Raw genomic sequence first — 57,671 nt, forward strand, 5'->3', positions numbered from 1 at the left:
CCGCAGGGCCCTGTCCTTCAGGGGCGCGGGGAACTGCGCGATCAACCCCCACCGGGCCGCGGCCGCCGACGAGCCGTAGGTCAGTCCACCCAGTCGCGCCCCCGGCGCAGCAGCGGCGGCGGGGCGCCCGGGGCGTCCGGCACGGGGCGGGTGTCGAGGTAGAACCACTCCGCGTCGGGGCCGGGGCCGGGGGGCAGCGGTCCGGTGCCGCCCACCGCCGCCGTCCCGACCGTCGCGTAGTCCCACACCGGCGTCCGCGTCGGCGTCGACACCGGGTCCGGCGCCGGCGTGGCCTCCGGCTCCTCCTTCGCCCCCGGCGGCCTCGTGAGGTCGGGCATCAGCAGCTCCACCCGCACCCCCGCCCCCCGCTGCTGCGCCACGAACTCCTCGACCTGGCTGCGGCACGCATGGTCGAGGTGGGTGACCCCGAGCAGGTCGAGCCGGATGCGGGGCTTGCCGGAGGCCGCCGCGCCCTCCAGCGCGTCGATCAGCTTGGGCAGCCGCAGGAACGTCGCGTTGCCCGCCATCACCACCTTCGCCGTGTCGTCCTCGATGTGCTGGCGGACGACGGTCTGCGACATGCGCAGCGCGGCCAGCACCACACCCGCCGCCAGTCCGAACAGCACCCCTTCGAGCAGCGCGGTCACCGTGATGACCAGCGTCGTCAGCGTCATCACCGCGAACTCGCCCCGGTCCTGGCGCCACATCTTCGGGAACTCGTCCGGCGCGAACAGCTTCCACCCGCTGTGCACGAGGACACCCGCGAGCACCGAGATCGGGATCAGTGCCAGCACCTGCGGCAGCAGCAGGGCGAAGGCGAGCAGCCACAGGCCGTGCAGGGTCCGGGAGAGGCGGGTCCTGGCGCCGGCCTGGACGTTCGCCGAGCTGCGCGCGACGACCGCCGTGATGGGCAGCGCGCCGAGCAGACCGGAGATCGTGTTGCCCGCGCCCTGCGCGATCAGCTCGGTGTTGTAACGGGTGCGCGGGCCGTTGTGCATCCGGTCCACGGCGGCGGCGGTGAACAGGCTCTCCGCCGACGCGATCACGGTGAACGTGAGGATCGCCGTGATGATCCCGGCATCGGCCAGCCCGGACAGCTGCTCCGCCCCGGGCACGTCCACGGACGCCGGCAGATTGCCGACCTGGAGCGTCTTGACCTCGATGCCCGGCAGGGAGGCGACCGCGATCCCGATCCCTACGGCCACAAGTGCGGCCGGCACCTTCCGGAGGGGCCCGGGGACCTGCTTCCACAGGAAGCTCAGCACGATCGTGACGACTCCGAGCCCGAAGGCGATCAGCGCCTGCGGGTCGGTGACGGTGTCCGCGATCAGCCCGGGGACGCCCGCCATGTTCTCCAGGGGGGTGCCCGGCGCCTTGGAGTCCGACATCGGGTACAGCTGGCTGAAGATCAGCGGCAGACCGATGCCGGCGAGCATGCCCTGGACGACGGCGAGGGAGATCGCCTGGAACATCCGGCCCAGTTTCACCAGGCCCAGCACGATCTGGAGGAGGCCGGAGAAGAGGACGATCACGCCGAGCATCGCGACGCCGAACTCCATGACCGTCTCCGCGACGAGTGCCGCGAGCCCGGCCGCCGGCCCGCTGACCTGGAGCGTGCTGCCCCGCGCCGCGCCGACCACCAGACCGCCGATCACCCCGGAGATGATGCCCAGCTCGGCCGGCACACCGGAGGCCACGGCCACGCCGATACAGAGCGGCAGCGCCACGAGGAAGACGACGAGGGACGCGGTGATCTCCGTAGCGAAGTCGACCCGGCCGCCGGGGGCCATGGCGCGCAGGGCCGCGGCGGGGCGGGCGGCCGTGGCGCGGGGGCGCCGGGAGCCGTTCGGTTCCTGCGAGGCGTCCGCGGACTCCGGGGCACCGGCCGCGGTCCGGGTGCCCGCCCCATGGCGTCGGCCGTGCGCGCCACTCATGAGTCGTGCACCTGGAAGTCGCCGTCGGCGTCCAGTTCGTGGATCTTTCCGGTGTCGATCTCGTAGTACCAGCCGTGCAACCGGAGCCGCCCGGCGTCGAGTTGCCGCCGCGCGCCCGGATAGTCGCGCAGCACGGCGAGCTGGTTGCGGATGTTGAGCTGGACGACCTCGCGCAGGGCGGGGTCCTCGGACGACGAGGTGGTGCCCGGGGTGCTGTCGCCGCCGGGTTCGGCGCCCTGTCCGCCGCCGCGTTCACCGCCGCCCTGTTCGCCGCTGTGCTCACCGAGTACGGGTTCGAGCGCGGGACGGGCGTAGTCGAGCCAGGCGTCCACCCTGGGCAGGCCGGACAGGTCGGCGCCGTACGTCAGCGCGCCCATCGCGCCGCAGTGGGAATGGCCACACACCACGATGTCCTGAACACCGAGCACCTCCAGCGCGTACTCGATGGTGGCGGCCTCACCGGAGGCGGTCCCGTACGCGTCGTGCGGCGGCACGATGTTGCCCGCATTTCGCAGTTCGAATATCTCACCGGGCCGCGCCCCGGTGATCAGGGCGGGAATCACCCGCGAGTCCGAGCAGGTAATGAACAGCGCCTCGGGAAATTGCCCGACGGCGAGTTTCCGGTATTCGTCGCTCTCGAAGTCGACCCGTCGCTTGAACGACCGGGCACGATCCAGCAGCGCCTTCATCCTGCCTCCCTGAAGCGGTTCCTACCAGCTCTTACGACCGTAGGGCGGCGATGACCAGAGGAAGGTTAAGCGAACACTAAAGCGGTGCCAGGTTTTCCACAGATTTCAGCCACACACCCCTTCGCCGCAGGTCGGGCCGCCGAATACAAGCGGTTTCTGAGGGTCATTTCACAATGCTTCGGATTCCCCACGCGTTCTTGTCCGCTCTCTTGTAGCGTGGCGCCCCACAGCACGGGTCCCGTGTTGTCCCGACTTTCTGGAGAGACAGGCGGCCATGGGCGTACGAGTGCTGCTCATCGAGGACGACGAGACGATCGCCGAGCCGCTCGCCGACGGGCTGCGGCACTTCGGCCTGACGGTCCACCACGTGGCCACCGGCGCGGACGGGTTGAGAGGTCCGCACGGCGATGTCGTCCTGCTGGATCTCGGTCTGCCCGACATGGACGGCATCGACGTCTGCCGCGGCATCCGCCGGGTCTCCGACGTCCCCCTCATCATCCTCAGCGCGCGGGGCGAGGAGGCCGACCGCGTCCTGGGCCTGGAGCTGGGCGCCGACGACTACCTGGCGAAACCATTCAGCATCCGCGAACTGGTCGCCCGTATACGGGCGGTGTCACGCCGCCACCAGCGGCCGACGAACGGGTCCGCAGCCGACGTGGTCGCCGGGGTCGTGGTGGCCGAGGCGGGGCCGGGGAGTGTCGGTCTCGGGGGTGAGAACGACTTCACGGCCACGAGCGCCTTCGAGGTGGGGGACGGCCTCGGGGGCGAAGGCGAGGGCGGGGGCGCGGGCGCGGGCGCGGGCAGCTTCGGATCCGATGAGTCGGGTGGTCTCGCCGTCGGGGACGTGGGCGGCGGGGGCACGGGCCGCCGTAGGGCCGGTTTCGGTGTGGGGGCGCGGGGGCCGGAGTACGACTGGTCCGCCGCGCACGAGGCACCGGCATACGAGGCACCGGCATACGAGGCATCGGCATACGAGACGCCGGCGCACGAGGCACCGGCGTACGAGACACCCGCGCACGAAGCGCCGCCCACCGCCGTCGACCCGGTCTTCGGTGACCCGGTCTTCGGTGACCCGGCGTTCGACATCACCCCCGCGCAGGGCACACCCCCGCAACGGTCGCCGAGGTACGGAAGCCCGGCGTACGGCAACCCCGCCTACGAACCCTCCTCCTACGAACCCCCTGCCTACGCCCCCTCCGTCCCCCCGCCCCCCGCCTACGAGCCCCCCATGTACGAACAGGCCCCGCCCGGGCCGCGTCCCCCCGCCCCCGGGCCGACCGCCGGTGACGACGGCTCGGCTCCGCCGCCGCCCGGTCCGTTGGTCGTGGACCGGCGGACCCGGCAGGTGTGGGTGGGCGAGGTGCCCGTCGCGCTGACGCCGAAGGAGTTCGAACTGCTGGCGCTGCTCACCGAGGACCCCGGCGCCGTGTACTCCCGGCAGCAGATCCTCAACCGCGTCTGGGACGACCACTACCAGGGCCCGACCAAGACGCTGGACGTCCATGTCGCCACCCTGCGCCGCAAGTTGGGCGACCCGGCATGGATCCAGACCCTGCGCGGCGTCGGCTTCCGACTGGCCGTGCGCTCCCCCGGGCAGGCGCCGGGGCAGGGCCTGCCCCAGAGTCCCGGGCCGGGGCACGGCCGTGGCCGGGGCGCGGGCTCCGGGAGGCATCGCACCCCCGGCGCCAGGGCGTCGGCGTCATGACCCGACGCCTGCTGCTGAGCTATCTCAGCCTCGCCGCCCTGGTCCTGCTCGGCCTGGAGATCCCGCTGGGCTTCGTCTACTCGCGGGCCGAACGCGAGCGGATCGTCAACTCGGCCAACGACGAGGCCGAGTCGGTGGCCGCGTACGCGGCGCTCTCCCTAGCCGCCGGCCGGCAGGACGAACTCGTCGAGCGGGCCAGGCACTGCGCCGAGCGCATCGGCGGGAAGGTCGTCATCGTCGACGCGGGCGGGAGGCTGCTGGCGTCCTCCCACTCCCTGTCCGACGACGAGGAGGACACCCTCCCCTCCCAGCCCGAGATCTCCGCCGCGCTCCGCGGCCGGGCCACGACGGACGTCCGTACGACGACGACCGGCGGCGTCCACTACCTGTCGGTGGCGGCTCCGGTCGGCCACACGACGCCGAGCGCGCCCCCGAACGCGACCACGGCCACGGCCGCCGCCACGACCACCACCACGGCCATGACCGCCGCGCCGGCCCAGGGCGCCGTACGCGTCACCCTCCCGACGACCATGGTGCACGCCCGGGTGTTCGCGGTCTGGCTGCTCCTGGTGCTGGCCGGGCTCGCGGTGCTCACCGGGGTCGCCGCGGTGGCGTTCGCGTTCGCGCGCTGGACCGGGCGCCCCATCCGGCAGTTGGAGGAGGCCACGCACCGGCTGGCCGAGGGCGGTGCGGCCACGAGTGTGGTGGTCACCTCGGGCCCGCCGGAGGTGCGCAGCCTCGCGGCGGCCTTCAACACGACCGCGGCCCGCCTCGAACACCTGCTGGCCTCCCAGCGGGCCTTCGCCGGCGAGGCGTCGCACCAGCTGAAGACCCCGCTGGCGGCGCTGCGGCTGCGGCTGGAGAACCTGGAACCGGACATCGCCCGGCGCGCCCGGCCCAGCCTCGACGCCGCCGTCACGGAGACGGACCGGCTGGCCCGGATGGTCGAGGGTCTGCTGGCGATGGCCCGGCTGGAGGAGGCGGCGGCCGTCCCGGCCCGGGTCGACCTGGGCGCGGTCTGCGCGGAACGGCACCGCACGTGGGGGCCGTTGTTCGAACGCGGCGGGGTCTCACTGGTCCTGTTCGCCGGGGTGGTCGGCCCGGTGACGGCCGTCCCCGGAGCCGTGGAGCAGATCCTCGACAACCTCCTCTCCAACGCCCTGCGCGCCTCCCCCGCCCGCAGCACGGTCACCATGGAACTGCGGCTCCACGTCCCCGCCCGCCGGGCCCTGCGCGATGCCCGGCCGCACTGGGTCGACCTCCATGTCACCGATGAGGGCCCCGGTATGACGCCCGAGCAGCGCGCCCGCGCGTTCGACCGCTTCTGGCGCGCCCCCGGCGCCCCCAAGGGCGGCACCGGTCTCGGTCTCTCCCTCGTCCAGCGCCTCGCGCACGCCAGTGGCGGGGAGGTGACGCTGCGGGAAGCGGCCACGGGCGGGCTGGACGCGGTCGTCCGCCTTCCCGCGGCGGAGCCGCCGGCCCATCCCCACGGACACGGTCAGGGGCATGGGCAGGGGCAGGGGCAGGGCCAGGGACAAGGAAACGGTCAGGGGCATGGGTTCGGAGGACGGCCGGGGAAACGACGCCGTGAGGCCCCGCCGCTGCCGGCGTGAGCGGGCGCCGGCCCGCCTCTCCCCCTCCGCCACCCACGTCCCATCCACGTCCCACCCATGTGCCACCCATGTGCCATCCGTGAACGCCGCCGTAGAGTCATGGGTTGTCCATGCTCTGTCAATCAGAGTGTCCTAAGGTCCATCAGCGCGCGACCCCGCCGCCGACCGGCAGGCGGGCCGTTCGAAGTACCCCTTGGAGCGACAGTGGAACGTCGTACTCTCCTGCGCGCGGCCGTGCTGGGCGGCACATCGACCGCCTTCGGCGGAACCCTCTGGCGCGGCGCCGCGTACGCCGCGCCCGCACAGCCCGGCGCGGGCCCGTACGGGGCGCTCGGCTCGGCCGACGCCAACGGCATCAGGCTTCCGAGCGGCTTCACCAGCCGGGTGATCGCCCGCTCGGGCCAGACGGTCCCCGGCACGTCGTACACCTGGCACAACGCCCCCGACGGCGGCGCCTGTTACGCGGACGGCACCGGCTGGATCTACGTCTCCAACTCCGAGATCAACCCGTCCGGCGGCGCGAGCGCGGTGCGGTTCTCCTCGACGGGCACGGTCACCTCGGCGTACCGCGTCCTGTCCGGCACCCGGCAGAACTGCGCCGGCGGCAGGACCCCGTGGAACACCTGGCTGTCCTGCGAGGAGGTCGACCGCGGCTACGTCTACGAGACCGACCCGTGGGGCGTGAACACCGCGGTCCGCCGGGACGCGATGGGCCGCTTCAAGCACGAGGCGGCGGCGGCCGATCCGGTCCGCCGGGTGGTCTATCTGACGGAGGACGAGACGAACGGCCGTTTCTACCGCTTCGTCCCCACGACCTGGGGCGACCTGTCCGCCGGCACCCTCCAGGTCATGATCGCGGGCACCGCCGCCTCCGGCTCCTACACCTGGGCGAACGTCCCCGACCCGGACGGCTCCCCCACGAGCACGCGCACCCAGGTCTCGGGTTCGAAGTCCTTCAACGGGGGCGAGGGCTGCCACTACGCCGACGACACGGTCTGGTTCACCACCAAGGGGGACAACCGTGTCTGGCAGCTCAACCTCGCGGCCGGCACCTACGAGTTGGCGTACGACGACTCCCTGGTCACCTCCGGCACGGCCCCCCTCACCGGAGTCGACAACATCACCGGGACCTCCTCCGGCGACCTCTACGTCGCCGAGGACGGCGGCACCATGGAGATCTGCCTCATCACCCCGGACGACACCGTCGCCCCCTTCCTCCGCGTCGACGGTCAGTCCGCCTCCGAGATCACCGGCCCCGCCTTCTCCCCCGACGGCCGCCGCCTCTACTTCTCCAGCCAGCGCGGCACGAGCGGCAGCTCGTCCGGCGGCATCACGTACGAGGTGACGGGCCCGTTCCGCACCTGATAATGAATCCCTACAACCGCACGTACCACTGAATGAACCACTCATTCGAACCACTGAATCAAAAACCTATTAATGACCATCCCAGAAGTATTCGAACTCATCATCAGGAAAGACTCGTTCGAATTCTCTTCTGCTAGGTTCAGCGCGTGGTCATGCCCAAAGAATCGGGGCCGGAGAGCCTCGGAGTCGGCGCTCGCCCGTGCAAGGTTCTCCTGGCGGCATGCGGTACTCGCGGGGACGTACAACCCTTTCTCGCATTGGCCGTGGCGCTGCGTCGCCACGGCCATCACCCGTTATTGGCCGCCCCCTCCTCATACGCGTCCGACGCCGCCGCGTACGGAGTCGATTTCGCCACGATCGACGACGGCCCGACCAGAATCCTCGACGAGACGCCCACCCGCAGGGTCATCGACGACGGTCTGACGGGGGTACGCGGCAAAGTCGCGGCCGCCCGGACCGTCGCCCGCCTCAAACGCCTGCTCATCACGCCGCTGCGGGACGTGGCGGCCATCGCCCACGACCACGGCGACCTGGCGGCGGTGGTGCATTCGGCGGCGTTCCCCGCCCAGCACGTGGCCGACATACTGGACGTACCCGCCGTGGTCGTGGCGCTGCAGCCCGGCTGGATCCCCACCGACACCTTCCCCTGCCCGTTGCTGCCGCTCCCCCGCGTACCGCGCCTGCTCAACCGGAGCACGTACGCCGTGGTCGTGGCGGCCCAGCGGTCCCGCGAGGTGGAACGCTGGCGGACCACCGAACTGGGCCTGCCCCCACGCCGCCACGGTGCCCGGCGGTGGCTGCGGGACCCCGAGGGCAGGCGGCGCCCGGTCCTGCAGTCGTTCAGCCGGCACGTCACACCGGTCGACCCGGCCTGGGGCGACTCCGTGCGCACCACGGGTTTCTGGTACCTGCCCGCCCGCCCCGACTGGACGCCCCCCAGGGAGCTGGCCCGCTTCCTCGACGAGGGGCCGCCCCCGGTCTACATCGGCTTCGGCAGCATGACCGGCACCCGCGCCGACCGCAACCACGCGCTGGTCACCGAGGCGATCCGCCTGACGGGCGTCCGCGCGGTGGTCGCGACGGGCTGGGGCGGCATCGGCGCGGCGGCGGGCCCGTCCGCCTCCCCGGCCACGACCGGCTCCCCGTCACCGGACATCCTGACGATCGACCAGGCCCCGCACGACTGGCTCTTTCCCCGTACGGCCGCGGTCGTCCACCACGGCGGCCCCGGCACCGTCGGCGCCGCCCTGGCCGCGGGCCGACCTCAGGTCCTGTGCCCCCACATGGGCGACCAGACGCACTGGTCCGCCCGTATGCGGGCACTGGGCGTTGCCCCCGCTCCCCTCGCCGCCCGCACCCTCACGGCACACGGGCTCGCGCAAGCGATCAGTACGGCGGTGACGGACCGGCACCTGCGACACCGGGCCGGTGAGATCGCCCCTCTCGTCCGGTCCGAGAACGGTGTCGACGCAGCGGTGAATTCCCTCTGCGCCCTTCTCACTTGATCACTCCCATATCCCCGGGGAATCCCCCGACTCACCCCTCCCCCCCTCCCTAATCCCGTCTCCCAAATTTCGAATCCCGAATCCCCGACTTCTCCCCAAGTCACGAACAGAGAGCCCCCGAGTGCTGCAGATTCCTTTCTCCGACGCCGACATCGAGCCTGGGACCGTCATCTCCTGGTCCTTGCGCATTGAGCATTCCCCTCGGGACGGGAAGGATTCCTCTCCCGAATCGGCCTCGCCCCCGCTCAAATCAGCGTCCTTCAATCAGGACAAGCACCACTCGTCCTCCGAGGCGACGCGGAGCACGAGCGACGGAATCGCCAGCTCGATCACGGTGACCTTCGAGATCGCGGGCCCGCTGGACTTCGGGGCTCTCGAATCGGCGTTCCTGCTCCTCGTACGACGGCACGAGGTGCTCCGCTGCGAGTTCCGGCGCCTGGCCGGCGACCTGAACTGCACGGCGCTGGCTGCCGAGTCCATCGTCCTGGAGGCGGAGGAGGTCGGCCGCTTCCACAGCGGTGACGACCTGCACACCCACCTCGACAAGACGTTCAAGAGCATCGACACGCTGTCCTGGCCGCTGTTCCTCATGGGGGCGGTGGTCCGGGAGGCGAGCGCCACGGTCTACCTCTGCTTCGACCACATCGTGTGCGACGGCCTGTCCATGCCCGTCGTCGTGAACGAGCTCCAGACCGCGTACGCCGACCTCGTGGCCGAACGCGACCCGCGACTCCCCGCCGCAGGAAGCTACCTGACCTTCGGCGACGACCAGCGTCACCGCTTTGCCTCCCTCGGCGCCGACGACGAGCGTCTGACGTACTGGAAGGACTTCATCCGCGGGAACGGCGGCTTCTTCCCCCGGTTCCCCTTCGACCTGGGCGTGCCGGGAGACCAGCTGTTTCCCCTGGTCAACCGGGCCCTCCCGCTCCTGGACGCCCCTGGAACCGACGCGCTCGCGGCGGGCGCCCGCGCATCGGGGGGCAGCGTCTTCACGGCCGTGCTGGCGGCCGCGGCGACGGCTCAGCACCGCCTCGGAGGGCCGGGGGTCTACCGGGGCCTGCTCCCCATCAGCGAGCGGGCGGACGAGGGCGGCGGGGCCGTGGGAGGGGCGCCGAATCCATGGCAGCACTCCATCGGCTGGTTCGTGAACACGATGCCGATCGAGTTCCGGGTGGGTGAGGGCGGCAGCGACCACGCGGCCACGATCGCGCGGGCCCGCACGGCGTACGGCGAGCTGCAGCGGCACGCCGGCATCCCCTTCGTACGGGCGTGGGAACTGCTGGCCCCCGAGTCCTTCACCCTCCACCACTGGCCGTTCCCGGTGAACTTCTTCTCCTACATCGACTTCCGCAGGACCCCCGGCGGCCAGCAACACCCGCTCTGGAAGCCGATGTTGCACGTCTGGGCCGCCCGGGGCAACGGCATCAGCCACTGGTTCCACCGCACCGCCACGGGCCTCCACGTCAACATGCTGCACGTCGACACCCCCCAAGCACATGAGATCAGCGACGCCCTGCACGAGGAACTCGTACGGGTCCTGCTGGAGGTCGCGGGTGAGCGCGGCACGGTCCGTGGGCCGGTGTCCATCCCCAGGCCGTCGCGGCCGGCGACGACCGTGGGGAGCTGATCTGCTCGGCGGGGCCCACGGGCGGCGGGACGGCCGGGGCGGCGGGGCCGGCCCCAAGTCCCCCCGCCCGTCACCCGTCACCCGTCACCCGGCTCACCGAAACTCGTGCACGACCTCGATCTCGCCCACGATGTGCGCGTTGAACTCCTCCAGTTCCTCCGCCGGCACCCACAGCTCGATGATCGTCTCGCCGCCGGCCCGCTGTACCGGATACCGCCGCAGGAACTCCGTCTCGACCTCGAACCGCGTGACGTATCCCGCCCCGTCGTGCTTCACGTTCCAGTCCCGCGCGATCTTCACCGCGTACGCCTCGTCGAGGACCGGATAGAAGATCGGCTGCTCGGGAAGCCGGGGCGGCCAGGCCCGCCACCCCGTCTCCCGCACCAACTCCAACTCCACGGGCCCGGTGGGCCGCCACAGGGTGGTCGTCTCTCGCTGCGTACGCATGGGCTGGGTTCGCTCTCCGGACACACGGCGACCGCGGGTTCGGCCGGCCGGGGACCGACGGTATCCAGGGATTCGGCGCCGGGGCCACAGGGTTTGTCCGACGCGGAAGGGGCGGCGCCCCACACGGGGTGCCGCCCCTTCCGCACCGCGGCCACGTCGCTCAGTCCCGTCGGATCAACTCCGGGTCGATCCGTCGCCCGACGAGAGGCAGCGCCCCGGCAGCGGCCACCGCCACCGCCCCGACCGCGCAGGCCAGCAGCAGGGGGACCCCGGCGCCGTCCCAGTAGATGGCCCCGCCGCCGGTCACGAGATAGCTGGACTCGGCGAGCTTGCCCAGCACCACGGCCAGAGCGAGACCTACGGCCAAGGGCACGACCACTTGGGCGACCTGGACGGTGCGCAGAGTGCGCGGCCGGGCGCCGAGCAGCGACAGCGCGGTGACCTGGGGCTTCCGCTCCACGGCACGGTCCGTGGCGGCCACCAGGTAGGCGGCGACCCCGATGATCAGCCCCAGGACCATACCGATGCCCAGAAGGCTCTTCACCACGGTGATCTGCTGAAGAGAGGTGACGACGACCCCCGGCGTCCCGACCTCCGTGGTGGGGTCCACACCACCGATACCGTCGAGCACCGCGCGGACGGTTTCGGGGGCGGAGCTGCTGAGGAGGGTGAGAGTGGCGACGTCGGGGCGGTGGTCAGCGGGGATCGCGGACGGGGGGAGGAGTACAGAACCGCTGTGGAAAACCGGGAGACCGTAGTCGTCGCTGTAGCGGAGCACTTCATCCGGCACTTTCACCTGCATCACACGGCGTTGCCCTTCGTGTCGCAGGTCGAAGGGGAAGCGTGCCCCTAGCTTGGGAAGCTCTGTCGCGACCTGCTTCGGGTCCCACAACAGCATGGGTCGGCCGTCCACACAGCCGTCGACTTTCCGCACCATGCTCCGAAATTGCGCACACGTGGCGACCACCGCTTCGAGAGTCGGCTCCCAGCGGTCGATGTCGGAGCTCGACCGCGAACGCATGACGACCGCGTGCCCTCGAACCCCCTTCACCTCCTCCCATGCTCGCTGCCGGTCAGCCGTGGTGCCCGCAAGTGGGATGTCGTATGCCTGGACTGGGGAGGTGTTTTTGGAGACCTGGTCCAGTTCGATCAGGACCCCCTGCACCAGCGACGCGGCGAAAACCAACATCACCAGACCGGTAGCCACTCGCAAAGCGCCACCGGGTTCCGTCTCGTTGCGTCGCATGGCCAGGCCGAGGGAGACCGAGTGAGTGGTGCGGGCCACCCACTGCGAAAGAGTCCGCGAGAAGACCGGCAACATCATTACGAGCCCGATTCCCACCAGAACAACCGCGAGGGGCATGAGGATTGAGGAGACCTCCGTGTCCCGGGGAGCATTGCCCGTCGCACCGGCCACGCAGTACCCGACCACGATGGCCATACCCGGGACCAGTGGAAGCAGCCCCCACTTTCCGGGCGCCCTCTCCACAGCACTCCGCCGAGCAGCCAGCGGGTTCGCGGCTGCCTTCTTCGCACTGGCTCGGCCCACGAACCACGCGAGGGTCGGACAGCCGAGGAGGCAGACCAAGGCCGTGGGCAGAGACAAGGAGCCGTCCGACGGGTACCACTTGAAGCCCGGCACTCCCACTCGTGCGACGAGTTGATTGGAGACCTCGTAGATGCCGAGACCGAGCGCGGCGCCCAGCAAGGCCGCCGCGACTGTCTCGGCAGCGTTGACTCGCTGGGTGCCCTTCCTGCTCAGTCCCAGCAGTCGCAGCGCGGCCAACCGCCGGGTGCGTGCGGCGGCGGAGAGTCGGGCACACACTGAGAGGAAGACGGCCAAGGGCAACAAGACAACGCCTGCAAGAGTGAAGCGGACGATGTCGAGCGTTGAAGGCTCCACTGTGGGCCAGTCGGCGCCCTCTCTGCCGAAGAACGCCACGGGATCACTGCCACCATTTAGTTCGTCCCGCTCTACACCGACGTACGCGTACAACTCGTCTGGGTGAGCGAGCCCATGTGCACCGATGGTCCCCTGCTCGTCGCCCGGTAGAAGTAGAGCCAAACCCGGCTCTCGCCGGAGCTCCTTACTCAGTCGTGGTGAGACGAACAGCTCGCCAGGACCGGGGAGTTCTTTAAGGCCGGGCGGTGGCTCGACCGGCTTGTCACCCCGCGCGAGAAAAACACGGGTCATGGGTTCCGAACCGTAAGGATCCGTCCTGATCAATTCGAAGGAGCTTCCTTCGGACATAAGGCAGGCGAATCGCTTCGGATCTTTGACGCAACCCGGTTCACGCGCCGCCTTGCGCCCGTCCTGCGCCGCCAGAATCCCGGGGATCGTGAGAACGATGGCCAGGCAACTCACTCCAACGGCACTCCCCGCGACCATGAGCAGGAAGCGCACACGACTACCCCTACCGGCTCCCATCAGCAGCCTGAGGCCCAGGACGAGTTCCCTCACGATGCCTCCCTCACCTGAGCCGAGAGAACGCCGTCGCGCATCGTGTACCGACTATCCGCACGGGCCGCCACCTCGGAGTCGTGCGTCACCAGCACCACCGCAGTTCCTTGCGCACGAGCGAGGGTCAGGAACTCGTCCAGTACTGCCGTGGCGTTAGCACTGTCCAACGAACCGGTCGGCTCGTCGGCGAAGACCACCGCAGGGCTGTGTACCAGGGCACGGGCCACTGCAATGCGCTGGTTCTGGCCTCCAGACACCTGAGAAGGTCGCCGCTCTCGCAGGTCCGCCAGCCCCAGCCGCCCCAGCACCTCGCCGGCGGCAGCAAGAGCCTCTTTTTTACGCTGTCCGGCAAGCCGCAAGGGCAGTGCCGTGTTCTCCTCCACTGTCAACTCGGGCAGCAGTTCGCCGTATTGAAAGACGAACCCGAATCGTTCCCGACGGAGCTCACTGAGTGTCTCGTCGTCGAGATCACCGAGCGAGCGTCCCTCGAAACAGACTTTCCCCCGGGCCACGGGCAAGACCCCGGCCAAGCAGTACAGAAGTGAGGACTTCCCTGAGCCACTCTGTCCAGTAATCGCAACAACTTCCCCCCGACTCAGGGAGATGTCGGCGTCCTTAACCGCGAGAGTCTCACCGTAGAGAAGGTCGACTCCCCTGGCGAACAGGACTTCTGACGTCTTGATCTCAATCCCCTAGGAAGATCACGGGTCCACGCGGGGTCGCCTGGACTGTGGATGCCAGATGAGCTCAGTCGAGCACGTACGAGAAGCTCTTGGTGGGCGAACAATTGTCCGGCCGAAGAGACCCGCGGTCACGACACACCCGCAGTTCCGCGTTGTCCGTGTACTGCTGTGCTCCGCTCCAGTCCGAGTGCCGCACGCGCACCGTGCGCCGCTGCTTCCCGTAGTACCGGGCCCACCCGTGCCCCTCGACCCTGACCTGCACATAGACGTTGTGACCGTCACTGGCGTTGGCGTCCCTCAGCAACCCGGACCACTCGAAGGACCCGTGGTTGGTTCCCGGCGGATTGAACTGGTAGCGCCCCTGCGAGAATTCGGCACCTCGCGTCGTGACCTTCGGAATGCTTCCGTGTTGCTCCGCAAGCGCAACCCCAGCCCCGGTGAGAAGCAACCCCGCAGCCACCATCCCGACCAACGACTTCTTCATACGCCCCTCCGTAACCACCGGCGGCCCCAACGACCACCACTAACTACGGAATGTAACGCTTCGAGTGCGAAGAGAAACGATTGATCTACCTAAGCACCACCGAAACAGGTGATCTTGAAGCACTCCCCCCGCGCAACCAAAAGGGCGGCACCCCCCGCACGGGATGCCGCCCTCTTCGTGATCCGGAACCGCCGCCCATCGGTGAGGGTCGGTCGGGGACGAGTGGTGGTTCCGGGGTATGTGGCCGTCCGGGCTCAGCGGTGGTCGCTGCCTGTGGACTGCGAGGCCGCGCGGCCGGCCTCCAGGCGGGCGACCGGGATGCGGAAGGGGGAGCAGGAGACGTAGTCGAGGCCCACCTCGTGGAAGAAGTGGACGGACTCCGGGTCACCGCCGTGCTCACCGCAGACGCCGAGCTTGAGGTCGGGGCGGGTCGCACGGCCCGCCTGCACCGCCAGCTCGACCAGGGAGCCCACGCCGTCCTTGTCGATCGTCTCGAACGGGCTGACGCCGAAGATGCCCTTCTCCAGGTAGGCCGTGAAGAAGGAGGCCTCGACGTCGTCGCGGCTGAAGCCCCACACCGTCTGGGTCAGGTCGTTCGTGCCGAAGGAGAAGAACTCCGCCGCCTCCGCGATCTGACCGGCCGTGAGCGCGGCGCGCGGCAGCTCGATCATCGTGCCGATCGACAGCTTCAGCGACACCCCCGTCGCCGCCTCGACCTCCGCGATCACCGCGTCCGCCTCCTCGCGGACGATCTCCAGCTCCTGGACCGTGCCGACGAGCGGGATCATGATCTCGGCGCGCGGGTCGCCCTTGGCGTTCTTCCGCTCGGCCGCCGCCTCAGCGATGGCCCGCACCTGCATGGTGAAGAGACCGGGGATCACCAGGCCGAGGCGCACACCCCGCAGGCCCAGCATCGGGTTCTGCTCGTGCAGGCGGTGGACGGCCTGCAGCAGGCGCAGCTCGTTCTCGTGGGGCTCCTGGCGGGACTCCGCGAGGGCCACGCGGACCGAGAGCTCGGTGATGTCGGGCAGGAACTCGTGCAGCGGCGGGTCGAGGAGACGCACCGTCACCGGCAGGCCGTCCATCGCGGAGAAGAGTTCGACGAAGTCCTGCTTCTGGAGCGGGAGCAGCGCCTTCAGGGAATCCTCGCGCTCGACCTGCGTGTCGGCCAGGATGAGGCGTTCGACCAGTTCGCGACGGTCGCCGAGGAACATGTGCTCCGTACGGCACAGGCCGATGCCCTGGGCACCGAAGCGGCGGGCGCGCAGCGCGTCCTCGGCGTTGTCGGCGTTGGCGCGGACGCGGAGCCGGCGCTTGCGGTCCGCGAAGGCCATGATCCGGTGGACGGCCTCGACCAGTTCGTCGGCGTCGTTGGCGCCGGCGTGCATGCGGCCCTCGAAGTACTCGACGACCGGGGACGGGACGACCGGGACCTCACCCAGGTAGACCTTGCCGGACGAGCCGTCGATGGAGATGAGGTCGCCCTCCTCCACCACATGGCCGCCGGGGACGGTCATCCGCCGGCGCTTGGTGTCGACCTCCAGCTCCTCCGCGCCGCACACACACGTCTTGCCCATGCCGCGCGCGACCACGGCCGCGTGGGAGGTCTTGCCGCCGCGCGAGGTGAGGATGCCCTCGGCCGCGATCATGCCGTCGAGGTCGTCGGGGTTGGTCTCACGGCGGACCAGGATGACCTTCTCGCCCGAACGCGACCATTTCACGGCCGTGTACGAGTCGAAGACCGCCTTGCCGACCGCCGCTCCCGGGGAGGCGGCGATGCCGCGGCCGACCTGTGCGACCTTCGCGTCCTCGTCGAAACGGGGGAACATCAGCTGGGCGAGCTGGGCGCCCGTCACCCGCTGCAGGGCCTCCGCCTCGTCGATCAGGCCCTGGTCGACGAGTTGCGTGGCGATCCGGAAGGCCGCGCCGGCGGTCCGCTTGCCCACGCGCGTCTGCAGCATCCACAGCTGGCCGCGCTCGATGGTGAACTCGATGTCGCAGAGATCCTTGTAGTGGTTCTCCAGGGTCTCCATGATCTGCATCAGCTGGTCGTACGACTTCTTGTCGATCGCCTCCAGCTCCGCCAGCGGGACGGTGTTGCGGATGCCCGCCACCACGTCCTCGCCCTGCGCGTTCTGGAGGTAGTCGCCGTAGACGCCCTGGTGGCCGGAGGCGGGGTCGCGGGTGAAGGCGACGCCCGTGCCGGAGTCGGGGCCCAGGTTGCCGAAGACCATCGAGCAGACGTTGACCGCCGTGCCGAGGTCGCCGGGGATGCGCTCCTGACGGCGGTAGAGCTTGGCGCGGTCGGTGTTCCAGGAGTCGAAGACCGCGTGGATGGCGAGGTCCATCTGCTCGCGCGGGTCCTGCGGGAAGTCCCGGCCGGCCTCGGTCTTGACGATCTTCTTGAACTTGGTGACGAGCTTCTTGAGGTCGGCCGCCTCCAGTTCGGTGTCGACGACGACCTTCTTGGCCGTCTTCGCCGCCTCCAGCGCCTCCTCGAAGAGGTCGCCGTCGACGCCGAGGACCGTCTTGCCGAACATCTGGATGAGCCGGCGGTAGGAGTCCCAGGCGAAGCGCTCGTCGCCGGCCTGCCGGGCGAGGCCCTGCACCGACTTGTCGGAGAGGCCGATGTTGAGGACCGTGTCCATCATTCCGGGCATCGAGAACTTCGCGCCGGAGCGGACCGAGACGAGGAGCGGGTCGTCGGCCTGGCCGAGCTTCTTGCCCATCTTCTCTTCGAGCGCGGCGAGGTGGGAGGTGACCTCGTCACGCAGTGCCGCGGGTTCGTCGCCGCTGTCGAGGTAGACCTTGCACGCCTCGGTGGTGATGGTGAAGCCGGGAGGCACGGGGAGACCGAGGTTGGTCATCTCGGCGAGGTTCGCACCCTTGCCGCCGAGGAGGTCCTTGAGGTCCTTGTTGCCTTCGGTGAAGTCATAAACAAACTTCACGTCCTCAACGCTCTGAGCTACGTGGCCTACGTGGGGATCTTTGTTTTCCGACACAGGTCCCAACTCCTTGAGGACGCGGTGGCTGCCCTGACGGCCAGGAACATACCCAGATCGAAGGCTCCTGGGTACGTCCACTTGCGCGTCATGCGCCTGTAACCACCCGTCCGCCAGGACATCGAAAGTCAAGGCTTGGCAAGGAACAGCGCCGCGATGTGTTCACCTCTTTAACGCGACCCAGCCCGCCAGGCCTGCAAAGCGCTCACCTGAGCGCCATTCGGCACGCCTGAGTTCGCTCGATGAACGATCAAAGGGTGGCACGGAGTGCCACCCTTTGAAGTCGCGGAACCGCCCATGAATCGCTCATCTGAGCGGAAGCCCTATCAGAGGTGGCGAGAATCACGCCCTCCGGGCAGCCGGGATTTCACCATGCGGACCAGCGCTCGGGACGGAAACACGCTCGTCATCCCGTCCCGTCATACGAGTCCGGCCGCTCGGGTCCGGTCACAGGGGTCCGGTGTCCGGTCACAGGGGCCCGGTCGTAGGGGTCCGGTCGTAGGGGTCCGGTCACTCGGTCCGGTCGTACGCGTCACCACGGCCGGAGTGGCGAGGGCGGGCCCGTCGGCCCGGGAGGGCTGCGCCCGCCTCACACCCCCAGCGCCGCCAGCCGTTCCTCGGCGCGCTCCGGCGCGTACAAGTACTCGACGACCTGTGCCGCCGCCCCGACGAGGCCCGCCCGCTCCCCCAGCCGGGAGGTCACCACGTCCAGGTGGGCCGTGGAGCGGGGCAGGGCGCGCTGGTAGAGCAGTTCGCGGACACCGGTGAGGAAGGGGGTTCCGGCCAGATCTCCGGCGATCATCAGAACGCCCGGGTTCAGCAGCGTCACCACCGTCGCCAGCACGTCCCCGACGACCCGGCCCGCCTCCCGCGCGAGCGCGGTCGCGCCCGGATGCCCGGCGGCCAGCAGGTCGCGTACGTCCGAGCCGGAGGCCGTCGGCAACCCCGCCTCCGCCAGCCGTCGCGCCACGGCGCCGCCGCTCGCGACCGCCGCGAGACAGCCGTACGAGCCGCACTTGCACAGCGCGTCCGCGCCCTGCGGGACCCGGATGTGGCCGATGTCGCCGGCGCCGCCGTCGATGCCCCGGTATATCGAACCCCCGACCACCACGCCCGCCCCGATGCCCGTGGACACCTTGACCAGCGCGAAGGCCGAGCAGTCGGCGTAACCGGTGCGCTGTTCGCCGTACGCCATGAGGTTGGCGTCGTTGTCGACGAGGACCGGGACGCCGGCCGGGCCGGAGGCGTGTTCGGTGAAGGCGCGGGCCAGCCGGCCTCTTATGTCGTAGCCGTCCCAGCCGGGCATGATCGGGGGCTGGACGACGCGGCCGGTGTCGCTGTCGACGGGGCCGGGCACGGCGAGGCCGATGCCGCAGACCGCGTGCGCCGGGCGCCCCTCCTTCGCGAGCAACTCGGCGAACCAGCGCCCCAGTTCGTCCAGTACGGCGTCGGGGCCCTCGTCGATGACCAGGGTGCCGGTGTGTTCCGCCTGGATCTCGCCGGTGAGGGAGACGAGGGCGGCGCGGGCGTGGCGGGTGTCGAGGTCGGCGGCGAGGACGAGGGCGTGCGCGTCGTCGAACTCCAGGGTGATGGAAGGGCGTCCGCCGAGCGGGGAGTCGACGGGGCCGCCGGCGCCCTCGCGGAGCCAGCCCGCGCGGAAGAGACGGTCCAGACGCTGGCCGACGGTCGCCCGGGACAGGCCGGTGGCCTGCTGGAGCGCGCCACGGGTGGTGGCCCGGCCGCTGCGGACCAGCTCCAGCAGATCTCCGGCACCGGCATGACTGCCCACCCTCACGGCCCTTCTGCTCATGCCGCCATTGTCGCGGCCCCTACGGACATTCACTCCCGCGCACCCTCTTGCGTTCACCAACTCTGCATTACATATTGAGTTTTGCGTGTTAAGTAGACGTAACCCTACGGTAGCTACTGCCGAACCCGTCGGCACCTTGCTCTCCAGGAGCCCTGCGTGGATCGCACAACCCAGCTCACCGCCCGTCGGCCAGGGACAGGCGCGCACGTCGGCGGCGATGTATACGATCCGGCCGCGTCGGCGACGGCGGCGACCGCCCCGACCTCTCTGACCGGCTCGACCGGTTCAGCCTTCTCGAACGGTTCGCTGCGCCGCGCGGCGGCGCGGGTGCTGGCCGACAACTGGACGGGCCGGTCCACGGTGCCGTCGCGCACGCTGTATCCGCACCAGTGGTCGTGGGACTCGGCGTTCATCGCGATCGGGCTGCGCCATCTGTCACCACTGCGGGCGCAGACCGAGCTGGAGACCCTGCTCGGCGCGCAGTGGGGTGACGGGCGGATCCCGCACATCGTGTTCAGCCCCTCCGTACCGCTGGACGCGTACTTCCCGAGCCCCGACTTCTGGCGCTCCTCGACCGCGGGACGCGCCGCGGGCGCCCCGCGCACCACGCAGACCTCGGGGATCGTGCAGCCGCCGGTGCACGCGCTGGCGGTGTGGCTGGTGCACCGGGCGGACCCCGGGCTCTCCCGGGCGCGCGGTTTCCTGGCCCGGATGTATCCGCGGCTGGCCGCCTGGCACCGCTATCTGCTGCACCGCCGCGACCTGGGCGGGGGCGGCCTGGTGTCGGTGGTCCACCCCTGGGAGCAGGGCATGGACAACAGCCCCGCCTGGGACGCGCCCCTCGCCCGGATCACCCCCGCCCCGGCCCGCTCCTTCCGCCGCGCCGACCTCGACCACGGCGCGGCCGAGGACCGGCCGACCGATGTGGACTACGGGCGGTACGTACGGCTCGCGACGGACTACCGGGACGCCGGGTACGCCGACGGGCAGGGCGGGTTCGCCGTGGAGGACCCGGCCTTCAACGCCCTCCTCATCGCCTCCGAGCACGCCCTCGCGCGTATCGCCAAGGAACTGGGCGCCCCCGGGACCGCCCGGCAAGCGCGGGCCGAGCGCCTGACGGCGGCGCTGGTGGAGCGGCTGTGGGACCCGGCGCGGGAGATGTTCCTGTGCCGGGACGTCATCACGGACGCCCTCCTGCCGGAGCGCGGTGTCTCCGGGCTCCTTCCCCTCCTGCTCCCCGGCCTTCCGCGCGAGATCACGGCCGGGCTCGTGCGGACGCTCCACGGCCCGCACTTCGGACTCGGCGCGACCACCCGGCTCGTGCCGTCGTACGACCTGACCGGGGAGGCCTTCGATCCGCACCGGTACTGGCGCGGGCCCGCCTGGTTCAACACGAACTGGCTGCTGGAGCGGGGGCTCAGGCTGCACGGGGAGCCGGGCCGGGCCGACGCGCTGCGGGCGGCGCTGCTGGAGATCGCGGGGGCGTCCGGGTTCGCCGAGTACGTGGACCCGTACACGGGCGAGGCCTGCGGGGCGCTCGGCTTCGGCTGGACCGCCGCGCTCACGGTCGACCTGCTGCACGGGGACGACCGGGACCACGGCCGCGACCACGGACACGGTCACGGTCACGGTCACGGCCATGACGGGGGCCATGTCGATGGACGCGTCGACGGCCCCGACCACGGGTGGCTTCACGGACCGTACGACGAGCGGCAGCACGACGACGAGGTCGTGTTCGGCATGGGTGACGACATCACTGACGGCATGAGAGACGCGTGAGTGACGGCAGGCATGAGTAATGGCATGAGTGACGGCATGAGTGACCAGGGAGGGGACCGGGGATGACGGACCGGCATCACCTGCTCGTGCGCGGCGGGACGTTCGCCGCCGTGGGCGACGGCGGCGACATCAGCGGGGTGCGGGGCGGCAGTGCACCGGACGGGCTGTTCGTGCGGGACGCCCGGCATCTGAGCCGGTGGCAGCTGACCGTCGACGGGGCGGTCCCCGAGACGCTCACACCGGTCGCCGACGGGGACACCGCGCGCTGTGTGCTCGTGCCCCGGGGCGGACGCCGGGAGCCACCCGCGTACACGCTCTTCCGTGAACAGGCCGTCTCCGACAGCTCGTTCGTGGAGACGCTGCGGGTCACCAGCAACCGTCCGGTGGCGACGACCGTCCGTATCGCGATCACCGCGGACGCCGACTTCACCGACCAGTTCGAGCTGCGCTCCGACTTCCGTACCTACGCCAAGAGCGGTGTCGTCAGGAAGCGCGAAGTCCTCGACGACGGCGTGGAGTTCAGCTACCGGCGGGGCGAGTGGCGGTCGTGCACGACGGTGACGGCCGAGCCCGCGCCGGACGGTGTGGAGGAGACCGGGACGGGGGCGCGGCGCCTGGTCTGGGCCCTCGATGTGGCGCCGCACGGCTCGGTGGAGCTGACCTGCCGGGTGATGGCGCGGCCGCACGGCGACCGGCGGGCCCTGCGGGTGCCGCGCTCGCCGGACGCCGAACGGGAGCGGCTGCTGGCGGTGGAGGGCGAGTTCATGGAGGGCGTGGCGTTCCCCACCGGCTGGCCGGAGCTGGCCGCCGCGTGTGCGCGTGGGCTCGCCGATCTGGCCGCGCTCCAGGTGCCGGCGACCGGGCCGGAGGGTGAGGTCCTGCGGGTGCCCGCCGCCGGGGCGCCGTGGTTCCTGACCCTGCTCGGCCGGGACGCTCTGCTCACCTCCCTCTTCACGCTCCCCTACCGGCCGGAGCCGGCCGCCGCCACCCTGCTCGCGCTCGCCGCGGCCCAGGCGACGGAGGTCGGCGTCGGCTCGGTGGCCCAGCCCGGCAAGATCGTGCACGAGGTGCGGCACGGTGAGCTGGCGCACTTCGGGCAGGTGCCGTACGGGCGTTACTACGGCTCGGTGGACGCGACGCCGCTGTTCCTCGTGCTGCTCGGCGCGTATGTGGAGCAGACCGGGGACGTCACCCTCGCCCGCCGTCTCGAAGCGCAGGCGCGGGCCGCGGTCGGCTGGATGCTCGACCACGGCGGGCTCACCTCGCGCGGCTATCTGGTCTACCGCGCCGACCAGGGCGGCCTCGCCAACCAGAACTGGAAGGACTCCCCCGGCTCGATCTGCTCCGCCGACGGCAGCCGGCCCGCCGCCGGGCCGGTGATGGCGGCGGGTGCGCAGGGGTACGCGTACGACGCGCTGCGCCGCACCGCCGTCCTGGCGCGCACGGTCTGGGAGGACGAGGTGTACGCGGCGCTGCTCGAACAGGCGGCGGGCGATCTCCGCGACCGTTTCCAGCGGGACTTCTGGATGCCGCGGCACGGCTTCCCCGCGCTGGCGCTGGACGGCGAGGGCAGGCAGGTCGACGCGCTCGCCTCGGACGCGGGGCATCTGCTGTGGTCGGGGCTGCTGGACAAGGAGTACGGGAAGCTGGTGGGCCGGCGGCTCCTGGAACCGGACTTCTTCTCCGGGTGGGGGGTGCGGACGCTGGCCGCCGGGCAGTCCGCGTACCACCCGCTGTCGTACCACCGGGGTTCCGTGTGGCCGCACGACAACGCGCTGATCACGCTGGGGCTCGCGCGGTACGGGCTGCACGACGAGGCCCGGACGGTGGCCTCCGGCATGGTGGACGCGGCGACGGCGGCGGGGCATCGGCTGCCGGAGGTGCTGGCCGGGTACGGGCGGGACACGCATCCGGAGCCGGTTCCGTATCCGCACGCGTGTGTGCGGGAGTCGCGGTCGGCGGCGGCGCCGTTGGCTCTGCTCACCGCGGTCGGCGGAGCGTGAGCGCTCCGCTGGGTGGGGTGGGGGGGGCGGCGTTGTAGTGGGGGATGGTGGGTGGGTGCGGGTTCGTCGTGGGTGCTCGGCTGCGCCTGATAGCTCGGGGGTGCGGGTGCTTCGGCGGGTGCGGGTTGTAGGGGGTTGCTCGCGCCGTTCCCCGCGCCCCTGACGGGGCGCGTGCCCGGCGGCTCGGGCGGAGTATCGGCGGAACTGGGCGGCTAGCCGCCGGACGTGTCCTGTTCGGCTTCCTCTTCTACGCCCGCGCAGTCGTACGGGTCCTTGAGCCAGCCGTCCGGCAGGACTACGCGGTTGTTGCCGGAGGTGCGGCCGCGTGGGCCGTCGGCGCCGGTCGGCCAGGGCTGGTCGAGGTCCAACTCGTCGAGGCCGGAGCGGAGTTCGGCGAGGGAGGAGGTGATGGCGAGGCGTTTGCGCATCTCGGAGCCGACCGCGAAGCCCTTGAGGTACCAGGCCACGTGCTTGCGGAAGTCGACGACACCCTTGGACTCGTCGCCGCTCCACTCGCCCAGCAGGGTGGCGTGCCGGACCATGACGTCGGCGACCTCCCGGAGCGCGGGGCGCGCGAGATCCTCCGTACGCCCCTCGAACGCGGCCACCAGGTCCGCGAACAGCCACGGCCGCCCCAGGCAGCCACGCCCGACGACCACGCCGTCGCAGCCGGTCTCGCGGACCATCCGCAGCGCGTCCTCGGCCGACCAGATGTCGCCGTTGCCGAGAACGGGGATCTCGGGGACGTGCTCCTTGAGGCGGGCGATGGCGTCCCAGTCCGCCGTGCCGCCGTAGTGCTGGGCGGCGGTGCGGCCGTGCAGGGCGATGGCGGTGACGCCCTCCTCGACGGCGATGCGCCCGGCGTCGAGGTAGGTGATGTGGTCGTCGTCGATGCCCTTGCGCATCTTCATGGTGACCGGGAGGTCGCCCGCCCCGCTCACGGCCTCGCGGAGGATCGCGCGCAGCAGGTTCCGCTTGTACGGGAGGGCCGAGCCGCCGCCCTTACGGGTCACCTTGGGGACGGGGCAGCCGAAGTTGAGGTCGATGTGGTCGGCGAGGCCCTCCTCCGCGATCATGCGGACGGCCTTGCCGACGGTCGCCGGGTCCACGCCGTACAGCTGGATCGAGCGCGGCTTCTCGGTCGCGTCGAAGCGGATCAGCTGCATGGTCTTCTCGTTGCGCTCGACCAGCGCCCGCGTGGTGATCATCTCGCTGACGAACAGGCCCTTGCCGCCGCTGAACTCCCGACACAGGGTGCGGAAGGGCGCGTTCGTGATGCCGGCCATGGGTGCCAGGACGACGGGCGGGGTGACGGTGTGCGGGCCGATCCGCAAGGGGGCCGGCGCGAGGGAGACGGGCGTGGACATTCCCCCATTGTCACGCACCCGGCCCCATGCCCGCGATTCATTAGTTAGGCGCACTATAGAGTCGGGCGTACGATGGTCCGCATGTCCGAGCTCAGCCGCCGCCACCGTCTGCTCGTGCTCGCGATCTGCTGCATCAGCCTGCTGATCGTGAGCCTGGACAACACCGTCCTGAACGTCGCCCTGCCCTCCATGCAGCGCGACCTGGACGCGAGCCTCGCGGGCCTGCAGTGGACGATCGACGCCTACACCCTGGTCCTGGCGGCCCTGCTGATGCTGGCGGGCTCCACCGCGGACCGGATCGGCCGCAAGCGGGTCTTCATGGCGGGCCTGGTCGTCTTCGCGGCCGGCTCGCTGCTGTGCTCCCTCGCGCCGAACCTGGAGTCGCTGGTCGTCTTCCGCATGGTGCAGGCTGTCGGCGGCTCGATGCTCAACCCGGTGGCCATGTCGATCATCACCAACACGTTCACGGACCCGCGCGAGCGGGCCCGGGCGATCGGCGCCTGGGGGGCGGTCGTGGGCATCTCGATGGCCGCCGGACCGATCATCGGCGGCCTCCTGGTGGAGTCGGTGGGCTGGCGCTCGATCTTCTGGATCAACCTGCCGGTCGGGCTGGCCGCGCTCCTGCTGACCTGGCGGTTCGTCCCCGAGTCCCGCGCCCCGAAGGCCCGCCGCCCCGACCCCGTCGGACAGCTCCTCGTCATCGCACTGCTCGCCTCCCTCACCTACGCGATCATCGAGGCGCCGACCGCCCCGCCCGGCGAGACCCTCGCCCTCGGCATGGTCGCCCTCGCGGCGCTGCTCGGCCTCCTGCGGTACGAACCCCGCCGCCACGAACCCCTCATCGACCTGCGCTTCTTCCGTTCGGCCCCGTTCAGCGGGGCGACGTTGATAGCGGTCAGCGCGTTCGCCGGCCTCGGCGGTTTCCTGTTCCTTTCCACGCTGTACCTGCAGAACGTGCGTGGTCTGGACGCCCTGCACGCCGGTCTGTGGATGCTGCCGATGGCCGTCCTGTGCTTCGTCTGCGCGCCCGTCGCCGGCCGGCTGGTCGGCAGCCGGGGCCCGCGGCTGCCGCTGCTGGTCGCCGGGATCGCCATGACCGCGAGCGGGGTGCTCTTCGCCGCCTTCGAGGCCGAGACCGGGAACGTCACCCTCGTCATCGGCTACGTCCTGTTCGGCCTCGGCTTCGGCTTCGTCAACGCGCCCATCACCAACACGGCCGTGTCCGGGATGCCGCGCGCCCAGGCGGGCGTCGCCGCGGCGGTCGCCTCCACCAGCCGCCAGATCGGCCAGACCCTGGGGGTCGCGGTGATCGGCGCGGTGCTGGCGGCGGGCATCGGCTCGTCCTCGTACGCCGACGCGTTCGTGTCCGCGGCCCGTCCCGCCTGGTGGATCGTCGCGGCGTGCGGCTTCGCCGTGCTGGTGCTGGGGGCCCTGACCACCGGGGTGTGGGCCCGGGAGACGGCCGACCGGACGGCCCGCCGCCTGGAGGCGGTGGAGGTCCGGGACGCGGCGGGTGTCGGGTCGTAGCCCTCGACGCCCGTCCACGGTCGCCGTCGCTGAGCGCCGGGACGGCCGGGCGGCCGCCGGTGCGAGCGGTTTCTCCGGCTTGCTCCGGGTCTGCGGCCCCGGCCGGGTCGCAGGCCGGGGCCTCGCGCGACGAAACCGGTAACGCCTGGGACAACTCCTCGTGAGATCCGCCCCGTTGATGTTGGTCTTGTCGCACACTCCTCACGGATGTGGAACGGGACCGTGCGGGTGTCGGCCGGAGGGGTCATGCGGCAGATCAACACGAGCAGGGTGAGCCGCTGGGACCAGCACGGGCGGGAGCACACCGTGCGGGTCCAGCGCACGGGGGTGCAGCGCACGATCCGCTGCGACACCTGCGGCTGGCGCAGGGGCGCGCAGTTCCTGCCGTGGCTGAAGGCGGAGGAACACCTCGCCGAGGCCCACCAGGCGACGGTGAACCCCGCGGGCTCGTGACCGCCGGGGAACCGGGCCCGGGCGGCCTCGTGACCGCCCCGGCACTTGCAGGCCCCCAGGCGGCCTCCCGACCAGCCCCCGGCCCCCTCACACCCGGACAGCCCCACGACCGCCCCCGGCACCAGGGGCCGCCCCGCGGGCTCGTGACCGTCAGCGAGCCCTCAGCCCCGCCGGTCCAGCGCCTCCGCGACCTGCTTGATCACCCTCCGCCAGTGCGCCCGTTGGCGCTCCCGCTCCTCGGGGCCCGCCATGCGCTCCTGATGGAAGACGAGCACCGACCGGCCGCCCCCGGCCGCCGACACGGCGACCTGCACGGTCGTGTCGCCGTAGGTGACGCGGATGCGGTCACCGGGCCGGTAGCCGCGCACCTCGCCCGTGGCTCCCGCGGCGGTCTCGTAGGACGCCCCGCGCTCGGGCGTGAGCCGCGCCCCGGCCCCGAGCCACAGTTCCAGCCCGCGCGGTCCACTGATGAACTCCCAGACGGCGGCGGGCGACTGGGGCAGGGTGCGGGAGACGCCGACTTCCCATCCGGCGTCCCTGGTGAGTCCGGTGGATCGCGTGGTCATGGGGTTCATCCTTTCTCGTGGACCGCTCCCGGCCGGCGTACCCGCCGCCCGGCCCCGGCCGCTCATTCGACCGGGCCCGCCCCGGAGCGGCGTACACGGTGGGCGCGGACCTTGTGACGGTTGCCGCAGTGCTCCATCGAGCACCAGCGGCGGCGGCCGGGGCGTGAGGTGTCGACGTACAGGAGGTAGCAGCGGTCGCCGGCGCACATGCGGATCCGCTGCGCGTACGGCCCGGTGAGGAGGTCGACGGCGTCCCGGGCGACCGTGGACAGCAGCTGCGGGCCGGTCGCGGGGCCGGGGGCCCAGCCCCGGGTGCCGTCCGCGCCGATGGCGGGGGCCAGCGGCGGGCGGGCGGCGGCGTCGTTGACGAGGTCGAGGTCGGCGGTGTCCGCCGGGGCTATGCCCAGCTCGGGGAGCCCGCCGCCGACGACACGGGAGACGGCCGTACGGGTCAGCGCGTCGCGCAGCCGCCGGGCGTACGCCACGTCGTCCTGCGTGACATCGAGGGCGGGGGGCGTCGGGGTGAGCCGGGACTGCTCGGCCCAGGCGACCAGGTCGCCGGGGGTCTGCAGCACCTCGTAGCGGGTCAGGGCGCCGGGGCCGCCGGTGATGAGCAGCTCCAGGCAGAGGGCGCCCGGATCGAACCGGAAGACGTTCCCGGAGTAGGACCGCAACCGGATGCCCGACACTCCCGACGCCCCCTTCGGGGCCGATGCCCTGGACGACAAACCCATGTAACCAATATAACCGGTTACATGACTGCCGCACTGAACTGGAAACTGGTCATCGACTCGCGGGACGCCCAGCCCCTGGCAGACTTCTGGGCCGCGGCGCTGGGCTACGAGGTGGAGGACCCCAGCACGCTGATCAGCCATCTCCTGGCCACCGGCGACCTGCCCGAGGCGGCCGTCGCCGAGCACGACGGCCACCACGTCTTCCGCGGCTACGCCGCCGTCCGCCACCCGGACGACCCGTACGACCCGTTCACCGGTGTCGGCAAGGGCCGCCGTCTGCTCTTCCAGGACGTCCCCGAACCCAAGTCGGGCAAGAACCGCCTCCACATCGACGTCCACGCCGGCCCGGACGGGCTGGAGGCGCTGGCCGTCCGCATGGAGACACTCGGCGCCACCCGGGTCGAGGAGTTCGACCGGGGCCCCGCCGGGCACTGGTGGGTGATGCGGGACCCGGAGGGCAACGAGTTCTGCGTGGCGTAGGCGCCGGGCCGGGCCGGCGTCAGGCCCGCAGGCCCCGCGTCACCAGCTCCACGACCGCCTCGAACTGGGCCTCGATGTCCGGCTGCCGCCAGGTGGGAGCGTACGAGGGGTCGTGGAAGCGGGCGGTGGCGTGGAACACCGCCCGGGCGGTGGCGGCGGGGTCGGTGGCGGCGAAGACGCCGGCGGCGACGCCGGACCGGACGATGTCGGCCAACTGGCCGGTCAGGTCGGCGATATGGGCGCCGACGGCCTCACCGCTCTCGTCCGCCAGCACCTGGTAGGTGGCGAACAGCTCGGGGTCGTCCCCGGCCTTGCGGCGCTTGGCCGCGAAGAGGGCGGACAGCCAGGCGCGCAGCCGGGCCTCCGGGTCGCGGTCCTCGGCGGCGACGGCGGCCAGAGTCGCCGTCGTACGGTCCAGCCAGCGCTTGGCCACCGCTTCCCGCAGCACCGCCTTCGTGCGGAAGTGGCGGTAGACGCTTCCGTGACTGACGCCGAGCGCGCGGGCCACGTCGACCACGGTGGCCTTGGCGGGCCCGTGGCGGCGCAGGACCTCCTCGGTCGCTTCGAGGATGCGCTCGGGGGTCAGGGTCTCGGAGGTCGGTGACATGGGGGAACCGTACCCGGCGGACGGATCACCGCTCGCTGTCGAGGTGTGCCATCTGGGCCGCGGGGTAGCGCTCGCCCGCCGCCGCGCCGGCCGGGACGGCGTCCTCGATCGCCGCGAGGTCGGCCGCGTCCAGCGTGACCTCCAGCGCGCCCAGCGCCTCGGCGAGCCGGTCCCGGCGGCGGGCGCCCACCAGCGGTACGACGTCCTCGCCGCGCGAGAGCACCCAGGCGATGGCGATCTGCGCGACCGACACCCCCTTCTGCTCCGCGATCTTCCGCAGCGCCTCCACCAGGTCCAGGTTGCGCAGGAGGTTCTCCCCCTGGAACCGGGGCGAGAACGCCCGGAAGTCCCCCTCCGCCAGCTGCCGGTCCCGGGTGAAGTGACCGGAGATCAGGCCGCGGGAGAGGACGCCGTACGCCGTGATCGCGATGCCCAGCTCGCGGGCGGCCGGCAGGATCTCGTCCTCGATGCCGCGCGAGATGAGGGAGTACTCGATCTGGAGGTCCGTGATCGGGGCCGTGGCGGCGGCGCGGCGGATCGTCTCCGCGCCGACCTCGCTGAGGCCGATGTGCCGGACGTACCCCTTCTCGACCAGTTCGGCGATGGCGCCCACGGTCTCCTCGATCGGCACGTCGGGGTCGACCCGGGCGATCCGGTAGACGTCGATGTGGTCCGTGCCGAGGCGCTGGAGGGAGTACGCGGCGAAGTTCCTGACCGCCGCCGGGCGGCCGTCGTACCCGGACCAGGCTCCGTCCGGGTCGCGCAGCGCCCCGAACTTGACGCTGGTCAGGGCCTGTTCGCGGTGGGCGGCGGGCGCGGTGCGCAGGGCCTCGCCGATCAGCAGTTCGTTGTGGCCCATGCCGTAGAAGTCGCCCGTGTCCAGCAGGGTCACACCGGCTTCGAGGGCCGCGTGGATCGTCGCGACGGACTCGGCCCGGTCGGCCCCGCCGTACAGCGCGGACATGCCCATGCAGCCGAGGCCGAGGGCGGAGACCTGGGGGCCGGTGGCGCCGAGGGTGCGGGGCTTCGGTGTCGTCGTCATGCGACCACGATGACATGACAGCTGACAGATTTCAATATCTGTCAGCTGTCATCTGTTACCAGACGTCCTGGACGACTTCACACTGGGCCGAGCCGGTGCGGGACGACATCGGCTGGGGACGGGGTGGAGAACACCGTCCGGGTGATGGGTGAGGTCGACGCGGACATCCTGCTCACCGTCGAGAGGGAGGACCCGCTCGCCCTGGACCGCTTCAACGCCCGGGTACTGGGCGGCGCGGCGGGGTCCGACCCGCACCCGTTCCACCATCCACGGCACCAACCCGCCGGGCACCCACGGCACCGGCGGGCGGGACGAGCAGAAGCTCGACCACCTCATGATCGGCCCGCAGCTGCGGGCGAGGGTGACGAACATGGGCGTGACCTTCAAACGCCGAGTTCCCCGGCCCCGTCAGGGGCGCGGGGAACTCCGCGACCGGTTACGACCTACGGTGAACCCGCGGCCGCTCCCTCACACGAGCGGGGCAATCGCTCAGGCGCCGACCAGCCGCCCGGCGAGGTAGCCCTCGATCTGGTCCAGCGACACCCGCTCCTGCTTCATCGAGTCCCGCTCGCGCACGGTCACCGCGTTGTCGTCGAGCGTGTCGAAGTCGACGGTCACGCAGTACGGCGTGCCGATCTCGTCCTGGCGCCGGTAGCGGCGGCCGATCGCGCCCGCGTCGTCGAAGTCGATGTTCCAGTTCTGGCGCAGCGCCGCGGCGAGCCCCTTCGCCTTCGGGGACAGTTCGGGGTTGCGGGAGAGCGGGAGCACCGCGACCTTCACCGGCGCGATGCGGTGGTCCAGGCGCAGCACGGTGCGCTTCTCCAGCTTGCCCTTGGCGTTGGGCGCCTCGTCCTCGGTGTAGGCGTCGAGCAGGAACGCCAGCATCGTGCGGCCGACACCGGCGGCCGGCTCGATGACGAACGGCGTGTACCGCTCGCTGGACTCCTGGTCGTAGTACGACAGGTCCTGGCCGGAGGCCTTGGAGTGGGCGGAGAGGTCGTAGTCGGTGCGGTTGGCGACGCCCTCCAGCTCACCCCACTCGTTGCCGCCGAACTGGAAGCGGTACTCGATGTCGGCGGTGCGCTTGGAGTAGTGGGAGAGCTTCTCGGCCGGGTGGTCGTACCAGCGCATGTTCTCCTCGCGCATGCCCAGGCCGGTGTACCAGTTCCACCGCTCCTGCATCCAGTACTCCTGCCACTTCTCGTCCTCGCCCGGCTTGACGAAGAACTCCATCTCCATCTGCTCGAACTCGCGGGTGCGGAAGATGAAGTTGCCGGGCGTGATCTCGTTACGGAAGGACTTGCCCATCTGGGCGATGCCGAACGGCGGCTTGCGGCGCGAAGTGGTCTGCACCTGGGCGAAGTTGGTGAAGATGCCCTGGGCGGTCTCGGGGCGCAGGTAGGCGACGGAGCCGGTGTCCTGGGTGGGGCCGAGGTGCGTGGAGAGCAGACCCGAGAACTGCTTGGGCTCGGTGAACTGGCCCTTGGTGCCGCAGTTGGGGCAGTTGACATCCACGAGGCCGTTCTCCGGCAGGCGGCCCTTCTTCGCCTCGTACGCCTCTTCCAGGTGGTCCGCGCGGAACCGCTTGTGGCAGGAGGTGCACTCGGTGAGCGGGTCGGAGAAGGTGGCGACGTGGCCGGAGGCGACCCAGACCTCGGGGGCCAGGATGACGGACGAGTCGATGCCGACCACGTCCTCGCGCGACGTCACCATGTAGCGCCACCACTGACGCTTGATGTTCTCCTTGAGCTCGACACCCAGCGGTCCGTAGTCCCAGGCGGCACGCTGGCCGCCGTAGATCTCGCTGCACGGGAATACGAAGCCACGGCGCTTGCTCAGGCTGACGATGGTGTCGATCTTGTCGGCGGCCACGGTGCTCTCTTCATTACGACGACGGGCGACGAAGCGATGCGCTCCTGGAGGGAAGCGAACGCGCTTCAGAGCGAATGCCTCAGGTTACCGGCGGGGGCTGCCCTCCGATCAAATCGGTTCGGAGAAGGAGACCGGAAGGAGGGGACGAGAGCCGGACAAAGGCCTTACCAAGGGCTTACCACCAGGCTTGTTGACAATCGTTTCCAGATAAGATGAAAATGACTGTCATGAACGTACGACGACGCCCGCGTCCCCTCATATCCGGGACCGCCGCGGCGGTGGCCACCGCACTCGGCCTCGCCACCCTCTCGGCATGTTCCACCGACAGCGCCGCCGCAGGCAACACGGACAAGTTCGACGTCGTCGCGTCGTTCTACCCGATGGCCTTCCTCGCCGAGCAGATCGGCGGGAAGTACGTGCACGTCACCACTCTGACCGAACCCGGCCAGGAGCCGCACGACCTGGAGATCAGCGCCAAGCAGACGGCCGCCCTCCAGGAGTCGGACGCCGTGCTCTACCTCAAGGGCCTGCAGCCCTCCGTCGACGACGCGGTCGCGCAGTCCGAGGTCGGGACGAAGATCGACGCCGCCACGCTGACCGCCATGGAGCACCACGGCAACGAGGTCGGCGGCCACTCGGCCGAGCACGACGACCACGAGAACGAGGAGCTGGAGGGCAAGGACCCCCACCTCTGGCTCGACCCCGTGAAGTACGCCGAGGTCGCCAAGGGTGTCGGCGCCGCCTTCGAGAAGGCCGACCCGGACCACGCGGACACCTACAAGACCAACACCGAGGCCCTGGTCGAGAAGCTGGGCGCGCTCGACGACCAGTTCGAGAACGGTCTGAAGAACACCGACACCAAGGTCTTCATCACCACCCACGCCGCCTTCGGCTACCTCGCCGAGCGCTACGGCCTCACCGAGGAGGCCATCTCCGGCCTCGACCCCGAGTCCGAGCCGAGTGGCGCGCGGGTCAAGGCACTTGAGACCATGGCGAAGGCCGACGGCGTGACCACCGTGTTCTACGAGACACTGGTCAGCGACAAGACCGCGAAGACCATCGCCGCCGACGCGAACCTCAGGACCGACGTCCTCGACCCGATCGAGGGCATCACCGCGAAGTCGCGCGGCAAGGACTACTTCGCGGTGCAGGAAGCCAACCTGAAGGCCCTCCGGACAGCCCTGGGGGCCACATGACCTCGTCGACCATCCGGAGGCAGCAGGCATGACCGAGCCCGTCATCTCGTTGCGCGGCGTCCGCGCCGAACTGGGCTCGCGCACGGTCCTGCGCGGCATCGACCTCACCGTCCACCGCGGTGAGGTCGTCGCGCTGCTCGGCGCCAACGGCTCCGGCAAGTCCACCGCCGTCCGCACGGTGATCGGGCAGGTACCGGTGAGCGACGGCGAGATCGAGCTGTTCGGCACCCCGCGCCGCCGCTTCCGCGACTGGCGGCGCGTCGGGTACGTACCGCAGCGCACGACCGCGGCGGGCGGTGTCCCGGCGACCGTGACGGAGATCGTGGCCTCGGGCCGGCTCTCCCGCACCCGCCTCGGCATCCTGCGCAGGGCCGACCGCGAGGCGATCGGGCGCGCCCTGGAGCTGGTCGGCATGGCGGACCGCGCCAAGGACTCGGTGAACGCCCTCTCCGGCGGCCAGCACCAGCGCGTCCTCATCGCCCGCGCCCTCGCCTGCGAACCCGAGCTGCTGATCATGGACGAGCCGATGGCGGGCGTTGACCTGGCCAGCCAGGAGGTCCTGGCCGCCACCCTGCGCGAGCAGGTCACCAAGGGCACGACGGTGCTGCTGGTCCTCCACGAACTGGGTCCGCTGGAGCCGCTGATCGACCGCGCGGTCGTCCTGCGCGACGGCTGCGTCACCCACGACGGCCCGCCCCCGGAGGCGCTCGGCCAGCACGCCCTGCCCGGCCACGACCACGTCCACCCGCACGCGGCCCCCGGCGTCGAGCCGGTCCGCACCGGCCTGCTGAGCTGAGAAGGCACCCACGATGGACATCCTCGACTACGCCTTCATGCAGCGGGCCCTGCTGGCCGCCGTCCTCGTCGGCATCACCGCCCCCGCCATCGGCATCTACCTCGTCCAGCGCCGCCAGGCCCTCATGGGCGACGGCATCGGCCATGTCGCGATGACCGGCGTCGGCCTCGGCTTCATGCTGTCCTGGTCCCCGGTCTGGACGGCGACGCTCGTGTCCGTGGCCGGTGCCGTGCTGATGGAGCTGATCCGCTGGTACGGCAGGACGCGCGGCGACATCGCGCTCGCCATGCTCTTCTACGGCGGCATGGCGGGCGGTGTGATGCTCATCAACCTCGCGCCCGGCGGCACCAACGCCAACCTGATGTCGTTCCTCTTCGGCTCGCTGTCGACCGTGTCACAGCAGGACATCACCGCGATCTGCGTCCTGGCCGCGTTCGTGATCGTGATGACGCTGGCCCTGCGGCGGCAGCTGTTCGCGGTCAGCCAGGACGAGGAGTTCGCCCGGGTCACCGGCCTGCCGGTGCGCGCGCTGAACCTGCTGACGGCGGTCACGGCGGCCGTCACCGTGACGGTCGCCATGCGCGTCGTCGGCCTGCTGCTGGTCTCCGCGCTGATGGTCGTCCCCGTCGCCGCCGCCCAGCAGCTCACCCGCAGTTTCGCGGCCACCTTCGCGGTCGCCGTCGCCATCGGGGTCTGCGTGACCATCGGCGGCACGGTCACCTCGTACTACCAGGACGTGCCGCCCGGCGCGACCATCGTGCTGCTCGCCATCGCCGCGTTCATGCTGCTCACCGCGCTGGCCACCCCGCTGTCCAGGCGGCGCGCGAAGGCCCTGGAGCCGCCGGCCGGCGACCCGGCGGAGTGCGGGATCGCGCGGACCGGCGCGGCCGAAGGGGCCGTAAGGACCAAGGACACGGTCCCGGCCAGCCGGGCCTCCGTCGAGGGGTCCACGGGCTGACCGGCGTCCGCGGCGACCCGGCCGGCGCGCGCGGGCTGGCACAATGGCCCCGCAAGACCGCTACGTGAGGAGGCAACGGTGACGACCGCCGGACCCGTACGAGGTCGTTCCACCCGGCAGCGGGCGGCCGTGGCCGCGGCTCTCGACGAGGTCGACGAGTTCCGCAGCGCGCAGGAACTCCACGACATGCTCAAGCACAAAGGCGACTCGGTCGGGCTCACCACCGTGTACCGCACGCTCCAGTCCCTCGCCGACGCGGGCGAGGTCGACGTCCTGCGCACCTCCGACGGCGAGTCGGTGTACCGCCGCTGCTCCACCGGCGAGCACCACCACCACCTCGTCTGCCGCGTCTGCGGCAAGGCCGTGGAGGTGGAGGGCCCGGCGGTCGAGAAGTGGGCCGACGCGATCGCGGCGGAACACGGCTTCGTGAACGTGGCCCACACGGTGGAGATCTTCGGCACCTGCGAGGAGTGCGCGGCGAAGATCTCGTGAGGCCGGCCGGGCCGCATCGGTGTCGTAGACGGCGCTGTGCCTCGACACCGGGCGGCAGCCGGCCCTGAAGGCGGTCTCCTTCTCGTTGCAGAGCATCCGGACCAGGTCACGCACCAGCCGCGTGGCCGTGTCCCGCATCTCCCGCATCTCCCTCTCGCCGAGGTTGCCGTACCCGATCTTCGCCATGGCGGCTTCGAGGGCGCGCACCCGGGGCCCGCACTCCCGTCCGCGTGAAGTGAGTTCGACCCTCGCTCGACGCCCTGTCCCACAGCGCGAGGATCGCGTCGCCGTCCGGGGTGTCGGTCGCCGGGCGCGAGCCGTGCCGGGAGACGTTCTCCGTGAACCACACCTCGGCCACCACCCTCGGCTACGGCACGAAGGCCCCGTACGCGCCGCGGCAGGACGCCCGCACGTACCAGAGCGCGCCCAGGGCATCATGGTGGGACCGTTCCGGCATGCGTCGGGGAGAGCCGGGGATCTCCAGCGCTGCGGGCCACAGGCCGAGCGCTCCAGGCCGAGCATCACAGCCGGGCCAGGCCTTCCCGGGCGAGGACGGCCCGCAGCCGGTCGGCGTCGGCGGGGACGCGCAGGCCGTGCTTCGGCAGCACGGTGAAGCGGGGCACCTGGGAGTGCCCGTCGAGCAGGACGAAGGTGTGCGGGGTCTCCGCGTACCGGGACACCTGTGACCAGCGGGCCACCCGCTCGGTGCCCCCGTCGTGCTCCACGGTCACGCCCCAGAGGTCCAGCACCGTGCGGTGGACGCCGAGCGGTGCCGCGCGGCGGTGGAGCCGGCGGGCCTCGACGCGTGGGAGGACCAGCAGCCCGAGGACCGGGGCGGCCGTCATCACCAGCACCTTGGGGTCGGGCACGGCGCCGAGCAGCGTCGGCACCGCCGCCAGGACCAGTCCCAGGGCGCCGGAGACGAGCAGCAGCCCCCTCCCCCACCGGCCGGCCGAGGAGGCACGGGCGGACGCGCGGACCGCCTCGCGGAAGTCCCGGGCCGTCGCCCGGTACTCCAGCTCCACGTTCTCCCCACCGGCCTCGGCCAAGGGTCAGTCCTCCGTCCGGCCCTCCATGGCGAGCAGCTCCTCGTTCGGGATCGCGCCGCCGAAGCGGCGGTCGCGGGAGGCGAACTCCAGGCAGGCCCGCCACAGGTCACGGCGGTCGAAGTCGGGCCACAGCACGTCCTGGAAGACCATCTCGGCGTAGGCGCTCTGCCAGAGCAGGTAGTTGGAGGTGCGCTGTTCCCCGCTGGGGCGCAGGAAGAGGTCGACGTCCGGCATGTCCGGGTAGTAGAGGTACTTCGCGAAGGTCTTCTCGGTGACCTTGGAGGGGTCGAGGCGGCCCGCGCGGATGTCCTCGGCGAGGGCCTGGGCCGCGTCGGCGATCTCGGCGCGGCCGCCGTAGTTCATGCAGAAGTACAGCGTCAGCCGGTCGTTGTCCTTGGTCTGCTCCTGGGCGACCTGGAGTTCCTTGGCGACCGACTTCCACAGCTTGGGCATCCGGCCCACCCAGCGGACCCGGATGCCCAGCGCGTCGAGCTGGTCGCGGGTCTTGCGGATGAAGTCGCGGTTGAAGTTCATGAGGAAGCGGACCTCGTCGGGCGAGCGCTTCCAGTTCTCGGTGGAGAAGGCGTAGAGGGAGATGTTGCGCACGCCGATCTCGACCGAGCCCTGGAGGACGTCCAGCACGCGCTCGGCGCCGACCTTGTGGCCCTCGGTGCGCGGCAGCCCGCGCTCCTTGGCCCAGCGGCCGTTGCCGTCCATGACGATCGCCACGTGCTTGGGGATCAGCTCGCCGGGGAGCTTGGGCGGGCGGGCGCCGGACGGGTGCGGCGTCGGTGCCTCGTACTCGCGGCGCTGACGCCCCAGGAACCCGCGTACCACCATGTGCTTCTCGTCTCCTCTGTGCTGCTCGACCCTGTGGTGCTCGACTGTGTGCTGCTCGACGGCTGTGCCGTGCCGGACGGCCGCGTGCCGCCTACGACTTCTCCACGTACCGCAGGGAGCGCAGGCCGCGCTCCAGGTGCCAGTGCAGATAGGCGGACACCAGCCCGCTGCCCTCCCGCACGTGCCGCGGCTCGCTCGCGTCCGCGGTCTCCCAGTCTCCCGTGAGCAGCGCGGCGAGCAGCCGCAGTGTCTGCGGTGAGGGTACGACGCTGCCGGGCATCCGGCAGTCCACGCAGACCGACCCCCCGGCGGCGACGGAGAAGAAGCGGTTCGGGCCGGGCATGCCGCACTTGGCGCAGTCGCCGAAGCTGGGGGCGTAGCCGTTGACGGCGAGCGAGCGCAGGAGGAAGGCGTCGAGGACGAGGTGCGGCGCGTGCTCGCCGCGGGCGAGGGTGCGCAGCCCGCCGACGAGCAGCAGGTACTGCTGCACGGCGGGCTCGCCCTCGTGGTCCGTGAACCGTTCGGCCGTCTCCAGCATGGCCGTCCCGGCGGTGTAGCGGGCGTAGTCGCTGACGATGCCGCCGCCGTAGGGGGCGATGGTCTCGCTCTGGGTGCACAGGGGCAGCCCGCGTCCGATCAGCTCGCTGCCCCGCGCGAAGAACTGCACGTCCACGTGCGAGAAGGGTTCGAGCCGCGCCCCGAACTTCGACTTGGTCCGCCGCACTCCCCGGGCCACCGCCCGCACCCGCCCATGCCCCCGGGTGAGCAACGTGATGATCCGGTCCGCCTCACCGAGCTTCTGGGTACGCAGCACGACCCCGTCGTCACGGAACAGACTCATCGCCCACCCCCGCAGATCCCCCGCCGGGGGCACGGGGGCCGCCCCCCGCAAGACAGCAGCACGATCCGCTCCGCCGCACCCGGCTTCCGGGTGCGCGGGACGACGGGGTCGTCGCGGAACGGACTCATGCCGCCCATTCTCACCTACGGCCACCCCTTCAAGGGACCTCGCCCCGACTGCGGGCGTTCTCGTACGCGGTCGCCGCGCGCAGCCGTTCTATGGTCGTGGCGGCCCGGACGGCGTCGGGGGCGCAGTCCCACTCCCTTCCGCCGCCGACCGGCCGCAGCTGGACGTAGGGGCCCTCGTGGCCCATGACCCGGCCGACCCTGCCCGTGCGGGTGTCGACCGCGTAGGTGCCGACCGCCGGCTTCTTCCCGTGTCCGCTCACCGCAGGGCCGCCGCCGAAATACCCGGTACCAACAGAACAATTCCTGTCTTTCCGGCTGCCCGCCGCAATTCCTCCACCGCATCCTCCGCCTCTTCGACACGCCCGCCGAGTTCCGCCCGCCGGGCCTTCTCCCACCGCCTTCACGGTGCTCCCCCACACCGTCGGATTTCACTCTTCGCATCCCTCCGGTTACCCCTGGTGCCTAAACTCGGCGGGAGTCTGTCCCGTACAACTACGGGGTGGCGCGAAAGCGTTGGGTCGGGGCCGACGGACCTGGAAGACCAGGGACGAGGCCGGACGCGGTCCTCACAGCATCGTCACAGGTGGTCCTCACATACGAGGGGAATCTCCGCGTTGTCCACCTAAGATTCCCTTTGGTTCCCCCGTTTTCCGACAACTCGCCGACGCATCACGTGTCATGGGAAACCACTCGGCGTACATGAGCGTCGAACACCGCGTGAGCAACCGCTGTCCCGGCGGTCCGAAAGTACGGAAGATGGGGACCCGTGGAGCTGGAATTCCGACTGCTCGGCCCGGTCGAGGCATGGCACGGTGACAGACCCCTGCGGCTGGGCGGGCCGAAGCCGCGCGCGCTGCTGGCCGTACTGCTGCTGAGGGCCGGGCAGGTGGTGCCCGCGGACGCGCTGGTGGACGTGATCTGGGGGGACGAGCCCCCGGACACCGCGCGGGCGCTGGTGCAGACGTATGTGTCGGCGCTGCGCCGGGCCCTGCCGCCCGAGGCGGCGGAGGCGATCGAGACCCGGCCCCCGGGATACGTGATGCGGCCCGGGGTCGGGCGGGTCGATCTGGCGGAGTTCGAGGCCTACACGGCGGACGCGCGGCGGGCCGCCGCCGACGGGGACCACGCGGCGGCGGCCCGGCTGCTGCGACAGGCGCTGGAGCTGTGGCACGGCCCCGCGCTCGGCGGCGTCGGGGACGCGCTGCGCGGTGAGGCCGGACGGCTGGAGGAGGCCCGGCAGGCGGCCCTGGAGGAACGGATCGCCGCCGAGCTGGAGACCGGCGGGCACGAGGCGGAGCTGGTCACGGAGCTGACCTCGCTGGTCGAGGCCCGTCCGACCCGGGAGCGGCCGCGCGGCCAGCTGATGCTGGGGCTGTACCGGCTGGGCCGGCAGGCGGACGCGCTGGCCGTCCACGCGGAGGGCCGGGCCGCGCTCGCCGAGGAACTGGGGCTCGACCCGGGCCCGGAGCTGACCAGGCTGTACGAGGCCATCCTGCGGGCCGACCCGGCCCTGCTCACCGCCACGACGGCCCCCGCCGCCCCGCGGCCCGCCGCCCCCCCCCGGCCGGTGTCGCTCCTGCCGCCCGCCATCGGGGACTTCACCGGCCGGGAGGAGGAACTGGCGGGAGTCGTCGGGGCGTTGCGGGGCGCGCGGGAGGCGATGCCGGTCGTCGTGGTGTCGGGGGCCGCCGGCGTCGGCAAGTCGGCGCTCGCCGTGCAGGCCGCGCACCGGGTGGCGGACGCCTACCCCGACGGGCAGCTCTACGCCGAACTGCACGGCTTCAGCGAGCCCGTACCGCCCGCCGAGGTGCTGGGCCGGCTGCTGCGGGCGCTCGGCGCGGACCCGCCCGAGGACATCGCCGAGCGCGGCGACCTGTTCCGCAGCCTCGTCGCCGGGCGGCGGATCCTGCTGGTCCTGGACGACGCGAACGGCGAGGCCCAGGTACGGCCGCTGCTGCCGGGCAGCGCCACCTGCGGGGTCCTGGTGACCTCACGGGCCCGGCTCGGGGGGCTCGTCGGCGCTCGGCGCACCGACCTGGACGTCCTGGACGACGCGCGCGGCCTGGAACTGCTCACCCGGGTCACCGGCCGGGAACGCACCCCGGACGACCCGCGTGAACAGGCCGCGGCGCGGCGCATCGTCGAGCTGTGCGGCGGGCTGCCGCTGGCCCTGCGGATCGCGGGGGCCCGCCTGGCGACCCGGCGCCACTGGACGCCCAGCGTGCTCGCCGAGCGCCTCGCCGACGAGCACCGCCGCCTGGACGAGCTGTCCGTGGGCGACCTGGAGGTACGGGCCGGTCTCGGCCTCAGCTACCGGGCGCTCGACGAGTGCGCCCGCCGGGTCCTGCGCCGCATCGCCACCCTCGGTTCGGCGGACGTCGCCGTGTGGACGGTGGCCGCGCTCTCCGGCATGTCCGAGGACCGGGCGGAGGAGGTCCTCGAACGCCTCCTGGACGCCCAGCTGATCAACTGCCCCGGCACCGACCAGGTCGGCCAGCCCCGCTACCGCCTGCACGACCTGGTCCGCGTCTACGCGGCCGAACGCGCGGAGACCGAGGACCCCGTGGACGACCGCACGGCGGCGGTGGGGAGGGCGCTCGGCGCGGGCCTGTGGCTGATGGACCGGGTGACGGAGAAGTCCCCTTCGGGCGCGGTGACTCTGCGACAGGGCTTCGCCCCGAAGGGGCGCGGGGCCGTGACACATACGGCTCCGCCGCGCGGGCGCGGGCAACCGCAGCGGACCGGAAGCCGCGAACCGACGAGCGCCCCCACCCCGGTGGGCGAACGGACCACCCGCCGAGCCCTGGAAGACCCCTTCGCCTGGTTCGACGCGGAGGCCGACACCCTCACCAACGCGGTCGAGCGCGCGGCGGCGCTGGGCCTGCACACCCTCGCCTGTGAAGCGGCGGCGGCCCTGTGCTCCTCCTCGTTCGCCATCAAGAACCGCTTCGACGCCTGGTGGCGCAGCCACGACGCCGCCCTCGCCGCGGCCCGCCGCGCCGAGGACCGCTCGGGCGAGGCCCTGCTGATCATCGGCCTGGGACAGCTCCGCTACGAACAGGACCGCATCGCCGAGTCCCAGGAGTACTTCCGCACCGCGGAGCGCGTCTGCACCGAACTGGGCGACGTACGCGGCCGGTCCGCCGCCCTCGCGGGCCTCGGCAGCGCCTGCCGCGAGGTCGGTGAACTGCGGGAGGCGGAACGGGCGTTGACCGACGCGGCCGAGGGCTTCCGGCGGATCGGCGACGACACCGGGGTCGGGGTCGCCTGCCGGTACGGGGGTTCCGTACGCCTTGAACTCGGCGACCAGGAGGGCGCGTTCCCGCTGCTCGACGAGTCGCTGCGGGCGTACCGGCGGCTCGGCAGCCGGCGCGGCGAGGCACTGGCGCTGCGCACGCTCAGCCTGGTGCACCGCTCGCTCGGCGCGTACGAGGAGGCCGCGCGCGTGGCCGAGCGGGCGCTGGAGATCCTGCGCGAGATCGGCGACCCGCACATGGCGGCGTACGCCCTGCGGGCCCGGGCCAAGGCGCGGCTGCGGCTGGGGCACGTGCGGGAGGCGGAGGCGGAGCTGCGCGAGATCGTGGAGGTCTGCCGGGTCCACGAGGACCGTTTCGGCGAGGCCCTGACGCTGCGCACGCTCGGCGAGTGCGCGCTGGCCGACGGGCGGCTGACGGACGCGGAGGGGCTGCTGACCGCGTCCGCCGCCCTCTGGGGCGTGCTCGCGCTGCCCCTCCCCCGGGCCCGCGCCCTGCGCAACCTGTCCGTCGTACGGGCCGCGCTCGGCGACAAGGAGGGCGCCGAGGCGCTGCGGGCCGAGGCCATGACGGTGTTCGACGCCTGCGAGGCCCGCGAACGCCACGAGCCGTGGCCGTGGGTGTGATCCGCCCGATCCGGGTCCTCGGGGTGCTCCGGGGGCTCGGGTGCTCCGCGCGTGTCCGGCGCGTTCGCGACCCTCGGCCAGGCCGAAACCCGCTTGCGGCCGACTTGCAGAGAACTTGCAGCGGAGTGCGCCATTCTCGGTGTCCTCGGGGGAACAACGGATCGGCCGGGCGACCACCGCCCGGCCGGTCGGCCCACCGGAGCGCACAGGGGACGGACCGGTGGGAACGTGACAACAGTGGGTTCGGAACAGCAGGACGGACTGGGGGAACACCCGGCTCCAGACCGCAGACCACCACTCAAGGGGGGAAGCCCCCGGGGAGGGACATCAGGGGATCAGGTCCCTCCCCGGGGTGCTGCCACACACCCCGCCGCCGCACCCCTCCCGCCCGGTGGAAGACGATCCATGGCTTCGATCATCCTCATGAGCGACCCCGAGGTCGCCGGTGTCCCGGTCCAGGAGTGCGGTGAGCCCCTCGTCGACCTGAGGGAGCTGCCCTTCGTGGTGGTCGACTCCCGCCAGGCCGACCCCGACGGGTCGTACGCGCACCTGCGCGAGGGCGTCGCCTGGCGCCTCGCCCGCGCCGCCCGGCTGCTTCCCGACGGGCTGCGGCTGCTGGTGACCGAGGGGTACCGGCCGCTCGCCCTGCAGATCGAGTACTTCGAGGCGTACGCCGCCGAACTGCGGCTCGCCCACCCGGACTGGACCGAGGAGCACCTCCACGTCCAGACCAGCCGTTCCCTCTCGCCGCCGGAGATCGGGCCGCATGTCGCGGGCGCCGCGGTCGACCTCACCCTGTGCACCGCCGCCGGGGAGGAACTCGACATGGGCACCCGTCTCGACGCGAGCCCCGAGGAGAGCGACGACGCCTGCTACACCGACGCGCCGAACATCTCCGACACCGCCCGCGGCAACCGCCGCACCCTGAGCGCGGCCCTCACCACGGCAGGGCTGGTGAACTACCCCACCGAGTGGTGGCACTGGTCGTACGGGGACCGGTACTGGGCGCTGATGACGGGCGCCTCGAACGCGCTGTACGGACCCGCGAGGACCGGCGCCTAGCCCGCCGGCCCGTGCCGGGCTCTGCCGTCCCCCCGTCCCCGCCGTCCCTACCCGTCCCATCCCTGAGGGCCGCACCCCGTCTCCCGTCGCCGCCCCGGCGGCGAACCCCGTAGCGGGGGTCGGGGGCAGCACCGCGCGGATGGGACGGGCAGGGGCGGCGGGGGCGCCGTGGTGCTGCCCGCCGCGCCCGGTCAGGCCCCGAACCGCCGTACGTACCGCCGCTGCCAGGGGGTCTCCACCGCGTGCCGGTCGTAGTGCCGGCGCACGTACGCCACGGCCTCGCCCGGCGGTACGCCGTCCAGCACCGCGAGCGCGGCCAGCGCCGTGCCGGTGCGGCCCCGGCCGCCGCCGCACGCCACCTCGACCCGCTCGGCGGCCGCCCGGTCCCAGACGTCGCGCAGCACCCGTGCCGCCTCCGCCCGGTCGGCGGGCAGCCGGAAGTCGGGCCAACGCAGCCAGCGGGCCGCCCAGGGGACCTCGGGCGGCTCCTCGCCGAGGCAGTACACGGCGTAGGTGGGCACGCTGCCGTCCGGGAGCGGACGGCGCAGCCCCCGGCCGCGCACCAGCCGCCCCGAGGGCAGCCGCAGCACACCGGGGCCGGCCGGGTCCCAGGGCTCGATCGGCTCCGCCATGGCCCTAGCCCACCCCCCGCGACGCCTGCGCGGCCCTGGTCTCGATGCCCCTGAAGTGGTCGGCCATCGCCCGGCGCGCGCCCTCGACGTCATGGGCGCGCAGGGCGGCCACGATGTCGCGGTGTCGGCGGATGGTCAGCTCGGGGGTGGGGTCGTCGGTCCAGCCGCGGGCGCCGGCGACGCGCAGGAAGACGGTCCAGAAGGCGCCGAGGAGCTGGGGGACGAGCGTGTTGCCGAGGGAGGCGTAGAGGAGTTCGTGGAAGTCGCGGTCGAGTTCGGCCACGGACCCGCCCGCCTTCCCGGCCTCCTCCATCCGGTCCACCACGGCCGCGAGGGCGTCCAGTTCGTCCCGCGTGAGGGTGCCCGCCACCCGGCGTACGAGGCCGTCCTCCAGGATCTCGCGGATCTGGAGGATCTCGGCGAGCGCGGCGGTGTCGCCGTCGGGCCGGGCGAGGGCGCGGAAGGTGAGGCCGTCGATCAGGGGGGTGAGGGAGGCCTCGCCGACATAGGTGCCGTAGCCGTGCCGGATGTCGACTATGTCGAGGGCCTGCAGGGCTTTCAGGGCCTCCCGGACGGAGTTGCGGCTGACGCCGAGGTTCTCCATCAGCTCCGTCTCGGTGGGCAGCGGCGCGCCCGCCCGGAGCCCCTGGTCGAGGATGAGCTGCATGACCTCGTGCTGGATCTGGCTGCTCACCCGCCGCTCGGGCCGGCGCCGGCCCCCGCTCTCCTGAGACATGCGCCGCATCGTACGCTCGCCGGACATCCGACGTCCCACCTCCGGACGGAAACCACGTGGACTGACCAGGGGAACGCCAGGTTAACGTCCAGTGGCGACCATGGGACACCTCCCCCTGACGGCCCCTCAACAGTCCTTATTTCATAGCGGCGTTGATCCGTCATTGGTCGCACCTCTGGCACGTACGCCATTCGTGTGCGATCGCTTGACCGCCCCTGCGGGTGCTCCTAAGGTCACGCTGCCCCCTGTAGGACGTAGGACGTCGTATCTCCCGCCCTGGAGGACTTGTGCGCGACGTGATCCGTGACGCCCCGGCGCCGACCCGCCGGGCGCTCCTGAAGTACTCCGGCGCGCTGGGCGCGGCGGCCGCCGTCTCCTCGTCGCTGGCCGCCTGTTCGGCCGGGCCGGAGTCCACCAACGACACCGGTGACGGTGGGAGCGGCGGGAACGGCACCCTGACCGCCGTCATCGGCTACGGCAACGACGGCAGCTGGGACCCGACACAGACCGCGTCGGCCTTCTGCATGGCCGCGAACAACCACATCTACGAGGGGCTCCTCGACACGGACCCCCTCTCGCGCGAGCCGTACCCGGCGCTCGCCACGGCGGTGCCGACCGACACCGGCGCCACGTCCTGGACGTTCGAGCTGCGGCCCGGCGCCACCTTCCACGACGGCCGGCCGGTCACCGCCGACGACGTCGTCTTCGTGTACGAGCGCATCCTCGACCCCGGCACCCAGACACTCGCCAAGGGCTTCTTCGCGAGCTGGCTGAAGGAGGTCCGGAAGATCGACGCGCGCAACGTCGAGCTGGTGCTCAAGTTCCCCTTCCCCGACGGGGTCTCCCGGCTGACGCTGGCGAAGATCATGCCGAAGCACGTCTACTCCCGGCCCGGTGCCTGGGAGGACGCCATCAGGGGCAAGGCGATCGGTTCGGGGCCGTACCGGCAGACCGCGCACCACCCGAAGTCCAACACCACCTTCGAGGCGTACGCCGACTACAACGGGCCCCGCCCGGCGGCCTTCAGGAAGATGAACTGGCTGACCATCGTGGACGCGGCCCCGCGCGTCGCGAAGATCTCCGGCGCGAGCGCGGGCGCGCAGATCGCCGACAACATCCCGTACGCCAACATCGGGCAGCTGGAGAAGGGCGGCATGTCCGTCCAGGGCGGCTCCGGGATGAACAACCTCTTCCTGCTGTTCGACACCCGGCGCAAGCCCTTCGACGACGTGCGCGTGCGGCAGGCGCTGCACTACGCGATCGACCGCGACAAGATGATCGAGGTCGCGCTGAAGGGCCACGGAAGGGCGGCGAGCTCCTTCCTGAACGAACAGAACCCGAGCTACCGGCCGGCGAAGAACGTGTACGCGTACGACCCCGACCGGGCGAAGGCGCTGCTGGCGGAGGCCGGGGTGAAGAACCTGCGGATCGAGATCCTCGCGGTGAACGTCAGCTGGATCGTGGACTGTCTGCCGACGGTCAAGGCCTCCTGGGACGCGATCGGGGTCGGGACGACGCTGTCGCCGCAGGAGACCACCGCCGTCTTCACGAAGCTGGACCAGGGGCGGGACTACCAGGTGGTCGCCGCCGCCTCCAATCCCAACCAGTTCGGGCTCGACGCGGATCTGATCATGCACTACAACTACGGGCCGCAGAACCTGTGGATGCGGTACGCGCGGTGGGCCGACCATGCCGTGGCCAGGAAGCTGTTCCGGGACATGGACCGGGCGACCCGGGAACCGGACGCCGAGAAGAAGAAGGCGATGATCCAGGACTACATCGACATCGTCGCCGAGCAGGCCGTGCTCTATCCGGTCGTGCACAACGAGCTGATGACGGCGTGGAATCCGAAGCGGCTGTCGGGGATAAGGGCACAGCCCTATCCGGGGATCAACCTGCTCCAGGCCAAGTGGGTCTAGCGTGGTCGCCGTCCTGCGCGTTCTGCTGCGGCGGATCGCTCTGCTCGTTCCGCTGCTGCTCGGAATCGTGCTGTTCGTGTTCGTCGTCATGAGGTTCTCGGACGTCGATCCGGCGTCCGCGTTCTTCCAGGGGGCGAACCCCACACCGGAGCAGCTGCGCGAGTTCCGGGAGGACAACGGTCTGCTGGACCCCCTGCCCGTGCGCTACGTCGGCTTCGTCGGCGATCTGCTGCACGGGGACATGGGGATCAGCGCGCTCACCCGGGCGCCCGTCGTCGATCAGGTCATGACCGCGCTGCCGCTCACCCTCCAGCTGACCTTCCTGGGGCTCGGCATCGCGGTCGTACTGGCCCTGCTCGGCGGGGTCACCGCGGCGATCCACCGGGACCGGCTGCCGGACCAGATCATCCGGGTGGTGTCGCTGACCGGGGTCGCGGCGCCGGGATTCTGGCTGGCGCTGCTGATGATCCAGTACCTGGCGGTGGACCTCGGCTGGTTCCCGACCGGCGGGTACGTCAATCCGGCGGACTCCTTCACCGGCTGGCTGCGGACGATGACACTGCCGGCGTTCGCACTGTCGCTGCCGGTGGCGGCGCAGCTCACCCGGATCGTGCGGACGGCGATGGTGGAGGAGCTGGACAAGGACTACGTACGGACGGCGATCGGGAGCGGACTGCCACCCCGGGTCGTGGTGGGCCGGAACGTGCTCCGGAACGCGCTGATCAACCCCCTGACCGTGCTCGGGCTGCGCGTCGGCTATCTGCTCGGCGGCGCGGTCGTCATCGAGACGATCTTCTCCCTCCCCGGGATGGGCAAGCTGATGATCGACGCCGTGAAGAACGGCGATCCGGCGGTCGTCCAAGGTGTCGTACTGACCACGGCCGCGGGCTTCGTGGTCGTGAACCTCGTCATCGACGTCCTCCATCTGCTGGTGAACCCGCGGCTCAGGGACGCGACGTGACGACGACAGAGGGATGCCGATGTTCGGCCTGATCGTGACCACGCGCAAACGCCTGACGGACGCCCTGTCCCGGCCCGGCGTGCGGACGCGCTCCTGGCGGCGGCTGCCGCCGCTCTCCCGGATCGCGGTCTGCTTCCTGGCGGTCGTGGTCCTCACCGCACTCCTCGCCCCCCTCCTCGCCCCGCACGACCCGCTGGACCAGCGGGCCCTGACGGGCGGCACCGGAGCGCCCTCGGCCGACCACTGGATGGGGCAGGACAGCCTCGGCCGGGACATCCTGAGCCGGCTGATGTACGGGGCACGCTGGTCGCTGGCGATCGGGCTCGGCGCCACCGCGCTGGCCCTGGTCGTGGGGGCGGTCGTCGGCGCCGTCGCCGCGACCTCGCGCAAGGCGGTCGACGAGGCGCTGATGCGGTGCCTGGACGTCGTCATGGCGTTCCCCGGCATCGCGCTCGCCGCCGTGCTCGTGGCCGTCTTCGGCGGTGGGATCACCGTCCTGATCTGCGCGATCGCCTTCCTGTTCACCCCGCCGGTCGCCAGGGTGGTCCGGGCCAACGTCCTGGACCAGTACGGCGAGGACTACGTGACCGCCGAGCGGGTGATAGGGGCCCGCACCCCGCACATCGTGCTCCGGCACGTGGCGGTCAACTGCGCCGCCCCGGTGCTCGTGTTCTGCACGGTCCAGGTCGCCGAGGCCGTCGTCTTCGAGGCGTCGCTGTCCTTCATCGGCGCGGGCGTACGGCCGCCGGACCCGTCCTGGGGCAGCGTCATCGCCGACGGCAAGAACATGGTGCTGACCGGCGGCTGGTGGGCGACCGTGTTCCCCGGCCTGCTGATGCTGCTCACGGTCCTCTGCCTCAACATCCTCTCCGAGGGCGTCTCCGACGCGTGGGCGGCGCCGGTCGCGCGGGAGGAGGAACCGGGGGAGCCGCGGGAGGGAGAGGACCGGTGGGGGGCCGAGGGCCGGCGCGAGGCCGAGGCTCCGCGGGAGTTCTCCGTGCCGGGCGGCGGAGGTGAGGCCGACGAGTTGCCCGGGCTGGCCGAGGCGGCCGAGCGGCTGCGGGCCCGGGCCCGCCCGCTGCCCGAGGGGCCGCCGGTGCTGTCCGTGGAGGACCTCGCGATCGGCTTCGACGGCCGCCATCGGGGCGTGGACATCGTCGACGGCATCAGCTTCGAGGTCCGCCCCGGTGAGGTCCTGGGCCTGGTCGGCGAGTCGGGCTGCGGCAAGTCGCTGACCGCGCTGACGGTGATGGGCCTGGAACCGAAGGGTGCCCGGGTGCGCGGCCGGGTCCGGTTCGGCCGACGGCAGCTGGTGGGCGAGCCGATGCGCGTGCGGCGCCGCCTGCTCGGCCACGAGATGGCGATGATCTACCAGGACGCCCTGTCCTCCCTGAACCCGGCGATGACGATCCGCGCCCAGCTGGGTCAGGTCGTGCGCCGGGGCGGCCGGCGCCCCGCGCCCGAGCTGCTGCGCATGGTGGGCCTCGACCCCGGCCGCACCCTCACCAGTTACCCGCACGAACTCTCCGGCGGCCAGCGCCAGCGCGTCCTCATCGCGATGGCCCTGTCCCGTGACCCCAGCCTGATCGTGGCCGACGAGCCGACGACCGCCCTCGACGTGACGGTCCAGGCCCAGATCGTCGCGCTGCTGCTGCGGCTGCGCGAGGAGCTGGGCTTCGCCCTGGTCCTCGTCTCCCACGACCTCGCCCTGGTCGCGGACGTCACCGACCGGGTGGCGGTGATGTACGGCGGCCGGATCGTCGAGACGGGCGTGACGGCCGACCTGGTGGAGCGGCCCGCCCACCCCTACACGCGCGGCCTGCTGGGCAGTGTGCTGTCCCTGGAGTCGGCGGCCGAGCGGATGACCCAGATCAGGGGGGTCGTCCCCTCCCCCGCCGGCTTCCCGGCGGGCTGCCGCTTCGCCGACCGCTGCCCCCGCGCGAGCGAGGTCTGCCGGACGACGGCCCCGGCCCCGCGCGGCCCCCGTACGCACACGGCGGCCTGCCACCACCCGGTGGTGGATCTCCCGGACGACGCGGAGGTGGCCCGGTGAACGCGCTCGTGGAGGTCTCCGGCGCCCATGTCGTCCACCGGGCGCGCGGCGGCGGGGTGTTCGGCCGGGACCGGGTGTACGCGCTGACCGGCGCCGACCTGGTGATCGCGCCCGGTGAGACCGTGGGCGTGGTGGGCGAGTCGGGGTGCGGCAAGTCGACGCTGGCGAAGGTGCTGGTGGGCGTGGACCGGCCGACGGCGGGATCGGTCGCCTTCCGGGGCCGGGACCTGTGGTCCATGTCCCCGGCCGAGCGCCGTACGGCCGTCGGCCGGGGCACGGGCATGATCTTCCAGGATCCCTCGACGGCCCTGAACCGCCGACTGACGATCCGCCGGATCCTGCGCGACCCGCTCGACGTCCACCGGCACGGCACCCCGGCCGAACGGGAGAACCGGGTAAGGGAGTTGATGTCCCTGGTCGGTCTGCCCCCGGCGCTCGCGGACGCGCTGCCCGGCCGGCTCTCCGGGGGCCAGCGGCAACGCGTGGCGATCGCGCGGGCGTTGGCGCTCGACCCCGAGCTGGTGGTGGCGGACGAGCCGACGAGCGCACTGGACGTCTCGGTGCGCGCCCAGATCCTCAACCTCCTGCTCGACCTGAAAGAACGCCTCGGCCTGGCGCTGGTGTTCGTCTCGCACGACATCCAGACGGTACGGAGGATGAGCGACCGTGTGATCACCATGTATCTGGGCCGGATCGTGGAGGAGACCCCGGCGGCCCTGGTCACCGAGCGCGCCCGGCACCCGTACACCCGCGCGCTGTTCTCGGCCACCCCCGGGCTGCTCGCCCCGATCGACCCGATCCCGCTGGCGGGCCCCGTCCCCTCGGCCACCCGGCCGCCGAGCGGCTGCCCGTTCCGTACGCGCTGCTGGAAGGCGGACGAGGTGTGCGCGCAGATCGTGCCGGACTTCTCGGCCGCGTCGGCCCCCGGGCACCGCTTCCGCTGCCACCATCCTGTGCAGGAGCAGGAGTCGACGCGTGATCTGGTCGCCCAGGCGGAGGCCGCGCCCGCGTCGCACTCCCCACGCGCTGTAGAGGACCGAGGGAGCCGACCATGACCGTCCCCGCCCCGCTGACCGGTGTCGTCCCGCCCGTCTGCACCCCCCTGACACCCGACCGCGAGGTGGACGTCCCCTCGCTCGTGCGGCTCGTGGACCATCTGGTGGCGGGCGGTGTGGACGCGCTGTTCGTGCTCGGCTCGTCGTCGGAGGCGGCGTATCTGACGGACGCGCAGCGGCGGCGGGTCGTGGAGTCGGTCGTCGGGCACGTCGGCGGTCAACTGCCCGTGCTCGCCGGGGTGATCGACATGACCACGCCCCGCGTCCTGGACCACGTCCGCGCCGTGACCGCCGCCGGGGCCGAGGCCGTCGTGGCCACGGCCCCCTTCTACGCCCGCACCCACCCGGTGGAGATCGCCCGCCACTTCCGGCTGCTCGCCGCCGGTTCCCCCGTCCCCGTCCTCGCCTACGACATCCCGGCCGCCGTGCACACCAAGCTGCCCGCCGACGTGGTCCTGGAACTGGCGGCGGAGGGGGCGATCGCCGGCCTCAAGGACTCCAGCGGCGACCTGGCCGCCTTCCGCGCGGTCGTCACGGGCGCCCGTGCGAACCCCGCCCTGAGCGGCTTCAGCGTCCTCACCGGCTCCGAACTGCTCGTCGACTCCGCCCTCGCCCTCGGCGCGCACGGCGCGGTGCCGGGGCTGGCGAACGTCGACCCCGCCGGGTACGTCCGTCTCGACCGCCTCTGCCGCGCCGGCGACGGGGACCGGGCCCGCGCCGAACAGGAACGCCTGTGCGCCCTCTTCGGCCTGACCGGCGTCGGCGCCCCGTCCCGCATGGGGGCCGGCTCCTCCGCGCTCGGCGCCTTCAAGGCGGCCCTCCACCTGCGCGGTGTCATCGCCTGCCCGGCCACGGCGGAACCGCAGATCCCGCTGTCGGAGGCGGAGGTCGAGCGGATCGGCAAGTACCTGGCGGCCGCGGGGCTGTTGTAGGCCCGCGCGGGCCGCGGACGGCTACGACGGCGTGCGCGCCGCCGCCAGCAGACGGGTCACGTCGTCCGAGCAGATCGTCAGGGCCGCCCCGACCGTGGCGAGCGCGTCCCGCTCGGCCGGGGTGTAGGGGCCGTCCGCCAGGGCGATCCGGGCGCCCTGGAGGAGGATCGCCTCACGGCCGGTGGCGGCGAGGTGGGGGGCGAGCGGGTCGAGGGCCTCGTGGAGCTCTATGGCGAGGCCGGGGCCGCAGGGTTCGCCGTGGACGCGGCCGGTGTCGGCGGCCAGTGCCTGGACCAGGGCGGCGAGCTGGTCCTCGGTGCAGTCGTCGAAGCCGGCGGAGCGGACGGCGGAGGCGGCCACCGACAGGGAGGCGCGGGAGCCGCTGCCGTCGGCCGCGAGGACCGCCAGGGCGACCGTGTGGACGGCGTCGCGGAGCATCGCGGAGAAGCGGGTGGTGGTCGGGTGGTCGAGGACGTCGATGGCGTAGTGGTGGCGGCAGGCCGCGCACTCCACCACGGGGCCCGTCTCGCCGCGCGGCAGGACCGGGACGCCCAGGAAGGTGAAGCGGCGGCGGCCGGTGAGGCGCTGGTAGTTGCGGTCGCCCCCGCAGCCCGGACAGAAGAACTCGCCGTCACCGACGCCCGTCCACGCGATCCGCGTCCCCATCACCCGCGACAGGCCGGTGGCACGGCTGGTGCACCCCACGCCGGCGAGCGCGGCGGCATCGCCGATCGGGTCCCGTCCTGGCAGCACGTGGCACCTCCGTAACTCCCCCACACGGCCCCTTGGGCGCGGGAAGTGCCCCCTCGGCAACATTGCCGCGCTTGGTGATGTTAGCCACATCCGTGAGGCGCAGTCAGTACTCCGGACGAGGCCTTCCCGCGACCTGCACAGGGTTTGGCCGGTAAACGACGGGGCCCCGCCCGCCGGAATCCGGCGAACGGGGCTTTCGAACCGCCGGTCGGGCTGGTCAGCGGGCCGCGCGGTTGACGGCGGAGACGACCGCCTTCAGCGACGCACGCGTCGTGTTCGCGTCGATACCGATGCCCCACAGGACCTTGTCCTCGATGGCGACCTCGATGTACGAGGCGGCCTGCGCGGAGGCGCCCTCGCTCATCGTGTGCTCCTGGTAGTCCAGCAGTCGCGCGTCGATGCCGATGCCCTGCAGCGCGTGGAAGAACGCCGAGATCGGGCCGTTGCCGGTGCCCACCAGAGTGGTCTCCGTGCCGTCCACCACGGCCTCCACGGTCAGCGTGTCCACGCCGTCCTTGTCGGTGGTCGACTGGTTGTTGCGGACCTGGACCCGGCCCCAGGGGTTCTCGGGGTTCGGCAGGTACTCGTCCTGGAAGACCGCCCAGATGTCGGAGCCGGTGACCTCGCCGCCCTCGGCGTCGGTCTTGGCCTGGATGAGCTTCGAGAACTCGATCTGCATCCGGCGCGGCAGGTCCAGCTTGTGGTCGTTCTTCAGGACGTAGGCGACACCGCCCTTGCCGGACTGCGAGTTGACCCGGATGACGGCCTCGTAGGAACGGCCGACGTCCTTGGGGTCGATCGGCAGGTACGGGACCGCCCACTCGATGTCGTCGACGGTGACGCCCTTGGCCTTGGCGTCGGCCTCCATGGCGTCGAAGCCCTTCTTGATGGCGTCCTGGTGGGAGCCGGAGAAGGACGTGTAGACCAGGTCGCCCACGTACGGGTGGCGCGGGTGGACCTCCATCTGGTTGCAGTACTCCCACGTGCGACGGATCTCGTCGATGTCGGAGAAGTCGATCTGCGGGTCGACGCCCTGCGAGAACAGGTTCATGCCCAGGGTGACCAGGTCGACGTTGCCGGTGCGCTCGCCCTGGCCGAACAGACAGCCCTCGACGCGGTCGGCGCCGGCCATCAGGGCCAGTTCGGCGGCGGCGACGGCCGTACCACGGTCGTTGTGCGGGTGGACGGAGATGACGACGTGCTCGCGGCGGGAGATGTTGCGGCTCATCCACTCGAAGCGGTCCGCGTGCGTCGACGGGGTCGAACGCTCCACCGTGGCGGGCAGGTTGAGGATGATCTCGCGGCCCGGACCGGGCTGGTAGACGTCCATCACCGCCTCGCAGACCTCCAGGGCGAAGTCCAGCTCGGTGTCGGTGAAGATCTCCGGGCTGTACTGGTAGCCGAACTCGGTCTCGGGGCCCAGCAGTTTCTCCGCGTACTCCATCACCAGGCGCGTACCGTCCACGGCGATCTGCTTGATCTCGTCCTTGGAGCCCCGGAAGACGACCCGCCGGAAGACGGGCGCGGTGGCGTTGTACAGGTGGACGGTCGCCCGCTTGGCGCCCTTCAGCGACTCCACGGTCCGCTCGATCAGGTCCTCGCGGGCCTGGGTCAGTACGGAGATGGTGACGTCGTCCGGGACGGCCCCCGGCTCCTCGATGATCGACCGTACGAAGTCGAAGTCCGTCTGGCCGGAGGCGGGGAAGCCGACCTCGATCTCCTTGTAGCCCATCTTGACCAGCTGGTCGAACATCCGGCGCTTGCGCTCGGGCGACATCGGGTCGATCAGGGACTGGTTGCCGTCGCGCAGATCGGTGGAGAGCCAGCGGGGGGCGACGGTGATCCGGTTGTTCGGCCACGTGCGGCCGGGGATGTCGACCTGCTCGTACTGCCCGTACTTGTGGATCGGCATGGACGTGGGCTGCTGGCGGTTCGCCATGATGCGTGGGCTCCTCGATGGTCCGGAAAGGACGGCCGACGCAACGCCAGAGCACCGCGGGGAGGGGGTCGGCCTCGACTACAGGCCCTCGCCGCGGCAGCTAAGGAGAAGCAGCCCGAAACGCATGATGCGGAGCAGCCTAGCCGAGCCCTCCCTGCCGCGCGGGGTCGTATCAGTATGCGGGACCGAGGAACCGATCCGGACAAAAGGTGCGCAAGGCCACATCGGACCCCCCTCCAGGGCGCGGGGAACCGCGACGAGAACCCCCGCGAACGGAACCCCCGCCCTCGACCCTCAGTAACACGGCGGTGACGATTCGCAACCCATACGGCGACATTTCACCAATCATGGTTGCCCCTAGTGACATACCTCTAACGGAGTGCGATCGTGCGGAACATGACGACCAACGGGGGCCACGAGCCCGTCTTCTGCACCGTCGTACCACCCCACGTCCTCGACAAGCTCACCCGCGCCGAGGACCCCGCACTCGCCGACGCCGCGCGCAGGACCCTGGAGCGCGACGCCTTCGAGCGCACCCACCGCCGTCTGACCACGGTCATCGGCGCCCCGAGCATCGCCGCGCCCGCCGGGGCCGAGACGGGCCGGCCGCACCGCACGATCCACGACGCCCGCCACGGCACGGACCTGCCCGGCAGGAAGGTGCGCGGCGAGGGCGACGAGCCCGGCAAGGACGCCACGGTCAACCGGGCGTACGCCGGCCTCGGTGCCACGTACGAGCTGTTCTGGCAGTCCTTCGCGCGCGACTCGATCGACGGCAACGGGCTGCCGCTGGACGCGACCGTGCACTACGACCGCGACTACAACAACGCCTTCTGGAACGGCGAGCAGATGGTGTTCGGCGACGGCGACGGCGAGATCTTCCTCGACTTCACCATCCCGATCGACGTCATCGGCCACGAACTGAGCCACGGCGTCACGCAGTACACGGCGAACCTGACCTACTTCGGGCAGCCGGGCGCGCTCAACGAGTCCATGTCGGACGTCTTCGGCGCCCTCATCAAGCAGTACACGCTCGGCCAGACCGCAGCCGAGGCGGACTGGCTGATCGGCGCGGGCCTGCTCGCCCCACGCGTCACGGGCACCGCCCTGCGCTCGATGAAGGCCCCGGGCACGGCGTACGACGACGACGTCCTCGGCAAGGACCCGCAGCCGGCGACCATGGACGACTACGTCCGCACGGGCCGCGACAACGGCGGTGTCCACATCAACTCGGGCATCCCCAACCACGCGTTCTACCTCGTGGCCACCGCGCTCGGCGGCCAGGCCTGGGAGCGCGCCGGACAGATCTGGTACGACGTCCTCACCGGCGGCGAGCTGAGCAAGCAGGCCCTCTTCGTCGACTTCGCCACGCTCACGGTGAAGGCCGCGAAGGACCGCTACGGGCAGGGCGACGAGCTGACGGCGGTGCTGAAGGCCTGGGAGCAGGTGGGCGTGCGGACGCTGTGAGGACGGGGATCGGGGGGCTCGGTGCATCGGGGAACCCGGTGCACCGCAGGACGCGGTGCTGCGGTCCGGTCCCGATCCGTACTAGACATGACCCATGCGTATCGAAGTGCGGCGCACGGGCGGTTTCGCGGGCATCGAGCGGCACGCGGTGGTGGACACCGCCGGACGGCCCGATGCGGAGGAGTGGCGGGCCCTGGCCGAGTGCGCGCTCGCGGCCGACCGGGGCTCGCCGCCGTTCGGGGTGCCGGACGGCTTCCGTTACGAGATCACGGTGGACGGAAGGACGGCGTACTGCGCGGACCCCGGGCTGACACAGGAGCAGCGGGAGCTGATCAGGAGGGTGCTCAAGGAGGGTGCGTGAGCAGCCCGGGAGGGGCACCGAGGGCGCGTAACGGGCACTTCACCCTCGGGCGTTGACTTCCGTTACCAGTGGTACGGATGATCCGCCCATGGCGACGAACCCGACGAACCCGATACCCCAGTTCCCCGCGGACTTCCTGTGGGGCGTCTCGACCTCCGCGCACCAGATCGAGGGGGCCGCGGCCGAGCGCGAGCCGTCCGTGTGGGACGCCTTCACGGCCGAGGCGGGGCACGTCAAGGACGGCTCGACGGCGGAGGTGGCCTGCGACCACTTCCATCGGTACCCGCAGGACGTGGCCCTCCTGCGCGACCTGGGCGTGGGCGCGTACCGCTTCTCGGTCTCCTGGACCCGGGTGAACTCCCCCGGCGGCCTGGACTTCTACGACCGCCTGGTGGACGAGCTGGCCGGCGCGGGTGTGCGGCCGGTGCCCACCCTCTTCCACTGGGACCTGCCCTCGTCGCTGGAGGAGGCGGGCGGCTGGCTGAACCGGGACACCGCCGAGCGGTTCGCCGAGTACGCCTCGGTCGTGGCCGCCCGGCTCGGCGACCGCGTCACCAAGTGGATCACCATCAACGAGCCCGCCGAACACACCCTGCTGGGCCATGCCCTCGGTACCCACGCGCCGGGCAAGCAGCTGATGTTCGACGCGCTCCCGGCCGCCCACCACCAACTGCTGGGCCACGGCCTGGCCGTACGGGCCCTGCGCGCGGCCGGTGTCACGGACATCGGCATCGCCAACTCGCACGGGCCGACGTGGGCGGCCTCGCAGGAGCAGGCGGACATCGAGGCGGCGGGCTTCTACGACCTGCTCCTCAACCGCCTCTTCGCCGAGCCGATCATTCTCGGTGAATACCCGGAGGGGATCGGGGAGTTGATGCCGGGCACGGACGTCTCGGCCGACCTGAAGGTCATCTCCGAGCCCCTGGACTGGTACGGCGTCAACTACTACGCACCGACGCGGGTCGGGGCGCCCGAGGGCGCGGACATCGAGTTCGGCGGCATCACGATTCCGGCCGAACTCCCGTTCACCGTCAAGGAGATCGAGGGCGCCCCGACGACCGACTTCGGCTGGCCGGTCGTCCCCGGGGGCCTCACCGAACTCCTCACCACCTTCCGCGAGCGCTACGGCGACCGGCTGCCCCCGGTCGTCATCACCGAGAACGGCTGCTCCTACGAGGGCGTCGACGACCAGGAGCGCATCGCCTACCTCGACGGCCATGTGCGCGCGCTGCACGAGGCGACCGAGGCGGGCGTCGACGTCCGCGGCTACTTCGTGTGGTCCCTGCTCGACAACTTCGAGTGGGCCGAGGGATACGCGCGCCGGTTCGGCCTGGTCCACGTGGACTTCGAGACGCTGGAGCGGACCCCGAAGGCCTCGTACGCCTGGTACCGGGACCTGCTGCGGGCCCAGGGCGGAAGGTGACCACGACACGGCCGGCGGACGCCCTCGCCGAGCCCGTCGAAGGGGTCGGCGGCGGCTGGACGTCCGCCCTGGCGCTGGCCAACGGGGCGATCTGGGTGGGCTGGTACGGCCCGCTGCAGATCCTGCTGGCCTCCCAGGCGGAGGAGTTCGCGCCCGGCGCGGGCATGTCGAAGGAGTCCATGCTGGCGTGGGTGACCGGCGCCGGGGCGGTCGTCTCGCTGCTGGCCACCCCGCTGTTCGGGGCGCTGTCGGACCGGACGACGTCCCGCTGGGGCCGCCGTACGCCCTGGATCGTCGTGGGGTCGGCGGGCGGGGCGGTGTCGCTGCTGCTGCTCGCGGGCGCGGGCGGACTGTGGACCGTGGCGGCCGGCTGGTGTCTGGTGCAGCTGACCCTGAACGCGTCCTGGGCGGCGGTCACGGCGGCGGTCCCGGACCGGGTGCCC

46 protein-coding genes and 2 pseudogenes (1 of these 48 cut by a window edge) are annotated in these 57,671 nt (G+C 71.7%); 26 read left to right on the forward strand and 22 right to left on the reverse strand.

Translation table 11 applies throughout. The features are described from left to right. Positions 1 to 80: 80 nt before the first annotated feature. Both STRBO_RS0132260 and STRBO_RS0132265 read right to left on the reverse strand, forming a co-directional pair. Entirely contained in the window at positions 81 to 1,934 is a 1,854-nt protein-coding gene (locus STRBO_RS0132260) for a SulP family inorganic anion transporter (protein WP_005479134.1), read from the reverse strand. After that, entirely contained in the window at positions 1,931 to 2,623 is a 693-nt protein-coding gene (locus STRBO_RS0132265) for a carbonic anhydrase (RefSeq protein WP_005479136.1), read from the reverse strand. Before STRBO_RS0132265 ends, STRBO_RS0132260 begins: the two co-directional genes overlap by 4 nt. 274 nt (positions 2,624 to 2,897) lie before the next feature. Between STRBO_RS0132265 and STRBO_RS45145 the strand changes: the two are divergent. From STRBO_RS45145 to STRBO_RS0132295, 6 genes and pseudogenes are all read left to right on the forward strand, one after another. After that, positions 2,898 to 3,254: pseudogene (locus STRBO_RS45145) on the forward strand (response regulator transcription factor); the annotation flags it as partial. Positions 3,255 to 3,815: 561 nt separating this feature from the next. Then, positions 3,816 to 4,328, forward strand: a pseudogene (locus STRBO_RS45150) (winged helix-turn-helix domain-containing protein); the annotation flags it as partial. Next, positions 4,325 to 5,941 (forward strand): sensor histidine kinase, encoded by a 1,617-nt coding sequence (locus STRBO_RS0132275; protein WP_005479140.1) that lies wholly within the window; start codon positions 4,325 to 4,327, stop codon positions 5,939 to 5,941. The pseudogene STRBO_RS45150 and the gene STRBO_RS0132275, both read left to right, overlap by 4 nt. A 204-nt stretch (positions 5,942 to 6,145) precedes the next feature. Then, the gene (locus STRBO_RS0132280; protein ID WP_005479142.1) at positions 6,146 to 7,306 is read left to right on the forward strand and encodes an alkaline phosphatase PhoX; all 1,161 of its coding nucleotides are present in this window, start codon (positions 6,146 to 6,148) and stop codon (positions 7,304 to 7,306) included. Positions 7,307 to 7,458: 152 nt separating this feature from the next. Beyond that, on the forward strand, positions 7,459 to 8,811 hold the full coding sequence (locus STRBO_RS0132290) for a glycosyltransferase (protein ID WP_078531438.1): 1,353 nt from the start codon (positions 7,459 to 7,461) through the stop codon (positions 8,809 to 8,811). A 121-nt stretch (positions 8,812 to 8,932) separates the two neighbouring features. Further along, a complete protein-coding gene (locus tag STRBO_RS0132295; protein WP_005479146.1) occupies positions 8,933 to 10,438 on the forward strand; it encodes a condensation domain-containing protein in 1,506 nt (501 codons plus the stop codon). Positions 10,439 to 10,531: 93 nt separating this feature from the next. Here STRBO_RS0132295 and STRBO_RS0132300 read toward each other — a convergent pair whose 3' ends face one another. The 6 genes from STRBO_RS0132300 to STRBO_RS0132330 form a co-directional block, all read right to left on the reverse strand. After that, the gene (locus STRBO_RS0132300; RefSeq protein WP_005479148.1) at positions 10,532 to 10,885 is read right to left on the reverse strand and encodes a hypothetical protein; all 354 of its coding nucleotides are present in this window, start codon (positions 10,883 to 10,885) and stop codon (positions 10,532 to 10,534) included. 160 nt (positions 10,886 to 11,045) lie between these two features. Beyond that, entirely contained in the window at positions 11,046 to 13,346 is a 2,301-nt protein-coding gene (locus tag STRBO_RS0132305; RefSeq protein WP_005479150.1) for an FtsX-like permease family protein, read from the reverse strand. Next, on the reverse strand, positions 13,343 to 14,029 hold the full coding sequence (locus STRBO_RS40705) for an ABC transporter ATP-binding protein (protein ID WP_037627648.1): 687 nt from the start codon (positions 14,027 to 14,029) through the stop codon (positions 13,343 to 13,345). Before STRBO_RS40705 ends, STRBO_RS0132305 begins: the two co-directional genes overlap by 4 nt. Before the next feature lie 64 nt (positions 14,030 to 14,093). Then, positions 14,094 to 14,513, reverse strand: a complete 420-nt coding sequence (locus STRBO_RS0132320) for a hypothetical protein (protein WP_020115414.1) — start codon at positions 14,511 to 14,513, stop codon at positions 14,094 to 14,096. Positions 14,514 to 14,767: 254 nt separating this feature from the next. Then, positions 14,768 to 17,515, reverse strand: coding sequence for a pyruvate, phosphate dikinase (gene ppdK / locus STRBO_RS0132325; RefSeq protein WP_051085297.1), 2,748 nt, complete (start codon positions 17,513 to 17,515; stop codon positions 14,768 to 14,770). Between the two features lie 589 nt (positions 17,516 to 18,104). Further along, entirely contained in the window at positions 18,105 to 19,325 is a 1,221-nt protein-coding gene (locus STRBO_RS0132330; protein ID WP_202498812.1) for an ROK family protein, read from the reverse strand. 156 nt (positions 19,326 to 19,481) lie between these two features. Between STRBO_RS0132330 and STRBO_RS0132335 the strand changes: the two genes are divergently transcribed. Both STRBO_RS0132335 and STRBO_RS0132340 read left to right on the forward strand, forming a co-directional pair. After that, positions 19,482 to 21,104 carry an MGH1-like glycoside hydrolase domain-containing protein gene (locus STRBO_RS0132335; protein WP_005479156.1) on the forward strand — a complete coding sequence of 541 codons (1,623 nt, stop codon included), beginning with the start codon at positions 19,482 to 19,484 and terminating at the stop codon, positions 21,102 to 21,104. 62 nt (positions 21,105 to 21,166) lie between these two features. Then, on the forward strand, positions 21,167 to 23,107 hold the full coding sequence (locus STRBO_RS0132340; RefSeq protein WP_005479157.1) for an amylo-alpha-1,6-glucosidase: 1,941 nt from the start codon (positions 21,167 to 21,169) through the stop codon (positions 23,105 to 23,107). Between the two features lie 212 nt (positions 23,108 to 23,319). On the opposite strand, the gene dusB is transcribed toward STRBO_RS0132340, so the two are convergent. Continuing rightward, on the reverse strand, positions 23,320 to 24,474 hold the full coding sequence (dusB, locus tag STRBO_RS0132345) for a tRNA dihydrouridine synthase DusB (protein WP_005479158.1): 1,155 nt from the start codon (positions 24,472 to 24,474) through the stop codon (positions 23,320 to 23,322). Positions 24,475 to 24,555: 81 nt separating this feature from the next. Between dusB and STRBO_RS0132350 the strand changes: the two genes are divergently transcribed. Further along, positions 24,556 to 26,001, forward strand: coding sequence for an MFS transporter (locus STRBO_RS0132350; protein ID WP_020115416.1), 1,446 nt, complete (start codon positions 24,556 to 24,558; stop codon positions 25,999 to 26,001). A 246-nt stretch (positions 26,002 to 26,247) separates the two neighbouring features. Continuing rightward, a complete protein-coding gene (locus tag STRBO_RS0132355) occupies positions 26,248 to 26,454 on the forward strand; it encodes a hypothetical protein (RefSeq protein ID WP_020115417.1) in 207 nt (68 codons plus the stop codon). A 161-nt stretch (positions 26,455 to 26,615) separates the two neighbouring features. Here STRBO_RS0132355 and STRBO_RS0132360 read toward each other — a convergent pair whose 3' ends face one another. Together STRBO_RS0132360 and STRBO_RS0132365 are read right to left on the reverse strand one after the other, a co-directional pair. Then, a complete protein-coding gene (locus STRBO_RS0132360) occupies positions 26,616 to 27,029 on the reverse strand; it encodes an SRPBCC domain-containing protein (protein ID WP_005479161.1) in 414 nt (137 codons plus the stop codon). A gap of 53 nt (positions 27,030 to 27,082) precedes the next feature. Further along, entirely contained in the window at positions 27,083 to 27,754 is a 672-nt protein-coding gene (locus STRBO_RS0132365) for a CGNR zinc finger domain-containing protein (protein WP_202498813.1), read from the reverse strand. 21 nt (positions 27,755 to 27,775) lie between these two features. Here STRBO_RS0132365 and STRBO_RS0132370 point away from each other — a divergent pair, with 21 nt between their 5' ends. Further along, entirely contained in the window at positions 27,776 to 28,234 is a 459-nt protein-coding gene (locus STRBO_RS0132370; protein WP_005479164.1) for a VOC family protein, read from the forward strand. 19 nt (positions 28,235 to 28,253) lie between these two features. On the opposite strand, the gene STRBO_RS0132375 is transcribed toward STRBO_RS0132370, so the two are convergent. The 3 genes from STRBO_RS0132375 to STRBO_RS0132385 all read right to left on the reverse strand — a co-directional run bounded on the left by STRBO_RS0132375 (position 28,254) and on the right by STRBO_RS0132385 (position 31,755). Continuing rightward, positions 28,254 to 28,841, reverse strand: a complete 588-nt coding sequence (locus STRBO_RS0132375) for a TetR/AcrR family transcriptional regulator (protein WP_005479166.1) — start codon at positions 28,839 to 28,841, stop codon at positions 28,254 to 28,256. 25 nt (positions 28,842 to 28,866) lie between these two features. Then, the gene (locus STRBO_RS0132380) at positions 28,867 to 29,883 is read right to left on the reverse strand and encodes an aldo/keto reductase (RefSeq protein WP_005479168.1); all 1,017 of its coding nucleotides are present in this window, start codon (positions 29,881 to 29,883) and stop codon (positions 28,867 to 28,869) included. A 489-nt stretch (positions 29,884 to 30,372) separates the two neighbouring features. Then, positions 30,373 to 31,755 (reverse strand): glycine--tRNA ligase, encoded by a 1,383-nt coding sequence (locus STRBO_RS0132385; protein ID WP_005479171.1) that lies wholly within the window; start codon positions 31,753 to 31,755, stop codon positions 30,373 to 30,375. 227 nt (positions 31,756 to 31,982) lie between these two features. Between STRBO_RS0132385 and STRBO_RS0132390 the strand changes: the two genes are divergently transcribed. The 4 genes from STRBO_RS0132390 (at position 31,983) to STRBO_RS0132405 (ending at position 35,197) form a co-directional block, all read left to right on the forward strand. Continuing rightward, positions 31,983 to 32,951, forward strand: coding sequence for a metal ABC transporter substrate-binding protein (locus tag STRBO_RS0132390; RefSeq protein ID WP_020665646.1), 969 nt, complete (start codon positions 31,983 to 31,985; stop codon positions 32,949 to 32,951). Between the two features lie 28 nt (positions 32,952 to 32,979). Beyond that, positions 32,980 to 33,747, forward strand: a complete 768-nt coding sequence (locus STRBO_RS0132395; RefSeq protein WP_005479177.1) for a metal ABC transporter ATP-binding protein — start codon at positions 32,980 to 32,982, stop codon at positions 33,745 to 33,747. Between the two features lie 13 nt (positions 33,748 to 33,760). Continuing rightward, positions 33,761 to 34,705, forward strand: a complete 945-nt coding sequence (locus STRBO_RS0132400; protein ID WP_005479179.1) for a metal ABC transporter permease — start codon at positions 33,761 to 33,763, stop codon at positions 34,703 to 34,705. 78 nt (positions 34,706 to 34,783) lie between these two features. Further along, positions 34,784 to 35,197 (forward strand): Fur family transcriptional regulator, encoded by a 414-nt coding sequence (locus tag STRBO_RS0132405; protein ID WP_005479181.1) that lies wholly within the window; start codon positions 34,784 to 34,786, stop codon positions 35,195 to 35,197. Between the two features lie 521 nt (positions 35,198 to 35,718). On the opposite strand, the gene STRBO_RS0132410 is transcribed toward STRBO_RS0132405, so the two are convergent. The 4 genes from STRBO_RS0132410 to STRBO_RS0132425 form a co-directional block, all read right to left on the reverse strand. Continuing rightward, positions 35,719 to 36,246 (reverse strand): YcxB family protein, encoded by a 528-nt coding sequence (locus STRBO_RS0132410; protein ID WP_005479183.1) that lies wholly within the window; start codon positions 36,244 to 36,246, stop codon positions 35,719 to 35,721. Between the two features lie 3 nt (positions 36,247 to 36,249). After that, positions 36,250 to 37,086, reverse strand: a complete 837-nt coding sequence (locus STRBO_RS0132415; protein WP_005479184.1) for an isoprenyl transferase — start codon at positions 37,084 to 37,086, stop codon at positions 36,250 to 36,252. Positions 37,087 to 37,177: 91 nt separating this feature from the next. Continuing rightward, the gene (recO, locus tag STRBO_RS0132420; protein WP_005479186.1) at positions 37,178 to 37,927 is read right to left on the reverse strand and encodes a DNA repair protein RecO; all 750 of its coding nucleotides are present in this window, start codon (positions 37,925 to 37,927) and stop codon (positions 37,178 to 37,180) included. Between the two features lie 157 nt (positions 37,928 to 38,084). After that, positions 38,085 to 38,315, reverse strand: coding sequence for a hypothetical protein (locus tag STRBO_RS0132425; protein WP_005479188.1), 231 nt, complete (start codon positions 38,313 to 38,315; stop codon positions 38,085 to 38,087). A 506-nt stretch (positions 38,316 to 38,821) separates the two neighbouring features. Here STRBO_RS0132425 and STRBO_RS0132430 point away from each other — a divergent pair. Both STRBO_RS0132430 and STRBO_RS0132435 read left to right on the forward strand, forming a co-directional pair. Then, positions 38,822 to 41,935 (forward strand): AfsR/SARP family transcriptional regulator, encoded by a 3,114-nt coding sequence (locus STRBO_RS0132430; protein ID WP_020115420.1) that lies wholly within the window; start codon positions 38,822 to 38,824, stop codon positions 41,933 to 41,935. A gap of 405 nt (positions 41,936 to 42,340) precedes the next feature. After that, positions 42,341 to 42,997 (forward strand): M15 family metallopeptidase, encoded by a 657-nt coding sequence (locus STRBO_RS0132435; protein WP_005479191.1) that lies wholly within the window; start codon positions 42,341 to 42,343, stop codon positions 42,995 to 42,997. Positions 42,998 to 43,188: 191 nt separating this feature from the next. Here STRBO_RS0132435 and STRBO_RS0132440 read toward each other — a convergent pair whose 3' ends face one another. Together STRBO_RS0132440 and STRBO_RS0132445 are read right to left on the reverse strand one after the other, a co-directional pair. Beyond that, positions 43,189 to 43,629 carry a protein-tyrosine phosphatase family protein gene (locus STRBO_RS0132440; protein ID WP_005479192.1) on the reverse strand — a complete coding sequence of 147 codons (441 nt, stop codon included), beginning with the start codon at positions 43,627 to 43,629 and terminating at the stop codon, positions 43,189 to 43,191. Positions 43,630 to 43,633: 4 nt separating this feature from the next. Beyond that, complete coding sequence (locus tag STRBO_RS0132445; protein ID WP_202498986.1) at positions 43,634 to 44,374, reverse strand: FadR/GntR family transcriptional regulator; 741 nt, start codon at positions 44,372 to 44,374, stop codon at positions 43,634 to 43,636. A gap of 278 nt (positions 44,375 to 44,652) precedes the next feature. Here STRBO_RS0132445 and STRBO_RS0132450 point away from each other — a divergent pair, with 278 nt between their 5' ends. From STRBO_RS0132450 to STRBO_RS0132470, 5 genes are read left to right on the forward strand one after another with little or no spacing between them, the layout of a single operon-like run. After that, entirely contained in the window at positions 44,653 to 46,284 is a 1,632-nt protein-coding gene (locus STRBO_RS0132450) for an ABC transporter substrate-binding protein (RefSeq protein ID WP_005479194.1), read from the forward strand. Between the two features lies 1 nt (position 46,285). After that, positions 46,286 to 47,245: an ABC transporter permease gene (locus tag STRBO_RS0132455; RefSeq protein WP_005479195.1), complete on the forward strand. Its 960-nt coding sequence runs from the start codon at positions 46,286 to 46,288 to the stop codon at positions 47,243 to 47,245. 13 nt (positions 47,246 to 47,258) lie between these two features. Continuing rightward, entirely contained in the window at positions 47,259 to 49,298 is a 2,040-nt protein-coding gene (locus tag STRBO_RS0132460) for a dipeptide/oligopeptide/nickel ABC transporter permease/ATP-binding protein (RefSeq protein WP_005479196.1), read from the forward strand. Beyond that, positions 49,295 to 50,353, forward strand: coding sequence for an oligopeptide/dipeptide ABC transporter ATP-binding protein (locus STRBO_RS0132465; protein WP_005479197.1), 1,059 nt, complete (start codon positions 49,295 to 49,297; stop codon positions 50,351 to 50,353). Before STRBO_RS0132460 ends, STRBO_RS0132465 begins: the two co-directional genes overlap by 4 nt. Continuing rightward, the gene (locus tag STRBO_RS0132470; RefSeq protein WP_005479199.1) at positions 50,350 to 51,285 is read left to right on the forward strand and encodes a dihydrodipicolinate synthase family protein; all 936 of its coding nucleotides are present in this window, start codon (positions 50,350 to 50,352) and stop codon (positions 51,283 to 51,285) included. The genes STRBO_RS0132465 and STRBO_RS0132470 overlap by 4 nt, the downstream gene beginning before the upstream one ends. Before the next feature lie 21 nt (positions 51,286 to 51,306). On the opposite strand, the gene STRBO_RS0132475 is transcribed toward STRBO_RS0132470, so the two are convergent. Beyond that, entirely contained in the window at positions 51,307 to 52,038 is a 732-nt protein-coding gene (locus tag STRBO_RS0132475) for a TerB family tellurite resistance protein (RefSeq protein WP_005479201.1), read from the reverse strand. Between the two features lie 217 nt (positions 52,039 to 52,255). Continuing rightward, positions 52,256 to 53,977 carry a 2-isopropylmalate synthase gene (gene leuA / locus STRBO_RS0132480; protein WP_020115422.1) on the reverse strand — a complete coding sequence of 574 codons (1,722 nt, stop codon included), beginning with the start codon at positions 53,975 to 53,977 and terminating at the stop codon, positions 52,256 to 52,258. Positions 53,978 to 54,373: 396 nt separating this feature from the next. On the opposite strand from leuA, the gene STRBO_RS0132485 reads away from it, so the two are divergent. The 4 genes from STRBO_RS0132485 to STRBO_RS0132500 form a co-directional block, all read left to right on the forward strand. Then, on the forward strand, positions 54,374 to 55,444 hold the full coding sequence (locus STRBO_RS0132485) for a M4 family metallopeptidase (RefSeq protein ID WP_028796966.1): 1,071 nt from the start codon (positions 54,374 to 54,376) through the stop codon (positions 55,442 to 55,444). A gap of 94 nt (positions 55,445 to 55,538) precedes the next feature. Beyond that, positions 55,539 to 55,805, forward strand: coding sequence for a protealysin inhibitor emfourin (locus STRBO_RS0132490; RefSeq protein WP_020115423.1), 267 nt, complete (start codon positions 55,539 to 55,541; stop codon positions 55,803 to 55,805). An 88-nt stretch (positions 55,806 to 55,893) separates the two neighbouring features. Then, positions 55,894 to 57,228: a GH1 family beta-glucosidase gene (locus tag STRBO_RS0132495; protein ID WP_005479210.1), complete on the forward strand. Its 1,335-nt coding sequence runs from the start codon at positions 55,894 to 55,896 to the stop codon at positions 57,226 to 57,228. After that, positions 57,225 to 57,671 carry the 5' portion of an MFS transporter gene (locus STRBO_RS0132500; RefSeq protein WP_005479212.1) on the forward strand. The gene runs 807 nt beyond the window's last position, so only the first 447 of its 1,254 coding nucleotides appear in the window; its start codon is at positions 57,225 to 57,227; the stop codon falls past the right edge of the window. The genes STRBO_RS0132495 and STRBO_RS0132500 overlap by 4 nt, the downstream gene beginning before the upstream one ends.

Source organism: Streptomyces bottropensis ATCC 25435, from assembly GCF_000383595.1.
Lineage (GTDB): Bacteria > Actinomycetota > Actinomycetes > Streptomycetales > Streptomycetaceae > Streptomyces > Streptomyces bottropensis.

Excerpts from the sequence above, each read along its gene's own strand:
- recO (WP_005479186.1), bottom strand. The coding sequence starts at position 37,927 with ATGAGTCTGTTCCGTGACGACGGGGTCGTGCTGCGTACCCAGAAGCTC.
- STRBO_RS0132390 (WP_020665646.1), top strand. The coding sequence starts at position 31,983 with ATGAACGTACGACGACGCCCGCGTCCCCTCATATCCGGGACCGCCGCG.
- STRBO_RS0132320 (WP_020115414.1), bottom strand. The coding sequence starts at position 14,513 with ATGAAGAAGTCGTTGGTCGGGATGGTGGCTGCGGGGTTGCTTCTCACC.
- leuA (WP_020115422.1), bottom strand. The coding sequence starts at position 53,977 with ATGGCGAACCGCCAGCAGCCCACGTCCATGCCGATCCACAAGTACGGG.
- STRBO_RS0132380 (WP_005479168.1), bottom strand. The coding sequence starts at position 29,883 with ATGACGACGACACCGAAGCCCCGCACCCTCGGCGCCACCGGCCCCCAG.
- STRBO_RS0132300 (WP_005479148.1), bottom strand. The coding sequence starts at position 10,885 with ATGCGTACGCAGCGAGAGACGACCACCCTGTGGCGGCCCACCGGGCCC.
- STRBO_RS0132375 (WP_005479166.1), bottom strand. The coding sequence starts at position 28,841 with ATGTCACCGACCTCCGAGACCCTGACCCCCGAGCGCATCCTCGAAGCG.
- STRBO_RS0132490 (WP_020115423.1), top strand. The coding sequence starts at position 55,539 with ATGCGTATCGAAGTGCGGCGCACGGGCGGTTTCGCGGGCATCGAGCGG.
- STRBO_RS0132260 (WP_005479134.1), bottom strand. The coding sequence starts at position 1,934 with ATGAGTGGCGCGCACGGCCGACGCCATGGGGCGGGCACCCGGACCGCG.
- STRBO_RS0132290 (WP_078531438.1), top strand. The coding sequence starts at position 7,459 with ATGCCCAAAGAATCGGGGCCGGAGAGCCTCGGAGTCGGCGCTCGCCCG.
- STRBO_RS0132435 (WP_005479191.1), top strand. The coding sequence starts at position 42,341 with ATGGCTTCGATCATCCTCATGAGCGACCCCGAGGTCGCCGGTGTCCCG.
- STRBO_RS0132445 (WP_202498986.1), bottom strand. The coding sequence starts at position 44,374 with ATGCGGCGCATGTCTCAGGAGAGCGGGGGCCGGCGCCGGCCCGAGCGG.
- STRBO_RS0132440 (WP_005479192.1), bottom strand. The coding sequence starts at position 43,629 with ATGGCGGAGCCGATCGAGCCCTGGGACCCGGCCGGCCCCGGTGTGCTG.
- STRBO_RS0132400 (WP_005479179.1), top strand. The coding sequence starts at position 33,761 with ATGGACATCCTCGACTACGCCTTCATGCAGCGGGCCCTGCTGGCCGCC.
- STRBO_RS0132330 (WP_202498812.1), bottom strand. The coding sequence starts at position 19,325 with ATGAGCAGAAGGGCCGTGAGGGTGGGCAGTCATGCCGGTGCCGGAGAT.
- STRBO_RS0132495 (WP_005479210.1), top strand. The coding sequence starts at position 55,894 with ATGGCGACGAACCCGACGAACCCGATACCCCAGTTCCCCGCGGACTTC.
- dusB (WP_005479158.1), bottom strand. The coding sequence starts at position 24,474 with ATGTCCACGCCCGTCTCCCTCGCGCCGGCCCCCTTGCGGATCGGCCCG.
- STRBO_RS0132275 (WP_005479140.1), top strand. The coding sequence starts at position 4,325 with ATGACCCGACGCCTGCTGCTGAGCTATCTCAGCCTCGCCGCCCTGGTC.
- STRBO_RS0132360 (WP_005479161.1), bottom strand. The coding sequence starts at position 27,029 with ATGAACCCCATGACCACGCGATCCACCGGACTCACCAGGGACGCCGGA.
- STRBO_RS0132370 (WP_005479164.1), top strand. The coding sequence starts at position 27,776 with ATGACTGCCGCACTGAACTGGAAACTGGTCATCGACTCGCGGGACGCC.
- STRBO_RS0132460 (WP_005479196.1), top strand. The coding sequence starts at position 47,259 with ATGCCGATGTTCGGCCTGATCGTGACCACGCGCAAACGCCTGACGGAC.
- STRBO_RS0132340 (WP_005479157.1), top strand. The coding sequence starts at position 21,167 with ATGACGGACCGGCATCACCTGCTCGTGCGCGGCGGGACGTTCGCCGCC.
- STRBO_RS0132415 (WP_005479184.1), bottom strand. The coding sequence starts at position 37,086 with ATGGTGGTACGCGGGTTCCTGGGGCGTCAGCGCCGCGAGTACGAGGCA.
- STRBO_RS0132365 (WP_202498813.1), bottom strand. The coding sequence starts at position 27,754 with ATGGGTTTGTCGTCCAGGGCATCGGCCCCGAAGGGGGCGTCGGGAGTG.
- STRBO_RS0132395 (WP_005479177.1), top strand. The coding sequence starts at position 32,980 with ATGACCGAGCCCGTCATCTCGTTGCGCGGCGTCCGCGCCGAACTGGGC.
- STRBO_RS0132265 (WP_005479136.1), bottom strand. The coding sequence starts at position 2,623 with ATGAAGGCGCTGCTGGATCGTGCCCGGTCGTTCAAGCGACGGGTCGAC.
- STRBO_RS0132485 (WP_028796966.1), top strand. The coding sequence starts at position 54,374 with ATGACGACCAACGGGGGCCACGAGCCCGTCTTCTGCACCGTCGTACCA.
- STRBO_RS0132350 (WP_020115416.1), top strand. The coding sequence starts at position 24,556 with ATGTCCGAGCTCAGCCGCCGCCACCGTCTGCTCGTGCTCGCGATCTGC.
- STRBO_RS0132470 (WP_005479199.1), top strand. The coding sequence starts at position 50,350 with ATGACCGTCCCCGCCCCGCTGACCGGTGTCGTCCCGCCCGTCTGCACC.
- STRBO_RS0132355 (WP_020115417.1), top strand. The coding sequence starts at position 26,248 with ATGCGGCAGATCAACACGAGCAGGGTGAGCCGCTGGGACCAGCACGGG.